We start from the raw sequence: 40,792 nt of genomic DNA, 5'->3' as shown, positions 1-40,792 counted from the left end.
GACTTCGCCTCCGCCGCCTTCATCCCGGCAAGCTTCGCCTCAGCCACACGCGGATCAGGCGCGCCCATCTTCACCCACTCCGTGAGCGCCGCGATGGCGCTGTCCGGCAGCTTGCCACCTTTCTTCTGCGGCGGCATCGCGAGGTCTTCATCGTGATACCGCACTGCCTTGATCAGCAGAGATTCGTCCGGCTTTCCCGGCAGGATCGCCGGGCCAGAGTCGCCGCCCTTCTCCCAACCCGCCTTCGTATCCAAAGCGAGTCCGCCTTTGGTCTTCTCCGCGCTGTGGCACTCGTAGCAGTGCTCGACGAGCAGCGGACGAATCTTTGACTCAAAAAGCTCAGTCCCCGCTTCAGCAAAAGCAGCCGCAGGAACAGCGAGCAGGATGGCAAACCATCTTCTCATGCCTCCACCTCCATCGTTGGCAGCCACTCGCGCCAGCTCAGGATGTGCTGGCGCATGAGGCGTTCGCACTCGGTGGGTGACTCGGTCTTGAAAGCCTGCACCACACGTTGGTGACTGCTCACGGTCTCTGCACGGGTGCCGCGCGTCTGAAGTTGCTTTGAGCGATGCAGTCGTCCCAGCCAAAGCTCCAGCTCACTGCGCAGCGAATGCCAGAGCTTGAGCAGTCGGGCATTCCCCGATGCCTCCAGAATGATCTCGTGGAAGTCGAGATCCAGATGTGTGACCTGGAGCAACGTGGGTGCTTTGCTGGTGGCCTTGATGTTTTTCTCAAGTCGCGAGGAGTCTTCTCGCAAGGCTGGAGCAGCCAATCGCGCCGCCACCGGTTCCAACGCGAGACGCAGCACATACAGCTCTTCAAAATCGTGCGGCGCCAGGTCTTTGACATAGGCCCGCCCCGTCGTGCTGAACTCCACCAACCCCTCGCGCTCCAGAGTGAACAACGCCTCCCGCACCGGCACGCGGCTGAAGCCCAATCGCTGCGCGACGGCGGATTCCGCGAGCAAGTGCCCCGGCGCCACAAGCCCGCCGAGGATTTCCCGCCGCAGTCTCGCGGCGGCGGAATCGGAAAGTGATGATGGATGAGTGGATGTCTTCATTGAGTGTGTCGTTGCAGGTGACAATACGGTATACCGTCAACAATCCTTCAAAGGGTGTGATGTTGGGGGAAAAAGTTTGGCGTGGTTTCCTCGCGGATGCTCGGAGCGAGGCTGGGCGCGTTTTGCGGCCTGTTCTTGGCTGCGTTCAAAAGTCGCGGTGGTAGCCGGCGGTCCAACCACCATCGACGACGAGGATGTGGCCGGTGGTGAAGGTGTTCTCGGGGGCGGCGAGGAAGAGGGCGGCGACGGCGATTTCGTCAGGGGTGCCGGGGCGGCCGAGCGGGATGTGGTCGATCATGCGCTGCGCGTTTTCGTGGAAGAGGCTGCCTTCGGAGTAGAACAACTCGCGCGTGCCATCGGTCACGATGGAGCCGGGGGCGATGGCGTTGACGAGGATGCCGTCTTTGCCGAGCTCGATGGCCATGGCGCGGGTGAGGTTGTTGACGCCAGCTTTGGCGGCCGTGTAGGCGCATTGCAGCCGGAGCGGGACGACACCGGCGATGGATGAGATGTTGATGATGCGGCCGCTGCGTTGCGGGCGCATGATTTTCGCGGCGGCGCTGCTGACTTCGTAAAGGCCGGTGAGGTTCACGGCGAGGATGCGATCCCACTCCTCGCGCGGAAACTCATCAATGGTCACGCGGTGCGCGTGGGTGTTGATGCCTGCGTTGTTGACGACGATGTCGAGTCGTCCGCAGTGTTCGAGCACGGTGCGCATCGCGGCGTGGATCTGATCGGGTTTGGTGACGTCAAGCGCGAGGGCGCGACCGCCGCCTTTCGCTGCTGCTTCCTCGGCAGCGGCGTGACTGACGTCGGTGTAGAAAACGGTGGCTCCGTTCGCGGCGAAGCGATCGGCGATGGCTTTGCCGATGCCGGTGGCGGCTCCGGTGACGAGGGCGATTTGGTCTTTCAGATTGGCGTGCATAAGAAGATGTGGGGAGATGAGTCAGATGAGCCACGCGAAGGGTTCTTCGATGCGTTGGCGCAGGGTTTGGAGGAATCGGGCGGCGGGAGCGCCGTCGAGAATACGGTGGTCGAAAGTGAGGCTGAGGGCCATTTGCTGGCGGCTCGTGAGCGTGCCGTCATCGAGTGCGACGGGCTCCCGAATGATGGCGCCAAGGCCGAGGATGGCGGTCTCGGGAAAGTTGATGATCGGGGTGAAGGCTTCGATGCCGAAGTTGCCGAGGTTGGTGATGGTGAAGCAGCCGCCTTGCATGTCGGAGGTGCTCAATCGGCCGGCTCGTGCGGCTTCGATGAGCTGGCGAGACTGACTCGCGATGGCAGTGAGCGATGAAGTCCCAACGTCACGCAGCACTGGCACGAGCAAACCCGCATCCGTATCCACGGCGATGCCAATGTGGATCTGCTCTGGCATCAGCAAGCGATCGGTGTCCCACCGTGCGGTGAGCAAGGGATGCGCGATCAAGGCGCTCGCGGTGATCTTCGCGATGATGTCGGTGTAGCTTGGCAAGGCGCTGGCACCGGCAGCTTTGAGTTGCCCACGCAAGGTGACAATCTGTGTGGCATCACAGCGACAAGTGATGGTGACGGGCGCTGTGTTGTTCAGGCTGTTGACCATGCGGGTGGCAATGGTGCGGCGCATCGTGGTGATGGGAACCTCGCGCATGGAGGTGGGCATGGGCTTGGTGGAAGCTGCCAGCACATCGCGCTCGCGGATGCGTCCGCCTTTGCCGGTCGGTCCGAGCGTGGAGAGTTCGACCTGGTGCGCTTTGGCGGCGCGACGGGCGCGGGGGCTGGCGGGTGTCTCAGTGCGGGATTTTGTCGGCAGGAGAATGGGGGCAGGAGAATGAATGAGGTTCTTTGGTCCCGATTCGTCTGCCTTCTCTTCGGGCTGTCTAGATACAGGCGCGCTCTCGCCTTCGGCGAGCAAGTAGCCGAGCACGTGACCGACTTTGATGACGTCGCCCGGTTGGGGGCCGTCGAGCGGGATGCGCAAGATGCCGCTGTCGATGGCTTCGACCTCTTGCGCGGCTTTGTCACTTTCGAGCGTGAAGAGCGGTTCGCCTTCTTTGATGAAGTCGCCATCCTGCTTCAGCCATGCGAGGAACTTGCCTTCCTCCATGGACCAGCCGAGACGGGGTAATGTGATGTTAATGGGCATGGCGTTGTCTATTCAGCGCAAAGTTCGCGGATGGCTTGGGCAATGGATTCGACATTCGGCACCACCGCTGCCTCAAGTGTAGGACTGTAGGGCGTGGGTGAGGGCTTGCCGTTGAGACGGCGGATGGGGGCGTCGAGTTCGTCGAAGCCACGGTCGGCGAGTTGCGCGGCGATCTCGGCGCTGATGCCGCAGTGCGCGAAGTCTTCGTCCACGATCAAAATGCGGCCGGTCTTGGCCACCGATTGAATGATGGTGTCCACATCGAGAGGCGCGACGGTGCGTGGGTCGATGAGTTCGACGTTGATACCTTCTTTGGCGAGTGTCTCACACGCCGTGAGTGTTTTGTGAACCATCAGCGCGAGCGCAACGACGGTGATGTCGCTGCCTTCGCGCACGATAGCGGCCTGACCGAAGTCGATGAAGTATTCTTCTTCGGGCACGGGGCCTTTCACGGTCATGAGTTCGCGATGTTCGAGGAAGAGGACGGGATCATCGCAAGTAAGCGCGGTTTTGAGCAGGCCTTTCGCATCCCTCGGTGACGAAGGCACCACGACGCGCAGGCCAGGGAAATGCGCATACATCGAGTAGTAGCTGCCGCTGTGATGGGTGGCAGCGTTGTGCCCAATGCCAATGCAACCGCGCATCAGCACGGGCATCTTCAAGCGTCCGCTGCTCATGTATTGCATCTTGGCGATTTGATTGATGATCTCGCCGACGCTATCGAGCACGAAGTCGGCGAACATGAAGTCCACCACGGGTCGCGTGCCGGTCATCGCTGCGCCTCCTGCAAGTCCGACGAAACCACGCTCGCAGATCGGAGTATCGCGCAATCGTTCGGGGCCATGGATGGCAAACAAGCCACTGGTGGTGGCGAAGTTTCCGCCGCGCACGCCGATGCCTTCACCCATGACGAAGATCTTCGGATTGTGTGCCATCTCTTCGGTCAGCGCTTCGAGCGTGGCCTTCATGAAGGTCAACTCGCGAGTGCTGGCGCTTGAGGCAGGCACATCACGCAGTGGTCCGCTGCGTGGGGCTGCATAGACGTGCGTGGTGGCGCTCTCTGCGGTTGGGTAGGCGCTCTTTTCGGCAAACTCATGCGCTGACTCCGTGAGCGTGGCGACTTCCTGCTCGATGGCGTTGAGTTCGGCATCGGTCGCTAGTTTTTGGTCAAGCAAATGCTTCTTCAATCGAGCGATGGGACATTGTGCTTTCCACCGCTCTACATCTTCACGCGTGCGGTAAGTGAAATCTCCCATACCTTCGGCGTGCGCGCGGGTGCGGTAGGTTTTGCATTCGATGAGTGTGGGGCCTTCACCGTTGCGGGCACGCTTCACGGCCTCACCGGCAGCGGCTTCCACAGCGAGCACATCGTTGCCATCCACTTCAAAGCTTGCGATGCCATAAGCTGCTCCTCGGGCTGCTACGCTAGGATTGCCCGCAACACTGGAAAACGGAACCTCGGTGGCGAACTGGTTGTTCTCGCACACGAACAGCACAGGAAGCTTCCAGATGGTCGCCATGTTCAGGCCTTCGTGAAACGCGCCGTTGTTCGCCGCGCCATCGCCGAAGAAGGCGACCCCGACATTGCCGGTCTTCATGATCAAAGAGCTGTAGCCTGCGCCGGTGGCCTGCAGGATGCAGGGGCCAACGATGCCGCTGGTGCCCATCATGCCAATCTCCGGTGCAAACAGATGCATGGAGCCTCCACGACCGCGCGAGCAGCCGGTCTCGCGACCATAGAGTTCTGCCATGAGTTGGCGCGGTTCCATGCCTTTCGCGAGTGCATGACCGTGACCGCGATGCGTGCTGAAGACGGCGTCCGCTTCATGCAAATGCGCGCACACACCCGTGGCGATGGCTTCCTCGCCGACATAGGTGTGGCAGGCTCCGGGGATGAGCCCGCGCTGATGCGATTTTGCCAGGCGTTCCTCCACCATGCGGATCGTGAGCATGGTGCGGTAAAGTTGAAGGGGGGATGATTGGTTCGTGAGGGAACTCATGCTGATTTAGGTTTGAGACGTAGAAAGCTGATAATGACGCCGCCGACGATGAAGCAGGCGGCGAGGAAGTGAAGGCACTGCATTTCGCCGTAGCCGTGTGTGCGCAACCAGCCGGTGACGTGGTTGCCTGCGTAGCCGGCGAGATTCGCACCCATGTTGATTAGACCGGTGGCCACTGCAGCGGCTGAGGCGGTGAGCGTGAGCGATGGCAGCGTCCAAAACGGTGCGATCCAGAAGAACGCGCCCAGCGCGGTGAGGCAGAGCCAGATCATCTGTGTGCCGAAGGATTGTCCTGGAATCGTGCTGCACAGGAGGAAGATGCCGGTGGCGATCATGCCGCCCGCCGCGTGCCATTTGCGATCTCCCGTTCTGTCTGCGGTCTGGCCGGAGATGAGCACGCTGAGGATGCCGCAACTGTAGTAGAGGCCGCTGTAGAGCAGCGTCATTTGATCAGAGCCGCCAGAAAGATTCTTCACTGTGGTAGGCAACCAAAAACTGAGTGCGTAGCCGCCGCTGTTGCCCACCAGCACACCGATCACGAGCAGCCACACCGCAGGCAATCGCAGCGCCTGCCAGACGGATATTTTGCCAGTTGCTTCCTTTGCCGTCGCTTCAGCAGCGAGCACGCCTTCGAGATGATCGCGCTCGGCTTGAGTGAGCCACGTTGCATTTCGAGGTTGATCTGTGAGAAAGGCGAGAACGACAAAACCCAGCACCACCGCAGGCAGCCCCTCCACGATGAAAAGCCACTGCCAACCATCGAGTCCGAACCATTTAACATCCAGCAGCATCGACGACACCGGCGCGCCGAGCGCAAGACTGAACGGCACGGCCACAAGCAAGCCCGACAGTGCCCGCGAGCGATCATTCTGCGCAAACCAGTGCGTGAAATACACGATGATGCCGGGAAAAAATCCCGCCTCCGCCACGCCGAGAAAGAACCGAGCCCAGTAAAACTGCGAAGGAGTGTGCACGAAGGCCATCGCCGCCGAGATGAAGCCCCAGGTGATGAGAATTCGCGCGAACCACTTCCGCGCACTCCATCGCTCCACCAACAATGCACCGGGAATCTCCAGGAACAGATAACCGATGAAGAACACGCCAATGCCGAAGCCGAACACGTCCTCCGAAAACCCCAGTGCCTCGCCCATGCGCAGCTTGGCAAAGGCCACGTTCGCACGGTCGAGGTAGGAGATAATGTAGAGCAGGATGACCAAAGGCAGAACACGCCACGCGACCTTGCGGCGAAGAGCGATGGGATCGACGGCGGAGGAGGAGGTCATGGAGTGGTGGGTGGTTGGCGTGATGGCTCTCAGGACTATGCGTTCGACTCGGCCACGACGGGATTGGTGAGTGCGCCAATCTTTTCGATGTCGATGGTCACGGTGTCGCCGGGTTGGAGGAAAACGGGTGGTTTCATGGCGGCTCCGACGCCTTGCGGCGTGCCGGTGAGGATGACGGTGCCGGGCAGCAGCGTGGTGCTGCCGCTGAGGAACTCGATGAGTGTGGGCACGTCGAAGATCATGTCGTTCGTGTTCCAGTCCTGCATCGTTTTGCCGTTGAGGATGGTCTGGATACGCAGCGCGTTCGGATCAGCGATCTCGTCCTTGAGCACCAGACAGGGGCCAAGCGGCGCAAAGGTGTCGAAGGTCTTGCCACGGCACCATTGGCTGCCACCGCGCTTGATCTGCCAGTCGCGCGCGCTCACGTCATTGGCGCAGGTGTAGCCGAGCACATAATCAAGTGCGTTCGCTTTGGAGACGTTTTTGCAGGCCTTGGCGATGACGACAGCCAGCTCGCACTCATAGTCCACTTCATCGCTAGCGAGATGGCGTGGCAGGACAATGTCATCGCCGGGATTCTGCACCGCGCCTGGCGATTTCATGAAGAGCACCGGATACTGCGGGATGGCAGCGTTGCTCTCCTCCGCGTGCTTGCGGTAGTTCAGGCCGATGCAAAAGATGGCTGTGGGTGCCAGTGGCGCGAGGACCTTTCCCGGTGTGACGACTTCATCAGTGACGCTGAAGTCGCCGAAAAGATCGCCCTCGATGCGGCGGGCGGTGCCGTCGGGTTGAAGGGCTGCGTGCTGAATGGTGCCGTTGTTGGCTTGGTGGCGGATGATGCGCATGGTTGGTTGTGGGTGGGGGTGTGAAAGGCGTGGGTTCTATTTTCCGGTGGTGTAGCCGCCATCCACGGTCATGGCGCTGCCGGTGACAAAGGATGCCGCATCGCTGGCGAGATAGAGTGCGGCGGAAGCGATCTCAGAGGGCGCGGCCATGCGTTTCATGGCATGCGGAGCCTCCATCTGACGGAGATAGTCGTCGGGGTTTTCATACTGGCTCAGCATGGCATCGACAAAGGGCGTGCGAACGCGGCCGGGGCAGATGCAATTGATGCGCACGCCCGTGGTGCCGTGGTCCATGGCCATTGCGCGGGTCATGCCGACGACGGCGTGCTTCGTCGTCGTGTAGGCGAAGCGGGCTTCCATGCCCATGAGTCCGGCGATGGAGGCGATGTTGACGATGGAGCCGATGCCGCGCTTGATCATGCCGGGCAGCACCGCGCGCGAGAGATGATAGATGCCGACCACATTGATTTTCCACAGCCTGTCCAAATCGTCAGGCTTGGTGGTCAAAATGGTGCCGACATGCCCAACGCCCGCGTTGTTGACGAGCACATCGCAGCGTCCGCATTTCTCGGTGACCGTGCGCACAGCGGCAAGGCACGAGGACTCGTCACTGACATCCAGCACGAGCGATTCCGCGCGATGGCCTGCCTCGCGAATGCGTGCCGCAGTCTGCTGCGCGGCGGCTTCGTCGCGGTCGGAGGCAAAGACGAGCGCTCCGGCTTCGGCGAAGCATTCCGCGATGGCGGCGCCGATGCCGGAACCGGCTCCAGTGACGAGGGCGATTTTGTCAGTGAGGGTAATCATGGTTGGGGATGGATTTGAAGTTGTTCTGTGGCCTCGCGGCTGGTTTTCTCGAACAAGGCGGCATTGCCGGACTGCTTCAGGTCGTGGTCAAAGGTGGGGATCATCCGCCTCATGCGTTCCCTGCCCTCAGCGCTGGCCAGCAGATGCGGCAGGCAGGTCTGGACGACTTCGAGTGCGATGTTCACCGAGACCGATGCACCCGGCGACGCGCCCAGGAGCGCAGCGATCGAACGGTCTGCGGAGGAGAACACTTCGGTGCCGAAATGCACCGCGCCACGGTCCGCTTTCTTGATGGCCTGCACACGGATTCCTGCTTGCACTAGCCTCCAGTGTTCCGAGCTGGCATTGGGGTAAAACTCGCGCACGGCCTCCATGCGGCTCTCCATGCTTTGCAGGCCCTGGGTGATGAGATACTTCACCAGCGGGAGGTTGCGCATGCCGGTTTGCAGCAGTGCACCGAGATTGTTCGCGCGAATCGAGAGTGGCAGATCGCTCCACTGTCCATGTTTGAGGAAACGCGTCGTCCATGAAGCAAAAGGGCCGAAGAGAAGCTGGCGCTGACCGTTGAGCCTCCGCACATCGAGATGCCCCGCGCCGAGGCTGGGCGATGAGGGCGGCGTGGCACCATAAACCTTCGCCTCATGCCGTGCGCAGATCGAAGGCTCGTCGCACACCAGCCACTGGCCGCCGATGGGAAATCCGCCAAGACCAGAGACTTCAGCGAGACCGGTGGATTGCAGTAAAGGCAGGCTGCCACCGCCCGCGCCAACGAAGGCGAACTTCGCACGCTGCTTGCGCTCTTCACCGGAAGCCATGCATCGTAGATCGAGATGCCATTCACCCACACCGCGCTGGAGTTTCGTCACCTTCCATCCGGCGGCGATGCCACAATGCTCCTGCTGCGCCAGCCAGCCGCAAAGACGGCGGGCCAACAGACCATAGTCCACCTCGGTGCCGGCACCGGAGGTGGCCGCGACTGGACAAGCATCGCGTCCTTCCATCACCAGCGGAGCCCACTGCTGGATCATCGAAGAATCCATCGTGAACGTCATGCTGCGGAAGAAATGATGCTCCGCCATCGCGGTGTGGCGTGCGTGCAAGAAGTCCACATCTTCCCGCCCCTTCACGAAGCAGACATGCGGCACCGCATGGATGAAATCCGCAGCAGCTCCCACCATGCCTTCAGCAGTCGCGGAGCCCCAGAACTGCTTCGAGTGCTCGAACTGCTCAAAGATATGCAGCGCCCGGCGGATGGGCACGCCACCGCTTTCATCGCGTGCCGGGGTGTAGCTGAGTTCGCAAATACCGGCGTGGCCCGTGCCCGCGTTGTTCCAGCCATTCGAGGCTTCATGCGCGAGTTCACTCGTGATCTCAACCATCTGGATGCGGAGCTGCGGATCGAGTCGCTTGAGCATCACCGCCAGCGTCGCGGACATGATGCCACTGCCGACAAGCACGATGTCGGGAGCTTCGAGAATGCGGGCATCCATGTCCGGTGGTGTTGGCATCAGTTCAGGCGGCGGTTATCAGCACCAATGCGCGCCGATGGCCTCGACATGCACGGCATACAGACTGCGGCTGGCGGTCATGAAGAGGCGATTGCGGCGTGGACCGCCGAAGCACACATTGCTGCATACTTCCGGCAGCACGATTTGGCCGATGCGTTTGCCCTCGGGAGAAAAAATCTGCACGCCGTCGTAGCCTTCGCCCACCCAACCTGATCCGGCCCAGATGTTGCCGTCTTTGTCGCAACGAATGCCGTCCGCGAGTCCGGCGACCTCTTTGCCATTGAGGTCCATTTTCATGGAGCAATACTCTCGGCCGTTCTTCAGCTTCGCGCCGTCGATGTCCCAGACCTTGATGTTCTTCGGTGCCTCGGGGTAATGTGTCGCGCCAGTATCGGCCACATACACCTTCTTGTAGTCGGGCGAGAAACAGAGGCCGTTGGGCTTGAAGATTTCATCCGTGACCTTTTCCACCTTGCCGCTCGGATCGATGCGATAGACCGCTTCTTTGAGCAAGAGGTCGCCTTTGTTGCCCTCGTAGTTGCCGAGGCTTCCGTAGCCGGGATCGGTGAACCACACGCTGCCATCGGGATGCACGGAACCATCGTTGGGTGCGTTGAAGGGCTTGCCGTCAAACTTGTCGGCGAGGACGGTAAGGCTGTTGTCGGGCTCGTAGCGCACCACGCGACGGTTGCCGTGCTCGAAGGAAATCTGCCGTCCCTCGCGGTCAAAGGTGTTGCCATTGCTGTGGCCAGCGGGCTTGTGGATCGTCGTGACTTCGCCGTCATCCTGGAGCCAGCGATGCTGCACGTTGTTCGGGATGTCGCTCCACACAAGGTATTGGCCCCAACCGCTCCACGCAGGCCCTTCGGCCCAATACATGCCGGTGTGCAGCCTCTCGATGGGCGCGGAGCCAATCTTGTATTTCTCGAATGCCTTGTCGAGTGCGATGACATCCGGCTCGGGATAACGCACGGGTGCGGCGCCGGGGCCAAAATCACGGGCGAGGAGTGGTGCAGCGGCGAAAGAGCCGATGGAAGTAAGGAAGGAACGACGAGTGGTCATAGGTCGGGTGGATGGTGGTTGGTTGGAGTGATGGAGATCAAAGTATTCATGCCGCAGTCACGCCGTTGACGATGTTTGGCAGTGGCTCACCGCGAACAGCCATCAGCGCGATGCGTGCGGCTGTTTCACGCAGGGTCTTCACCGCTGGCGGACTCGCGGAGGCGATGTGCGCGGCGAGAATGACATTGGGCATCGTGCGAATCGCATGGTCGGCGGGAATTGGCTCGGGATCGAAGACGTCGAGCGCGGCACCGGCGAGATGACCGGATTGCAGCGCGTCCGTGATGGCGGCGCTGTCGGCGAGATCGCCACGGCCGACGTTGATGAAGATGGAGCCGAGTTTCATCTTCGCGAACACAGCGGCATTGAAGAGTTGCTTGGTCTTTGGTGTGGATGGGCAATGCGGCGAGACGATGTCGCTCTGTGTGAGCAGTTCGTCGAACGATGCAGCCGCCACGGCACCTGCTTTGGCGATCTCATCCGCCGCCACCACGGGATCAAACACCAACACACGAGCCTTGAAAGCGAGCAGACGCTTAACCACCTCACGACCGATGCGCCCAAAGCCGACGATGCCGATGGTGAGGTGCTTCAGCGATGCCATCGCGGTCAACGGTGTGGCGAGGCCCCACTTGCCCGCGCGAATGTCGAGCGCGTTCGGAACCACCTGCCGCGTGATGGCGAGGATGAAAGCCAGAGTATGATCCGCGACTTCATCAATGCAGTAGTCCGGGATGTTGCACACCGGAATGCCACGCTCGCGGGCGGCGGTGAAATCCACATTGTCGTAACCGATGCCGTAGCGCACGATGACCTTCGCCTTGGTCATCGCAGCAACGACTTCGGCGTTCACGGGAGCAAACTGCGCGATCACGGCATCGGCATCTCTCACGAGGTCAGCGAGTTCCGCGGGTGAACGCTTTTCTTTGAAGGAGACGATCTCGATCCCTGCGGGATGAAGCACAGCTTCCTCCAGGCTGAGATCAGGAAAGGTGTAGTCGGTGATGGCTATTTTGGGCATGGTCGTGTGTGTGAGGTTATTCGCCGATAACGCGGACGGTGGTGAGCGACTTGATGAGGCTGTGATCGTCCCATTTCCAGACGACGCGCTTCTCCTTGTCGTGCGTGACTTCGATGGCGTGCGCGCCGTGGCCTTCCTTGCCGCGCATGAAGTTGCCGATGAGCAGGTTTCCGTTCTTGAGCTGCTGAAGACTGGAGACCCAGGTGATGTTCAAATCAGGCGCATCCTTGTCGCTGAACTCCCACACGATCTGCTTGTCCGGTGTGACTTCGATCAAGCGTTTCTGCGTGCCGCAGCAGATGAGCGTGTTGCCATTGGCAAGCCGCTGCGCTTCGCCGGTGTTGGTGACGCCGGTGTATTCCCACACGACCTTGCCGCTCGGGTCCACCTCGCGCACCGCGCCCTCGCCTTCATGGGCGGCGAGGATGTTGCCGTTGGCAAGCTTGTGGACATTGCGCACCTGAAGGTGAGTTCCTTCAATGTTCGTCGTCAACGGCGTGACATGCACGATCTCACCCTTCGGATTCACTTCGACAGCCTGACACGGCCCCTGCTCTGCGACTAACGTGTTGCCATTCGCGAGCCGCTCACTGCCGAAGACCTGATGCGACTTGCTGACGTAATCGAACACTGTCTCACCGCGCGAAGTAATCTCGCGCACACCCGTGGGCTGTCCGCCGTAGCCGAAGAGGATGTTCCCATTTGGCAAGACATGGAAGATCACCGTGGTGCTCGGCGGCTTGAACTCCCAGACCATTTTTCCATCGGCATCGAGTTCGATTAAACGGTTTGGCCCTTTGCCATACTCGGTGAAGAGGAGACGGTGTTTGACCGGAGCATCTGCGGCAGTGCTTGGTGTGGTGAATGGCAAAGCGAGGGCTGCAATGCGAATGAGGTGTCGGGCAATGGAGTGCATGGTTGGTGGTTTCAGTTTTATCATATTCTTATCCCCATCATCCTCAGGACGCGGATGTGAAGCGTGATGGATGAACAGCCAGCTTTGACGTTGGATGCTCAAGGTGTGTGTTCGGTGAGGTTAGCGTTTTTGGGAAAGCAGGGGCGCCACCGCCCCGTAGCGCTGAACTCGACCAACCCTTCCCGCTCCAGCGCTAACAACGCCTCCCGCACCGGCACGCGGCTGACGCCCAATCGCTTCGCGACGGCGGATTCCGCGAGAAAGTGCCCTGGCGCCACAAGCCCGCTGAGGATTTCCTGCCGCAGTTGCGCAGCGGCAGAATCTGAAAGTGAGGCTACAGGAGTCGCGATGTTCATTGGGTATACCGTTGATAGGAATGAAACGGTATACCGTCAAGACTTCTTGCACACGTGCTAAACAAGCGAGTCAAGGAGTGACAGCGTCATCGCCGTCCGCCTGAGCCTCTGCTTTCAAGGCTGCTAGCACAGAGATTGCGATGACAAACCATGGTTTCATCTAGGGTCAGGATACTGGTTCAAGGTTTCTACTCGGGCTTCGCTCCTCCGCGAAACAGCTTGGTCGCTTCCACATCCTCCTTTTCCGGCGCGATCTTGCCGCCGGTGTGGGTCACGTTGGTCTTGGGCAGCACCGCTTTCACTTTCGCAAGGAAGGATGGGCTCACCCACTCCAACATCAGTTGCTTGAGCTTCGGCATCCGAGCCAACTCGGGAATCATGGCATCATCCATCTGATGCAGATTGATGTAGAAGGCTTCCAAGTCGGGATAGGCATCCGCCACGGCCTTCACGCCTACTGCGGTAATGGGGTTCGCCGTGTCGCGGGTGACATGCCGCAGGCGCAGGCTCTTGAGGTTCTTCAGGCCGCAGAGGATTTTGAGTCCTTCATCGCCAAACGTTGAACTGCCGACGTGGATGTCTTCCAGCGATTGCATCTTCGCCAGCTCGCGCAACATCGCGAGATTGCCGACATCGGTGTGGACGATGAGCAGTGTCATGAGCGTCTTCGCGGTCCCGAGTGCCTGCACCGCCGCGAGGTCGAGCTTCACGCCGTCGAGATGAATCGTCTTCACCGCCGGGTCGCCCGCGAGTTCCGCCAGCGATGCCGCATCCACGGGGCCGAGACGCTTGTGCCACGTCCCCGTTTCCGCATTCCAGTCGCCTTTGATGCGCGTGGCGACGGCTTGCGGGTCAGCGTGGAGAGATGTGGCGTCCAGTAGGATGAGCAGGAGAATTGAGGCGAGCGTTTTCATGAGTTGGAAGGGGATGTCGTGGTCATGGTGCATTGGGTGGGAACGCCGCCGGATCGAGGCCGATGGGTTTGCCGTCGGCGGCTTTGGCGAGCGGGCTGTCGGGGGCGGCGATGAAGTGGTGGGAATCGAGCGGCTGGATTTCCTGGCGCGTCTGGTGCAGCTCGTTGGCCAACCATTGGCCCTGCCAGGTGCGCTCGTTGTTGGCCGGGGTGTCTTTGTCGTAGCGCGGAGATAGTTCCTTCACGACGGGGATGCCGGGATTGCCGAACCGGGAGTGCTTTTCATTGCCGGTTTCGGTGCGGATCGTGGCGAGGGTGAAGTCCATGCCGTCATACGAGCCGGGCTTGGGCTGGCCGACTTTCTTTTCGCCGATGAACATGGTCTCGACGATGCCGCGCTCGCTTTCTGCAATGCGGTCGAAGTAGGCGTTGTGGTCGGAGACGAGATTGCGCAACTGCCGCGTGCGCATGAAGGCGCTGCTGCCCTTGGCGGGGATGACGGCGCAGAAAAGATTGTGCGTGACGGTGACGGGATCGTGCAGCGTGCCGGTGATGTCGGTCATCACGGAGAGGCCGCGGATGTTGTTGTTGTAGAAGACGCAGTGGCGCACCACGGAGCGCGGGCAGGTGTTGAGGGACATGCCTTCGCCCATGCCGAGGATCATGACGCAGTTCTCGACGAGGGCGTCGGAGCTGTCGCTCATGCCGAGGAAGACGTTCATGTAGCCGCTGAGCACGCGCCCGTCGTAAAAGCAGCGCCGCACGGTGTTGTGCGAGCCGCCGATGATGACGACGACGCTCTTGTGGCTCGACTCCTCGGAGAGGAAGTCGCGGAAGCGGAAGCCATCGAGCACGACGTGGCTTTTCTCTTTGATCAAAAAGGCGGTGGAGCGCAGACGGTCGCTGCCGGTGAGCCAGACGACGGCTCCCGGCGCGGTGCGGAAGGTAAGCGGCGCATCAGCGGCACCAGTGCCGCGCACGGTGACGGTTTCCTCGTAGGTGCCGCTGTGGACGAGCACGGTGTCACCGGCGACGGCCTGGGACGCGGCGTGATTGATGGTGCGCCACGCGCTGTCACGCGCGAGACCGGCGCGGGTGTCATTGCCATCTGGCGCGACGTGGAAGGTGCGCGGCGGTGTGGCGGTCGCGGGCGTGGTGAAGGTGATCGTTTCGGATTGCGCGGCACCGCCTGTGGCTTGGAGCGTGTCGCGATCCGTGGCGAAGACGGTGCGTGTCTCGCGGACGCCGGTAGTGAAGCGCGCGTGATAAGTAGCGCCCGCTTTCAAGCCGGTGAGGCTGACTGAATGGGTGATGCCGTCGAGCGCGGTGCGTTTCTGACCGAGCGCTGGCGAGTCGCCCCACTCCAGCGTGATCTCCACCGGCGCGGACGGTGTGCGGCATTCGAGATTCGCCGTGGTGGGCGTGGCGCTGTGCAGACGCGACTGTTCGACGGTTACGGGTTGCTCCACGGTCATGCGGCGAAACGGTCCAATGGCCGCCGCGAGCGGACCGCGCCCGACGAGTGACGAATCCGCGCGGAGCCGGACACCACCTCCGCCGGTCCCTTTGTCATCAAAGCCAGGCTCTGTGGTGAGGCTGTGCATGTCCATGCCGGTTTTCTGCCAGTCGGCGAGGATTACGTGTGATTGACCGGCAGCTTCGACGAGAGGCCCTGTTGCGGCGGCAGTGAAGTGATTCCGATCCGACCACAAGGTCGCGAGCGATGGCGCATCACACACGAGACGCGGTCCCGTGCCGTCGCCGAAAAGATTGCCCATCAGCGTGGCGTCGCCGCATTGCTCCAGCCGGACCACCGCGCCGCCGCTGCGCCCGAGGAAGCAATGCCGCAGGGTCAGCACGTTCACCTTCCTGGCGCTCAACCCATCGCTGCCGCTACCGCCGATCATGAGATGCGAGAGCGTGATGCCCGCGCCGTCCGCCGACTTCACGCCATGCTGCGCGAAGTTCCGCACCACGAGGCCCTCAACCTCGATGTGCGAGCGTCCGCTCAAGTCGATGCCCACAGGCAGCGTGCCTTTGCCATCGAGGATCACACGACCATCACCCCGCCGCACAAAGCGGATGGGATTTTCCGCCGTGCCGGACTGCACGGGCGCGAGCGCCTCCTCATACACGCCGGGCATGAGGTAGATCGTGTCGCCCGCCTTCGCGCGGGCGGCAGCGTGCTTGAGCGATTTCCACGGCTTCGAGGGCGAATGGCCGGGCGCACCGTCATTGCCCTCCGGCGAGACGAAAAACACCTCCTCGCGGAAGGGATTCGGTCCGGGGTCCGCGCCATTCAATCCTTTGCCTCGCTGCGGCGACTCCGGCAGCAGGCGGAAGTCGCCATTCACCGGATCGGCGAACTGCGCGGCCAGCTTCGCCGGGTTGGTGTATTGCACGCGCAGGTTCGAGGCGTCCTCCTGCTGGTAAAATCCCGGCTTCGGGCCCGTCGTGAGATTGCTCACCACGCGCACGTTTTTCGCGTCGCCCTTATCCATGAAACTTGCGCGGATGGCGATGTTGTCTTCCAGCAGATTCGTCTGTCCCTCGTTGCTGTAAAAAGTGATCTGGTCCTGGCTGCCGGTGGCGCTGTTGAAGCCTTCGATGCGATTGCGCCGGAAGACGCAGTCCTTCGCGCCCCAACCCAGAATTTGATTCGAGATGCCGATCGTTCGCGACGCATTGGCGAAGACAAAACAATCCTCGATCACCGAGTTCGCCGTGCCGGTCGTGAAGCAAAGGCCACCGCTGTTCAGATACGCCACGCAACGGCGCAGCGTGATGCTCTCGCACTTCCCGGCGATGATCCCCCAGCGCGTGCGCGAGCCGAGCAAGACCGAGGTGTCCGCATGCTGATAGCCAGTGAAGGCCAGCCCCTCGATGACGATGTGCGCGCAGTTCTCCAACGCCAGCCCATTGCCGTTCGTGATGGACACCATGAGCACTCCCGGAGGCCGCGCATCCGCCGTGCGCACGAGCAGGCGTCCTGTTTTGGCATCATGGAAGAACGCACCCGGCTTCGTGCCGATCTCCACCGCCGTCGCGGCGGGTTCGTAATGCGTCAGCGTGCGCGGATCGGCCACGCCCTGCGCGATCTTGTCAAAACTCGCCGCAAACACCCCGCCAAGTCCCGCCACTGCTTCCCATCCCGTCACCTCCACATCCCCGCGCAGCAGCACCGTGCCCGCACGCTGCGCCCGAATCGTGACTGGCGAGTCTTTGGTCCCCGCAAGCTTCTTCACCTCGACCGTCTCACGATACTCGCCCGGCAAAATCGTCAACGTGTCGCCCGCTTTCAGCATCGAGACGCCTTTGCCGGTGGTCGCAAACGCTGTTGCGGCGGAATTGCCAGCAGCGGCATCACTGCCACGCGCGGAGACGAAGTATTCGGCAGCGTGAGCGCAGAGCGAGGAGGCGGCGAGGATGAGCAGCAGGACGGCAGAGGAGAGGGGAGATTTCAGCATGGCAAAAGGAGATCGTCGTGAGGGCCAATCCTTAACGGCCACGGTGCTGTAAATCTACGTCCGAAGCGCAGGGCCCAATGCCACCGGTGGCGTGCGGAACCGCACGGTGTCGCGTCCCGCCGACTCGCGTCGCGTGCGAGGGAAGACTTGGGCGCGTGCGAGCCGTTCCGTGGCCGCGTGCAGCCGCACCTTGGCCCGGTGCAGCGCCGGGCTGCCGCGTGCGAGCGGAGGTTTCGGCTGGTTTCAGCGGCAGCTAGGTGCGTGTCAGCCGCGCCTTGGGAGCGTGCGAGGCGGGCCTTGCCCCGCGCCAGCCGCCCCTTGGCGCGTGCGAGTTCACCCTTGGGCCGTGTCAATCGCCCCTTGCGTGTGTGTCAGCCTGGGCTTGGGTGCGTGCGAGATGACCCTTGGAGCGTGTCAATCGGGCCTTGGCGCGTCTCAGAAGCCTTGGAATCAACGATTTACGTTAAAACCAGCCCGCCGTGCCTCCCATGGCCCCTGCTTTCGTTCATTCAGCCCCGAGAGCGTAGCCACGATCTTCATCGTCGCCATGCCCGCCCGCACCACTCGCTTGCGCATGCCCACGGCGATGCGGAGTCTCATGCAGACGATCATCGCCTTGCCGTCCATCGCCTCCACGCGCTTCTCGAAATGCGCCACCAGTTCGGAGGCCACGAGCGCGATGCGTTTCGGATTGCCCACCAACGCCTCCAGCGCGGCCCACTTCGTCTTGAGCATTTCCTTCTTCGTCAGCTCCTCGCCCACGGTGATTTCCTCAAATTTCGCGTCGAGCTTCGGCAACTCGGCGGCGTTCAGGATCAGCTTGGAAATCCGGCTCTCGTAAAAGAACGGCACCGTGGCCTTGTCGGCGACGGCGCGCTGGATGTCGTAGATGGAACTGAGTGGGGCGAGATGAACTGGAGCGAAGCGACATGCCCGAAGGGTGCGACCGAAAGGGCGCATCAAATGTAATCGCCAAAAACCGCTCGCGTGGTTCCGATTGGCTTGAATTCCTTGCTAATCGCCAGCCTCGCGCAGGACAGATGCCACATGCCCAAGTAGCGCACTGGCAATCGTCGGCATAATGTTTCCATCTAACCAACGACTTCTGAGTCGGCGCACTTCGGCTGAATGTTGGGCATCACTGGCAGGGTTAGCCGTAAGCGGGAAAGCTTTTGAAAGTGTGTGTGCGCTTACACGCTGTCGGAATCCAAACCGAAACCAAGCTAGCGTCTCCAAGGAATCACAGCCAAACCGAACGCACAACGGGAGAGCTTGGAGAGCCTGGGGTGGAGTGGTGGCCCCTTGAGCTTTCCATGCTTGTTCAAGGACCGCAACCAAGCACCCAGCGTCGCGCGCCAAGGGTTCGATTACTTCGCGAATGAATCCAAAGACACCAGGGATTGGATTAGCCTGAACGCGGTCAGTCGGAACAGGGCCAGGAATCTTTTCAGGACCATAGTATGCGAGAGCCAACTCGGCATACGTCCCTCCGGCCATGTAAGTAGCGGCAAGAGCTTGGAGCTCCAGCCAGTGCGTAGTCCACTCGGGCGGTGATGACCACGGCAGGTCTTCGACAGCAAGGTATGGCATTGCGCTGTCGCGTAGCCGGGTGAGCACCGTCGGAGTCTTCTGCGTATCGTCGGCGCAATACTCTTCTGCATATTTCGGCGGGAGGCGCCTGAGCACTCCAAAAAGAATTCCAAGCCATCCCACCACATCTAGGGTCTCTGCCGCTTCCCGCTCGATAAAGCCATGCTGTTGAAGTGCCGCCCACACACGGGAAGCACGAAATATGTCCACTCCAGCCTGCCTTGCGGCGGTATTCATCCAAGGCGGAATGCCCACCTGTTGAAGGAATTGGTCTTTGACGACCGCGAGACGATCCCGGATTCGCAGCGACTCTTCTGCGGTAAAAAGATTGCGCCGAAGGTAGCCGCCGAACGTGCGCCTCAGCACCTCACCAGCATGGTCGCCATCAAGTGGTTGTTCAGCGAGATGTGCCGTCAGTGTCAGTTCGGTGGCAGTCGCTCCATGGATTGGCGAGGCGCTGGCTAGCATTTTGTCGAAGAAATGGGTGACTGGACTGCCAATCACCACCCCAGCATCAGGCTGAGTGATTACCTTTGAAGCTTCGAGAGAACCCAGCGGCAGTGAAGGGTTATTGGCTGCCACGCCCACCGGCTTATCAGGCACGAGGACTGCGATGCCCTGGTTTGAAAAACTCGGACGCCCCGCTCTTCCAAACGCATTAAGAATCGCAGCGTCAACGCGCGAGCCAAGTCCGGGAACCTTGTCCGCGTCGCGCGGATCGCCCATAGTCGTGCCACTGACGACAACAGCGACAGCGGGCAAATTTAAGCCTTGGGCCAAGGTGCCCGTTGCAAACATCAGTTTCGCAAAGCCCTTCTGGAACATACGCTCTGCCGCCGCTTGTTCGACCTGTAGCATGGCACTGGTATGAACCGCAACACCTCTGCGCAGGAGGGGGCGGAGTTCCGTTTGAACGCCCAGCTCTGCGTCAGCAATTGCCAGCCATGCTTCTACCACAGGAAGCAGTTCCTCACCTACGCCAACGCGCCCTGGTATCTCACCCGTTACCTGCCGTGCGAGGCTGAATGGGTGATGTCGGCTGGACAAAATAAAGCCGATCGTGGGCACTCCTTTGACGGCCAACTGCTCTGCAAAGATTCGGGTTACTGGGTTCTTCCAACTGGGCATGTTTGCTTGAATTCCCATCGGAGTGGCAGTTGCCTCGGCTTCTACTGAAGTGCCAAGTAGCGAAAGCCGGTAGTCCTGTGCACTGGGGTCAAGTGTCCATGGCCCTGACAATCCCGCAAGAAGCGCAAGCGGTGTGTCGAAGGCCATGTTTTTGCGAGGGCGTTTCTTAGCAAGTGATGCCTTCCGCACCTGCTCGAGGTTTGCTTTCGCAATATCAAATGGAGCCTTCCATCCATCACTATCATACACAACCATTCCACGTAGCGTTCGTGTCGGACGCCACTTTGTTACGCTCGGTCGAGCGTCATGATTGCGAGCTGTGTGTAGCCAGTCTGCAAGCTGTTCAGGATTGCTTACCATTGCCGACATGAGGAGGAAGTGCATTGCCGGAGCTAAGTGGAACAGCTGCGCCATCAACACGTCTGCGGTAATCCCACGCTGCTCATCGTTTAGCAGGTGGCACTCGTCGAACACGCAAAGCGAGCAACCCGCGAGAACATTCGGGTTAAGGCGAAGGGCAAGCGCGCATTTTTCTGGTGTCATTACCGCAACAAAGCGCCCCTGAGCGGTGCCAAAGCCTTCCTCCTCCAGCCCGGTGTATTCACCACTGCCGATAAAGGCTAACACCTGAACACTGCTGAACGGTTTCAGAGCAGCCTCAAGGTCACGTCGGATTTGATGCACAAGCGCATTTGTCGGAGCAAGATACAGGACACCGCCACTGCTCAACGCATGCACTATCCCCAGTTCAGCGACGAAACTCTTTCCGCTGCCAGTCGGCATGGCTATGACGGAGTCGCGGAAAGGCCCCGGCAAGCACTGCTGAACATACTCCATGGCCGATGGCCAGAGAAATGGCCTACCACCATGGTCCCGCGTTCCCCGAACTCTTCGTATCACATACGCGCGAAACTGAGAGAGAAACTCTTGATCCAGCGTCGGAGGAAGCGGCAGAACATGCGCAACACTGCGCGTGGCAGTTTGATCGAATGCCGCGCCGAGCAGTGAAGCAAGGTGGTGCATGTCGGCAAACTCGATACTGGCAAAAACTCCTCTCGGGGCAGTTGCACGCCGGACTTTCTCAACTAATGCACGAGCCTGCTCTCGGCGGCCCGCCGCTTCACCGCCAAGCCATGCCAAAAAGTCAACGAGTGCGCTGGCAAGGTGATGGTAAATCCACGTCCGCATCTCCTCGGTCAACTCTGTGAAGAGTTGCGCCGGGCCACCTTGAAGAGGTATCGATTGGCCAACCAAATTAGTTCCAACCCGGCCGGAACAGAAGTCTATCAATCGCTGTCGGAGGACTTCCGCATTGTGAAGTCTTGCATCTCGAACCGATTGAACCGGCCGTTGAACAACCGGCGGAATGTCGCGAACAAGTGCGACTGCATTGATGTCGTAGCCGCCAATCAGGTAAAGCAGTGCGGCCTCAATGGCGACGTTCGTTGCAGTTTCCTGCATCGCATCTGGGAGAATCCCTTGGTAAGCGCCAGTTTCGGCTTCGTCAGCAGTCACATCAACAGTTGGAGCCGGGAGCATCTGCGAGAGCAGAGCGAGTGCTTCTGCCGCAACAAAGGCGCACGCTTCCTCGACGCGAGGTTCGCTTTCAACACCGTGAAGTCGGTCAAATACCGCAGCACTCTCCAGCGCGTCCGCCATTCGCCTCAACAACGAGCGAATCTTTTCCAATTCGGTTGCGCTGGAGGCGCTCGATGGAAGTCCGAGTTTTGATTGTATAACGGACAAGTAAGCTGCGGAAAGTGCTCGGCGACACTCGACGCGGTCTAAGCCCGGCAATCCCGGGAGCATATCGAGCAGTTGGCGTGCGTGGGCGTCGAACATGGTCGTTAGAGGCTGGCCACAAACGCCATCATATCTGAAGTGATGCCATTAAAGAAGGCGTCGAAACCAGCCACTTCGTGCGGCATGATTATGATGCCTTGCGGATTCGTAAACACTGGATTATTCGGCGTTTTAAGCAAATCGGAAAGAGCTGGTATGGGCTGTGTCCAATCCTCGGTATGCGCAGCATCGTAATGAATGTTTGGAATATACCAACGGCGCTCCTGCCAGAGCTGTGCGGAAATCTCCTTTTGATCAGGGGCTGAGCATTCAGCCCGCATGCGAAGCACTGCTTCGCGAACCTTTTTGCGATATGTGCCACTGTTAATCTTTTGAAAATACTTGGCGGCACGTTTGACCGCCACAGATGGCGTTGTGCGATAGGCTTTCGTTTCAACAATGGATAGTCCTATGCCATTCTGGGAGCGATAGAGCGCCGCAAGATCAATGCCCTCCTCTGTTGTGTCCAAATGAGGTAGACTGAGGGCGAATAGCGAACCGGGTGGATGGGAGCCTGGATTATTTATCGAAACGGCAAGGCAAAGATGCCAAATCCCTTCTGCGATCCAAGGGTCCCGCTTCTTTTTCACTTGATCATCAGTTAGCCCCATCCCGTTCACGCCGATAATGTCTTCAACATTTTGTCTGACCTCCGCTAAACCGGAGGGACCTACAAGATCGGTGCGAATGGCCAAAACGGCGTTCACCGCCATCACGCACAGACCAACCAGATATTCTGCTATTGCTCGCCGCACCGCAGGCGTCTGATTCCAACCGGTTACTACAAGCAGTTCGTGATTGGGCGTTATGGTGCGCTGGAACTGTAATGTTTGGCCGAGCAGAGAGAGCGCGTCGCCTACTGCTGCATCAATTTTTTGCGCAGTCGATGGAGCTAGTGGTGGAACACCATTCATGTCAGTTAAGGCCGAGCTGTTGGTGTCTTGCGTCTCGCTCGTTTGGCGGTTCTACGGGAATCTGCGTGCTGTAGAAGAGCTGGCCGGGGAGGGCGACCATGCAGTCCACGAGGTCGGCCTTGATGAGGGCGCGGTGGATGTTGCGTTGCCTTGGCAGGCTCTGCGGTTTGGCCTTCGGCTTTGAAGATGCGCTCCGCGCAGGGCAGTCGCCGGACTGGTTGGAGGACATGCTGCCATTGGCGAGGCCGAAGCCGACGCGGAGGCCTGGATGGACGTCGCGGTTCGAGGAAGCTTCCTTGCTGAATTGCGAGATGAGAGTCTGCATGTTCTGTTTCGGTTCGCCCATTCGTCCTCCTTGCCGCTGGCGCGAATGCTTCTCAAGCACGGCCTTCATTCATCGGCGCGTGCGCCGGAACGCGGGGCGTCCCGGCGCTGCGCAGGGGAAGCGGCGGGCCTTACTTCGGCGGCGCGGGCGGTGGGGTGCCGCCGTTGTCCTTTTTCTTCTCGCGCTTAGGGGCGCGCTCGATGTGGCTGGCGCTGTCCCAGGCGCGGAGTTTGTCGGGGTTGCGGGCGTATTTGTTGCGCATGATGGCGTCGAGCTGGGTGACCTCTGCCATGCCGGCCTTGATGAGGCGGCCCACGGCGGCGGTGCTGGAGACGCCGTCCTGGTCGTCGGATTCCATGTCGTCGTCGGCACCGCGAATGGCGGTGAGGTCGTCCTGCAAGTCCTGCACGAAGTCGGCGGGCATTTCGTAGGCGATGAACTTGGCGGGGATGCCGGGCAGGGCGAGTGCGAGCACGACGGCGTCGGCGGCGGTGAGGAGGGCGGTCTGGCTGGGGCTGTCGGGCAGGCGGTAGCTGTCAGCGAAGCCGGGCTGGGCGGCGTCAATGGCGCGGGCGGTGCGGGCGATGTTTTGCAGGTCGAGGCGGAGGGCGTCGAGCAGGACGGACTTCGCGGTGGCGGTGCCGCCATCCTGCCCGGCCTTGGCGGTGTCGAGGTCGGTGATGACCTGCGCGAGGGTGGTGAAGTGTCCGGCGGCCTTGCCGCCTGCGGCGAAGTCGGCGGTGTTGTCTTTTCCAAATGTCTGGACGCGGCCAAACATGTCGTAACGGCGGTTTTCTCGGTCGTTCATGGTGTGTGAGGTGGTGTGTGTTTTGGGTTGGGTGAACTTCTCTCGAATTTCGCGCCGAGACTAACGGGTGGGTTGCGTTTTGTAAACAGGCTCGCTGAGTGGTTAGGCGGGCTGGTTCTACGTGCAGCGAGGGAGCAGCAGGGTGAGGAGTGGGAGGGTGGGTTTCACGGCTTGGGGGATGGTTTTGCCGTGGCGGTGAAGGCGCGCAGGTAATCTGCGGCCTCGGGTGTGGACCACTTGAGAAGCTGATTGCTGCGGTAGGCGTTTTCGCTGACTTCGGCGAGTGTGGCGGTGGTGAATTGCGCCTTGGGGAACTCGGTTTTGAGTCGCGCAAGGTCGGCGGGAAGGATGAGCGTCTTCACGAGCGAGATGGCTTCGACCTGGCTGGCAAGGGGCTTGAGATGATTGAAGCCGTCCTCCCATTTCACGAAGGTCTCGTGCATGGCCACGCGCCTGAGCCGTGGCAGTGTGGCGAGCGTCACATAGGTGGCCGGACCGATTTGCGGACGGCCTGCGGTGTCAAACTGCACATCTTCCAGCATCGCATGGCCCTTGAGGTGCGCCGTGCCTTCGTCGGTCACGAGGCTGTGGAAGATGTGAATCTTTTTCAACGACGGGAGCTGCGCCGCCGCCGCCATGCCTGCGTTGCTGAAGGCGTGGCCGATGCCGAGTTCTTCGAGCTTTCCGTCCTTCAAGGCGATGATGCCGGTGCCGTCGTATTGCTCTTTGGGCACGGGGCTTTTCGGCACGGGCGTGTTGTGGTCGATGCGGATGACGCGCAGCTCCGGCATCGCGGCAATCCACCCGAAGGCTTCGTTGCACAACGTCGGCCCGTTGCCGAGCAAACCCACCACGCGTCCCTGCGCGTCGTGATGCGCATACAGCACGCGTCGCGACGCCATGCCGTCGGACTTCGCGCTGAATTTCACGCGGCCTGCGGATGCCCGAGGCGCGTTCTGTCCCGGCGGCTCCGCCACGGGTGGCGCGTCCAGTTTCTCCCGCTCCGCGATCTTCCTAACGATGGCGAGGTCGTCGGGGAGCAAAGGAAGGTCTGCGGAGATGGCAGGGTGCAGGGCCAGCAGGAGGAAAATGCCGGGCATGCATGGAGACGGGAGTTTCATCTCATGCGAGCCCTTTGAGGGTGTTTTTGTAACCGGCGAAGGTTTCCACCGGGGCACCGGCGGCCTTGAGCATGGCGAGGTGGAGCTCGGCGGTGGCGACTGAGGCGAGGGGCCACTTGTCCTGGTCGTAGCGGGGGTTTTCGCAAAACTTGAGGTGCTGGCCTTGCTTCAATCCACCGCCATGACCGGCGAGCAGCAGCGGGTAGTTGCCGCCCCAGTGCTGGCCGTCGGTCATGCTGTCGCCGGTGAGGATGAGGGAGCTGTCGAGCAGGCTCCGGCCTTCCGGGTCTTTGCTGGCGGCAAGGGTGTCGAGGAAGCCACCGAGCTGGGTCATGCTCCACTCGTTGATTTTCGCCATCTGGTCGAGCTTCTCCGGGTTGCGGTTGTGGTGGCTGATGGGATGCCAGTCTTCCACGACACCGGGGATAAAATCATAGCTCCCGCCGGGTCCGTCGCCCGCGAGTGCGACGACGCGGGTGAGGTCGGCCTCGAAGGCGAGCGCGATGAGCTTGTAGATGGCCGGCATCCACTCCTCCTTGCTCTTGTCGGCGGTGGGCGCGGGCGCTTTGGCGCTGGTCTTCACTGGCGGGACATCGGCCCACTGCAAATCACGCGCGATGCCGGTCTCCAGCTCGCGGACGGAGGTGAGGTATTGGTCGAGCTTTTCCTTGTCGGGCTTGCCGAGTTTGCGTTCGAGGTCCTGGCGGCTTTCAGTGACGAGGTCGAGGACGCTCTGGTTGAGGGCGGCGTTGCGTTTGAACGCGGCAAGCTCGGCGGGCCGTTTGGCGGCAAAGAGTTGCTGAAAGAGCTTCGCCGGTCCGTCGATGGTGGGCAGCGGTGTGCCGGATTCCGACCACGAGAGAATGTGGAAGCCGGGCTTGTAGAGGCCGAGTTGCAGGGACGGGAAACGCGTGTCGCCACCGAGGTGTTTTGCGGCGATCTGATCCACGGAGCTGTGGGTCTTGATGTCCGCCGGTCCGCTGCCGGTGATGGTGCGCTGGCAGGTGAGCCAGTGGAGTGCGCCGTTGTGGCCGAACTCCCGCCCGCCGCCGTAATCCAGCTCCGGGTAGTTGCGCGTGCCGGAGATGGCGGTGAAGTGCTGCCGGTGCCTCTCCAGCGGCTTCAAGGCGCGCGAGAGCGTGTAGTCCGGCCCCGCATCCACGGGGAACCACGCGTCCATGTTCGTCGCGGTGCCGACCCAGTGCCACATGAGGCGCACGGGTGGCTTGGCGGCTTTTTGCGCGGCTCGGGAAAGCGGCGTCATGGCTTCGAGGAAGGGCAGGCCGATGATGGCTCCGAGGCCACGCAGGGCCTCACGACGGTTGAGATGCCAGGATTTGTTCATGGTGTATTGGATTTTGGAGTGGTGCTATTTCATTAAAAAGGGCTCGCTGCGTGTGATGGCGGTGACGAGGGCGCTGAACTTGCCGTCAGCGGCTTTGGTTTGCTTCACGAGATCCTTCACCACCGCGTCGTCGGTGAAGTCGAGCGGACGACCCAGAGCATAGAGGAGGAGGTTTTCCGCGAGGCAGCGGGTCACGTCACTTTCCCGCGCGGTGAGCAGTTTTTTGAACTCCGCAAATCCGGCGAACGAGCCCGCGCCTTTCAACTCGCCGCTGGGGTCCACGGGCAGCTTCGTTTCCTCCTCTTTCTCGCGCCACTTGCCGATGGCGTTGAAGTTTTCCAAAGCGAAGCCCGGCGGATCGATCTTCGCATGGCATTCGGCGCACGCGGCCATTTCGCGATGGGATTTGAGCCGTTCCTTGAGCGTGGTGCCGGTGGATTCCTTCACGGGCGGCACATCGTTGGGCGGCGGTGGCGGCGGGTCGCCGAGGAGATTTTCGAGGATGAAGGTGCCGCGCTTCACCGGCGAGGTGCGGATGCCGTCCGAGGTCAGGGTGAGGATGCTGGCTTGTCCGAGCAGGCCGCCGCGCTGCGAATTGCCTGCCAAGCCGACGGGTCGCAAGTCGTAGCCGCTGACACCTGGGATGCCGTAGAAGTAGGCAAGGCGGCCGTTCAGCATCGCGAAGTCGGAGTCGATGAACTGCGACACGGCGAGGTCCTTTTGCAGCACATGCAGGAAGAATTGCTCCGTCTCGCGGCGCATGGAGTCCTTCAGCGTGTCCTCCCACTCGATGAACTTCTTCGGGTCCGGTTCCATCTGGCCGAGCGTGCGCAGCTTCAGCCACTGGCCGGTGAAATTTTCCGCGAAGCGGGCCGCTCGCGGATGCTGGATCATGCGCCGCACTTGAGTGTCGAGCGCGGGGCGGAGCTGTCCGGCCTTTGCCAGTGCACGGAGTTCCTCATCCGGCGGACCGCTCCAGAGGAAATACGAGAGACGCGTGGCCAGCTCGAAATCATCGAGCGGCAGGCGCTTGCCTTCCGCGCCTTCTTTCGACTCCACCATGAAGACAAACTCAGGTGCCGCCAGAATGCCCTGCATGGCGAGTTTGACGCCCGTTTCAAAGTCATCGCCCGCCGTGCGTCGGGACTGGTAGAAGGTGAAGAACTGGTCGAGCCGAGCCGCTTCGGGGGCACGACGGAAGGCCAGCTCCGCGAAGCGTGCCAGCACGGCGCGGGCACCCGCCTCGCTGTCCTCGGCCTTGGCAAAATACTCATGCCACGCCCGCGACGGCCAGTCCTCGACGATGGGGCCTTCGATTTCCACCCACTGCACCTGGATGCGCGGGGGCTTCACCCCGCGTTTGTAAAAATTCCGGTTCCCCATCGCGGCAACGCTGATGCGCAGGTTGGTAAAATAGGGCTCGGCGAAGACTTCGCCCTCGATGGTCTGAAATTCCGACGACAGGTCGGCGGTGACGACAGGGCGGTTCTCCTGCGGCGGGCTCGCGCCCAGCTCGGCGGTGATCATGGGCAGATCACCTTTCTCGTTGGGCACACCCTTCACATGGAAACGAAAACGATAGAGGCCCGCAGGACGACTGCCCCAACGGACTTGGGCCATGTTGTCGATGACAATGCCGTCGGGAAGGTATTCCTTTTTCGTGACGGCTCCGAAGGTGAGGCTCTTCGACTGGTCGATTTTCGGCACCTTCTTTTGGGCCTCCGCCATCCGGGCGTTCAACTCGTTCTTGGGAATGACCAAATTGCCCAATTCCCGTTTCAAGCGCGCAACATCATCGCTGATTCGGGCAAACTCCGCGCTGTCCATCGCGATGATGCGGGTCTTCTCCGTGGCGGGTTGTTTGCCCGCCGGGAACGCCATCTTCAAAACCCGGGCCGCGTTTTCCACATAAGCCCGCATTTGCGCCGAGGAGATGTTCAGCGCGGACCCGATGTTGTCAAAGCCATGAAACGTGTCGTCATCGGGCAAACCCAGGGCGGTGTCGATGGCCGGATGCAGGTGCAGGATTTCGCGCATCGTCTCGCGGTATTCGCTGCGATTCAGCCGTCGCATCACCACCTTGCCGCCCGTGCTGGCCGACTCACGCTGCGCCCGCTCCACCTCCGCGTCGATCCACGCGATGACCGCCTTTCTAGTCGCCTCCGACGGCTGCTTCTCGTCCTCCGGCGGCATATCGCCACTGAGCAGTTGCTCGCGCACTTCCAGCCAGGTATTCGCAAACTGCGGCGTCTCACTGATCGTGCCCATGGTGTGCAGACGCACGCCGCCCTTCTCCTTCTTCGGCCCGTGGCAGGAGACACAGTGCTGATCGAGGAACGGACGCACATCGCGCCCGAAATCAACCGGCGCGGCGCTCACGCTCGCAGCGAACACGCCGAGCGCCAAACCGCAGAGGATGGACGGGCGCAGAGAAAGACAAAAACGGGACTCAGAAACTTTGCGTCTGTCCACTCTCTGCGGTTCAATCAGTTGTTCGTGTTTCATCTGGGGAAAAATCATCGTGTGCTGCCATTGACCACTTCGACCTGCTCAATCTCCAGCCCGGCATCGCTGCCGATGGTGTAGATGACGACGCGGCGCAATTGCAGGCCATCTGGCAATGGCTCGCCAGCTTCGCTCTGCCATTTGCGAAACTCCGTGATTGGCAAATCAAGCTGCCAGTCGAGCGATGCAGGCGTGGGGCGTGCGAAGTAATTGCCCGCGAATCCACCGCGCAGCCGCTTTGTGTTCAGCATGATTTCCACCGACGTGAGGGTCGTCATGCGGCCACGCAGTCGCAGTCGCGAATCCGATTTGAGTTGCAGCGTTTGCAGAAACTCCCACGGCACCTCGACACTCACATGATGCAGCGTGACCGGCTCGCGTTTCGCCGGGGTCACGAGTTTTGGCAACGCCTTCAGCCGCGCGGGCAATCCAGCCTCCGCAGGCAGCCACTCGCCATCGGTGCCCTTCGCGCCTTGGCTCAAATCACTGCGCCAGTTCAGCGTCGGCGTGAGTCGCTGCACAGCCCCGAATTTCTCCGCCCGGCTCAGCGACGCGACGACCTGATGCTCCGCCGGCACGTCCACCGTGCTGCCATCCACCAGCCGCGTCATCCGCACAGTGCCTTCATCCACATTCAAACGCGTTGTAGCAGTGCCGGACTCTACATCAAAGCGCGTGCCCACCACCTCCAGCACAGCGGTCGCCGTGTGAATCAGCATCGGTCGCCCGCTGCGCTGGGGCCGCACATCGGCGGAGAGATTGCCCTCGCGCAGATGCACCTGCTTTTGTCCATCATCGGAAATCGTCGCCGCGCTGTGCGCCATCAGCGTGATGAGCGAACCATCGCGAAACGCCAGCGTTACTGCCGCATCATCCGACACCGTCTCCACCGTGCCGCCACTCAGCGCCGCATCCTTCGCGAGGCTGTCCACGATGCTACCGCCCTGACCAGTCCAGCGCACGCTGCCGCTCACCTCCGCTGCGCGCATCACCCACGCCGCATCGCGTCCGCTTTGCATCCAAATCACCGCCGCGAACACGACCGCAGCCGCAGCCGCCATCGGCCAAAGCAAGGCCTGCCAGCGCTGAGGCGCACGATGGACCTCGCGCACCGGCACCGGATTCGCCTGCGCGAACTCTCGCACCGCCGCGCCCTGCATCAGAATTTCCGCCAGCAGCTCACACGCCGCCGCATCGCGCTCCAGACGCGAGGAAAGCTCCTGCACTTCCTCCGTCGAGCAATCACCCGCGACATAGCGCGTGAGCATTTCGCAGAGCTGCGCGTCGTCGGTCATGCTCATGCCGCGCCCTCCTCCGCCAGCCGTTCATTGATGCACTTCCGAAGCGCCTGATGCAGCCGCGAGAGCGCCTTGTAAATCGCCGCCTCACTGCGCCGCAGCAGCCGCGCCAGTTCCTCGCCCTTGCGCCCTTCGTCATAGCGCATCCGCAGCAGCGTCCGCGATTCCTCCGGCAGCTTCTCCATGCACACCCGCATCGACTCCACGCGCCGCCGTTGCGCATCACCCATCTCCTCCAGCCGCGCATCCAGCGCATCCAGCGCCATCTCGCTCAAAATCTCACCCAACCGCCCCGCGCGCCGCACCTGATCAATCCCAAGATTCCGCGCCGACACACGAGCCCAGGCCAGCAATCCGCCCTCATCCGAAAAACTCTCCCGCATCCGCAACGCCCTCAGCAGCACCTCCTGAAACACATCCTCCGCCGCGTGCGCATCCCGCACGACCGCAAACGCCCCGGCCACCAATCGCGGGCGGGCATCCAGCAGGCTTTTGACGAGCAGTTCTTCGGTCATTCAGAGCAAAGACGAATGGCTTGCCGGAAACTGACCAGAAAACTTCCAGTCTGCGCCTGGAATCTACGGCGTAGTTCACCCCAAGATCCCTTTCACCACATTGCCCTTCACTTCCGTCAAGCGCATGTCGCGGCCGGCGTAGCGGTAGGTGAGCTTCGTGTGCTCCAGGCCGAGGAGGTGGAGGATGGTGGCGTGCCAGTCGTGGATGTGGACGGGGTCGATGACGCTCTCGTAGCCGAACTCGTCTGTTTCGCCGTGGCTGTGGCCGGGTTTCACGCCGCCACCGGCGAACCAGGTGGTGTAGCCGGTGTGGTTGTGATCGCGGCCGTCGTCGATCTGTGCATACGGCGTGCGGCCAAACTCGCCGCCGAAGATGACGAGCGTGTCTTTGAGCAGGCCACGGCCTTCGAGATCGGTGAGGAGGCCCGCGATGGGGCCATCGACGGCGGCGGCGTGTTTGCCATGGTCCTCGGTGAGGTTGCGATGCTGGTCCCAGCCGCCGTGATTGACCTCTACGAAGCGCACGCCGGCCTCCAACATGCGCCGGGCCATGAGGCACTGGCGGCCAAAGTCGTCGGTGGCGGTGTCGCCGATGCCGTAGAGCTTTTTCACGGTGTCGGACTCGTTTTCGATCTCGAGCACGCTGGGCAGGGCGTCCTGCATGCGGAAGGCGAGTTCGTGCGATTCGATGAGGCCTTCGATGGCGGCATTCTCTGGCTGGCGTTGCTGTGCGGCTTTGTTGAGCTGCTGCACGAAGTCGAGCTGGGCACGCTGCTCAGGCCGTGCGAGCTGCGGATGCGCGAGATTGCTGATTTTGGCCTGGGCGATGGGAGCGCGTCCATTGCCGATGCGCGTGCCTTGATAGATGGCGGGCAAGAACGAGCTGCCGTAGTTCGCGGGGCCGCCGTTGCCGGGATTGGGACTCAGCGTGACAAAGCCGGGCAGGTTTTCATTCAAAGTGCCGAGGCCGTAGCTGATCCATGCGCCCATGCTGGGACGCGGCGCGGTGGGGATGCCGCAGTGCATTTGCAGGAAGGCGGGCGGATGGTTTGGCACGTCGGTCTTCATGCTGCGGATAAGGCAGAGTTTGTCCGCGTGTGTGGCGATTTGCGGGAACAGCTCGCTGATCCACAGGCCGCTTTGTCCGCGCTGCTTGAACTCCCACACCGGGGCCATGAGCTTGCCAGTGGGCACCTTGCCTTTGCCGATGGCTTTGCCCGCGTATTTCGCCAGCTCGGGCTTGTAATCAAAACTGTCCACATGCGACGGCCCGCCATCCATGCAGAGGAAGAGCACGCGCTTGGCCTTCGCGGGGAAATGTGGCTGCTTCGGCGCGAGAGGCGCTGCGTTTTCCGCGAGTGCCCGTTGAGTGGCAAGGGCACTCAAGGCGAGATAACCAAAGCCCGCGCTGGTGCGTTGCAGCCATTCACGGCGAGAGAAGTGAGGAAGGGTATTCATAAATGGGTTGGTGAAATGGGTTTAGCTGCGAGCGAGGAACTCATGGCTCGCCCAGAGGCTCTGGCAGAGAGCGGCCCAGCCTTGGGCGGCATCGGGTTTTGTTTTCACAAACTTCAGCGCGGCTTCGACCTCGGAGTCAGTCGGCGGGCGGTTGAAGATGCGCTCGTAGGCGAGCTTCACGCGATGCGGTTCGCTTTTCGGGCGGTCGGTGAGGAGGCGTTGCGCGGCGAACTCGGCGGCTTTCAGCACGTAGGGGCTATTCATGAGGTAGAGCGACTGTGCGGGCACCGTCGTCTGAGGGCGCTGGCCGGTGACGATGCTGCCGGGCGTCATGTCGAAGAGCGCGAGCGACTCCAGCGGCAGGTTGCGCATCACGGGCAGATACACGGAGCGATGCGGCGAGATTTGATCCAAGGCACCGCGCACCACGGTCTGCACGCCAGTGACATAACCTTCGCCATACATGGCGACCGCGCTGCCAGTGGGCGGCGTGAGGTCGAGCTTGCCTGCGGTGAGCAACATCGCATCGCGGATGGACTCGGCATCGAGCCGACGCGGCGTCATGCGCCAGAGCAGCGTGTTGTCGGGATCGGCCTCGAAGTTCTTCGCGTCGTGCGCGGTGCTCAGCGCATAGACGCGGCTCGTCATCAGCTCGAGGACGAGTTTCTTCACCGACCAGCCTTCTTTGACAAAACGGGCCGCGAGATGATCGAGCAGCGCGGGATGCGAGGGCGCTTGTCCTGACAAACCGAAGTTGTCCGGCGTGGTAACGATGCCTTGGCCGAAGAGATGCAGCCACACGCGGTTCACGATGACGCGGGCGGTGAGCGGATTGTCCGGCGAGGAGATCCACGAGGCGAGTTCCTTGCGACCGCTGCCGCTTGGGATCGCGGCGCTGGTCTTCGCGAGCATCGGCAGGCCGCGCTGCACCATTTCGCCGGGCTTTTGCACTTCACCACGGATGAGCAGCGCGGAGTCGCGCGGCTTCTCGCGCTCCAGCACGCAGGTGACGAACTGCTTCGGCGTGCCGTCGGCTTCATAGGCGTCGAGATGAGCCTTGTCGGTGGCGAGACGGATGCGAGTGCGGACAAACTCGGAAGAGGCGAACATCTTCTCCTTGGTCAGCTCAGCAAGGCGAGCTGAGTCGCGGGCGACGTTCTTCTCAAGTCGGTCACGTTCGCGGGACGCGAGCGGTTTCAGGCCGTTGGGTTGGCCCGCAGTGGCAGGCAGCGGCACCAGCGGGCTGACATTGTTGTTCTGCACCAGCTTGATCGTGCCAAACTTCGTGTCCGTGCTGCGGAAGATGCCCGCCAGCGCGTAGTAGTCGCGCTGCGAGACGGGATCGTATTTGTGATCGTGGCAGCGGGCGCAGGCCATCGTTGTGGCGAGGAAGGCCTGGCTCACCGCGTCGATCTGCTCGTCCACCAAATCCATTTCAAACTGGAGCGGATTTTTCTCGATGTGGGACTTCGGCCCGATGGCGAGGAACCCGGTCGCAATGAGCAACTCCGCCCGCTCCTTGTCATCGCGGACCTCAAACAAATCGCCCGCGATCTGCTCGCGGATGAATTGATCAAACGGCATGTCCTGATTGAAGGCCTTGATCACATAATCGCGATACCGCCACGCCTGCGGATAGGCAAAGTCCGTCTCCTTGCCGCTGCTCTCCGCATAGCGTGCCACATCCAGCCAATGACGCCCCCAACGCTCGCCAAACTGCGGCGACTTCATGAGTTCATCGATCACACCTTCGATGCGCGACTCGCTCGCGTTGGCGAGAAACGCCTGCACCTGCTCCGCCGTCGGCGGCAGTCCGGTCAGGTCCAGATGCACACGACGAAGCAGCGCCGCAGGCTCAGCATCACCGACGGGCGCGAGTCCTTTCGCCTCCAACTCCGCCAACACAAAGCGATCCACCTCCGTGCGCGGCCAGCTCGTGTTCTTCACCGCTGGTGCAGGTGCATCCTTCACCGGTTGAAATGACCAATGCGCCAGCCGCGCCTCCATCTTCTCATTCGTCGTCACCGATTGTGCCGCAGGCATCGGCACACCGCGCTTCACCCATTCCGTGAAGTCCGCGATCACCGAGTCCGACAACTTCCCGCCATGCTTCTCCGGCGGCATCTTCAAATCAGGATCGTCATGCCGCAGTGAGGCAATGAGCAAACTCTCCTCGGGCTTTCCCAGCACCACCGCCGCGCCACTGTCGCCGCCTTTGAGCAAGGCATCCCGCGTATCCAGCGCAAAGTCCGCCTTCAACTTCTCCGCCTCCGCGCTGTGGCACTCGTAGCAACTCTTGATGAGCACGGGGCGGATGTTCTTCTCGAAGAAATCGAGATCGGCAGCGGCGAAGCGCGTGCTTTTGTCAGCAGTGGCTTCCGTTGATGTCTTCGGAGCTTCCGTTTCCGCCGGAGGCCGCTTGGCCTTGCCCTTGCCTTGGCCGCCTTTGCTCTGGCGTGGTTTGGCGATGTTTCGATACTCTTCCAGCGTCAAAGCACCGTCAGTATCCGCATCGAGCTTTTTGAACGCAGGCTCCAAATGGTCGGGATGCTCGCGGAAGTAGGGCGTGCTCTGTTTCAGTGCCGCAAACTCCTCTCCGCTGAGTTTGCCGCTTTTGTCTGAATCGAGCGCTTTGAAGCCTTCTTCGAGATTCGGAGCAGCCTTGGTGGAAGGAGCCGTTTTTGGAGCTGGAGGCGTCTCAGGTGCTGAAGCTGCTGGTTTCGCCGCCGCGCCTTTCAAATGCTCCTCAAACCATGCGATCTCCAGCGTGGACGCTTCCTGGAAACCTTCGCGGTAGATGCCGTAATGGGTGATGCCTTTGATGACGTGATACTTCGAAGGCACGCCACGGGCGGCGATCTGACGCTGGACCTCGGCGACGGTGTCGTTGTTGCTCAGTTCCTCGTTCTCCGCGACGACGAAGAGCGCGGGCACTGCAATCTTCGCGGCGGCTTCGAGGGCGCTGAAGCCTATGCTTTTCGCCGCATTTGTCCGCATGTTCGAGTATTTCTCCATCTTGCCGGTCATCTTGCCGGTTTCGAGCGGCACGGGTTCGATCTCGCCGCGAGCCTGCTGCGTGTGGAGGCGGAAGGCGGCTGTTTGCGCAGCGGTGCGAGCACCACCAAGTCCTGGCACCTGAGCGACGACGCATTTCACCCGTGGATCGGTGCCCGCCATGTAGGTCACGAGGCCGCCGCCGTAGCTGCTGCCCATGATGCCGATGCGCTGCGGGTCCACCGACGGCTCGCCTGCGAGGAAGCTGATCGCGGCGCGGATGTCCTCGGTCTGGTCGGTGTAGTTCATCTGCCAGCGCAGAGCCTTCACCTTGAGCGTCAGCTCGCCCTTCTCGTCCGGCTTCGGCTGCGGATCGACGGCCATGAGCTGGCTCTCGCTCTCGCCCCATCCCCGATAGTCAAAAGCCAGCGCGACATAACCCTTCTCCGCAAAGATCGGCCCCAAACGGCCGCCCGTGCCGCCTTTCGTGCCGCCCGTTCCCGCACAAAAGACGATGGCAGGCAGCTTCTCGCCTTCCTTGCGATTCTTCGGCAGGTAAAGATCGCCCGCCATGCGCGTGCCATCGCTCCAGATGGTGATCGCGCGTTTCTCGACCCCTTCCGGCAAGGCCCCGCGAGCCGCCGGTTCGTTCGGATTCGCCGAACTCGGCGCAGGCGCACTCGATTTGGCCTTCGCAAAATAAGCCGTCAACTCCGCCACGGAAGCCACGCCATCCTTGTCCGCGTCGATCTGATCAAACAGCTTCGGCATTTCCTCCCGCGTGACCTTGCCATCGCCATTGCGGTCAATCTTTTTGAGGCCATCCGGCAGCGCGGCGTTTTGCGCGAGGGTGAGGCTCGTGAAAGTGAGTGTGAGAAGGAAGGCGAGGCGTTTCATGGCGTGGAGAGAGTCGTTGTTAGCCTCTCACATCCCGGAGAGGGCGGGTGGTTACAGAGACTTGGTGAAATGGAGACAAAGGGTTGTTCCATTGCGGGGCGGAACATGGACAACTTTTTCACATCCCGGAGCGAGAGGGCTACTTTTCCTCCAGCATCGCCCCAAGCTCCGTCAGCTTCTTCTCCACCCCATGCGTCAACGGCGCCACGACATGCAGCGTCGGAATAGATTCACCGCCTTCGATGCGGCTAATCATGTCGCGCGAGACACCGCACTTCATCCACAGCGCATACATGCTCAAGCCACAGGCTTCACGAAGCTCTTGGAGCCGACGCGGCAGCCTATCGCGGATGCGCTCGGCATAGTCGTGGGCTTCGTGGTTGTCTGGAGCGGCGGGCATGTTGGTTCATGCGGATGGCGCTTCATTTTGGTAATTGGTTCAGCGCGGCCTATTTCGCTGTGGTGAATTTGTAAAGAAGGACGCCGTGCCCTGGAATAACCAGAGGCAGGGAATCTGTGGCGGTATTCAGCGTCGCAATGTTCTGCTGCCTCCACAGGTCGCGGATGGTCTGCTTGCCAGACAAGTGTAGTTTGGCGAAGTCGTTGAAATCCAATTTCACCGGTTCGGTGCCGAGGTTGAAAAAGCCGATCGCGCGACTGCCGTCGGCCAATTCCTTTTCATAGACGCGCACATCGGCGACGATGCCGCGGACTTCGTTGATCTTGGTCACGCAGGTTGCCTGTTTGCCGAGTTCGTCTTGATCCACCGCCAGCACTTCGTCATTCGTCAAGAGGCTCAGAGTAAAGTCATCCAGCTTGGTCATGTCGCTGCCGATCAGCAAGGGTGCGGCGAGCATGCACCAGAGGCTGATGTGGGTGTATTGCTCATCCGGCGTCAGGCTGGTCGGATGCGGCCTGCCCCAGCCGACCCAGCCGACGATGAGCATGTCGGGGTCGGTCCAGCTGCCTGGCTTGGCGAAGGGTGCGGCCTTGTCCTGATAGAAGCCGATGTCCCTGATGCTACGCCATGAGTCATTGACGTCGCCAGTCACGCGCCAGCTACTTCCGTTGACCGAGGCGCCCCATTTCCACACGTCATGGCCGCCATATTGGCATAGGCTGAATACGATGTCGCGAGGTTGGTCGCGCAGGAAGCCGCCCATCACTTTGAACGGATGGATCGCGTAGTCATCATTGATGGAGTTTTTCCGGACCGGGACGTTCAACGGATTTTCGACCGTTCCATCCGTGACGGAGGCATAGCTGCACCAGTCATATTTCAAGTAGTCGAAGCCCCACTGGGCATAGGTTCGGGCATCTTGTTCCTCGTGCAGCCAGCTTCCGGCGCATTTGCCGCAGGTCGTCGGCCCCGGCGAGGAATAGAGGCCAATTTTCAGGCCTTGGTCGTGAACGTAATCGGCCAGCCCCTTCATGTCAGGGAAGCGGGCATTCGAGACGATGGAGCCCTTGTCGTCGCGGAAAGGCTTTACCAAATCCTGCACGTCCTTTTGATCCGTCGGGAGGTGGTTCTGCCAGTAGTCGTCGATGTTGATATAGCTCCAGCCGTGGTTGATGAGGCCGCTCTTGACCATCGCGTCTGCGGCGCTCTTCACTTTCTCGGCGGAGACCGCGTGCGCAAAGCAGTTCCAGCTATTCCACCCCATCGGCGGCGTCAGTGCAATGGTGTCACCACAGACGATGCGGAAGCGTTTCTCCGCAGTCCCAAGCGCGTTTTTTGCGCCGAGCGTAACGATGAACTCGCCCTTGGATTGAGGTGTTCCAGTGATGCGTCCGGTCTTTTTATCTACGGTTAAACCGCTCGGCAGATTCGTGGCCGAAAACTCCATCGGCCGGCCGCCGGTCGCTGGTATGGTAAACAGGAATGGCGAACCGGGGCGCACGCCAAAGACATTCGCGCCGTTGATGCGCGGCGTGGACGGAGCCGCGGGCGTCAGAATATAAGGCGCGACCGGCGCGGGGACGGGCTCACTACTGGTTTGAAACGTCTTTGCCGTTTTCGTCTCGAACTTTGCGTCCGCCCAATCCGCATAGTCATCGTTGTTGCCATCGTCCGCATCGCCGACTTTCAGCAGTAGCTGCTTCACTCCGTCAACGCTGACTTTAAACGCCTTGGCCGCTTCGTTGGTGCGCATCACGCCACTGCGCCAGAGCAGCCGGCCATCGCCAATGACGAAGAACTCAACGCTCGTTCTTAATGAGCCGCGCTTAGCGTCATCAGTGCCCACATAAGCAGAGAATGTCGTGGCATCGCCGTTCAGATGGATGTTCATCACGCTTTCCGCGACCGTGCCGACTCCGCGTTCAAATCTCTTCGCAGCGATGGTCAGAGGCTTGCCGTCCTCTGGTTTCTTGGCCGCGCATTTGTTTTTCTGAGCTTTCCCCCAACCTTGGTTGATGTGAGACAAGTTTAAGTCATCTAGCCACACGGTTTCGGCGGATGCGACGAGCGGGATAAGGCCGACTAGAAGAAGAAGGATGGTGATGTGTTTCATGGTCGTTTTAATCGTTTTCGTGGTGAGTTAGTGGAGTTCTGAAGGGTTACCAAAGCAGCGCATACAACGCGGCGATGATGCCCATGATGAGGATGCTGCCGACAATGAAGCCGCCGCCTGGAGTGAAATCGCTTCTGGCCCACGTCAGCGCCTTGGCTTCATCGCCATCGCGTTTGGTCAGGAGGCTGAGCACAACCATGAGCGCGGTGAGAATGAGTGTCACCCAGCCCATGCGATCCATGAAGGGCATGTCTGGCGTCATAAACTTGAAGCCGGCGGACAACGGAATGGTGAGCAGTGCCACGGCCACTGCGGCCGCTGACGTGGACCGTTTCCAAAAGAATCCGAGCAAAAAGATGACGCACACGCCAGGGCTGATGAAACCGGTGTATTCCTGAACATACTGAATGGCTTGATCAAGACGGCTCAGTTGCGGCGCGACCAGCATGGCGATGATCGCGGCAACCAAGATGGCCAAGCGGCCAACGACGATGAGTTTCGTTTCGGTCGCCTGTGGATTCACAAAGCGCTTGTAGAGATCAAGCGTGAAGATGGTGCCAATGCTGTTGGCCTTACCGGCGAGCGAAGCAACGATGGCGGCGGTCAGTGCGGCGAAGGACAAGCCCTTCAATCCCGTGGGCAGAAGATGGATAAGCGCGGAGTAACTGCGATCCGGTTTGACGACGCCTGCGGCATCGAGCAGTTCTTTTTGAAACAAACCTTTCTGATGCAGCACATAGGCGGCGATGCCAGGAATCACGACGATGAGCGGCATGAGTAGCTTCAGGCCCGCTGCAAACAGAATGCCTGCACGCGCCGTCGGCAGCGTGGCCCCGAGCGCACGCTGGGTGATGTATTGATTGCAGCCCCAGTAGCTGATGTTTGCCACCCACATGCCACCGAGCACGACACTGAGGCCCGGCAGATCCACGTAATGCGGATGCCCCTTTGGCGAGATCATGTGGAAGTGCGTTGGTGCTTGTTCCTTCAGTAACGCAAGGCCAGCGAGCACACCGCTTTGACCAAATTCATGCGCCACCATGTTGAGCGCCAGCCAGCTGGTGGCGATTCCGCCCAGCACCAGCACGCAGACCTGAATCACATCCGTGTAACCAATCACTTTCATGCCGCCCAGCGTGATGACGAGCGCGAACACCGCGAGGAACATCACACACGCCGCGAACGAGAAACCGGACATGCTTTCCACCGTCAGCGCGCCTAGATAAAGGATGCTGGTGAGATTCACGAACACATACACCAGCAGCCAAAACACCGCCATGATCGTGGCCACGAGCGGACCATAACGCTCAGTCAAAAACTGCGGCATGGTGAAGATCCGCCCCTTGATATAGCCAGGCATCAAGAACATCGCCACGAGCACAAGTGTAGCCGCTCCGATCCACTCATAGCCAGCGATGGCCATCCCCAGCGCAAAGCCTGAACCCGACATACCGATGAACTGCTCCGCTGAGATATTCGATGCGATGATCGAGGCACCAATGGCCCACCACGTCAGCGAACCTTCTGCGAGGAAGAAGTCCGCTGACGATGCTGTGACGCTCCGCTTCCTGCGGTAGATCCAAAAGCCGTAGAGAGCGACAATGGCGAAGTAGCCAAGGAAGATAAGGTAGTCAGCGGTGTGCATGGTTGGGAATGAAAACCGGAGTTTAAGAGAGAGACATCACACGCGGCCCAGCGGCGGCGCGCGTGACAAACATCTCGGCATCCACGCCTTGGTGTTTCCGATAGGCCTGACGAAACTCCGCCATGATCTGCGGCGAACGCGCTGTCTCGATCAACGCAACGACGCAGCCGCCAAAGCCACCGCCTGTCATGCGGCAGCCATGCACACCCGGTATCGTGTGGGCAATCTCCACCAACGCGTCCAGCTCCGCGCAACTCACCTCGAAGTCATCTCGCAGTGAATCGTGACTTCCATACATCGCAGCACCCGCCGTGCGCCAATCGGATTGTTCAAGAGCCGCGACAAAGGTCATCGTGCGCTCGTGTTCGGTGATCACATGCCGCGCACGCTTCTGCTCAACAAGTGGCAAAGCCGTTAGCATTGTTTTCCAATCGCCATCCGATGCTTGACGCAGTGAACTCACATCAAGCAGTTTTGCCGCGGACTCACACTGCGCTCGACGCTGCGAATACTCGCTGCCAGCAAGGCTGTGTTTAA

At 60.9% G+C, this 40,792-nt stretch carries 29 protein-coding genes and 2 pseudogenes (1 of these 31 only partly in view); all 31 read right to left on the bottom strand.

Going from position 1 to position 40,792, the window contains the following annotated elements:
* Positions 1-404: c-type cytochrome domain-containing protein (locus tag ACKVY0_RS03665; protein WP_409213437.1), on the bottom strand; the 404-nt coding region annotated here is incomplete at its 3' end.
* On the bottom strand, positions 401-1,060 hold the full coding sequence (locus ACKVY0_RS03660; RefSeq protein WP_409213436.1) for a GntR family transcriptional regulator: 660 nt from the start codon (positions 1,058-1,060) through the stop codon (positions 401-403). The genes ACKVY0_RS03660 and ACKVY0_RS03665, both read right to left, overlap by 4 nt.
* Positions 1,061-1,205: 145 nt before the next feature.
* Positions 1,206-1,985, bottom strand: a complete 780-nt coding sequence (locus tag ACKVY0_RS03655; RefSeq protein WP_409213435.1) for an SDR family NAD(P)-dependent oxidoreductase — start codon at positions 1,983-1,985, stop codon at positions 1,206-1,208.
* Between the two features lie 21 nt (positions 1,986-2,006).
* On the bottom strand, positions 2,007-3,182 hold the full coding sequence (locus ACKVY0_RS03650; RefSeq protein WP_409213434.1) for a dihydrolipoamide acetyltransferase family protein: 1,176 nt from the start codon (positions 3,180-3,182) through the stop codon (positions 2,007-2,009).
* 8 nt (positions 3,183-3,190) lie between these two features.
* The gene (locus ACKVY0_RS03645) at positions 3,191-5,134 is read right to left on the bottom strand and encodes a pyruvate dehydrogenase complex E1 component subunit beta (RefSeq protein ID WP_409213433.1); all 1,944 of its coding nucleotides are present in this window, start codon (positions 5,132-5,134) and stop codon (positions 3,191-3,193) included.
* 44 nt (positions 5,135-5,178) lie between these two features.
* Positions 5,179-6,465, bottom strand: a complete 1,287-nt coding sequence (locus tag ACKVY0_RS03640) for an MFS transporter (RefSeq protein ID WP_409213432.1) — start codon at positions 6,463-6,465, stop codon at positions 5,179-5,181.
* 35 nt (positions 6,466-6,500) lie between these two features.
* Positions 6,501-7,310 (bottom strand): fumarylacetoacetate hydrolase family protein, encoded by an 810-nt coding sequence (locus ACKVY0_RS03635; protein ID WP_409213431.1) that lies wholly within the window; start codon positions 7,308-7,310, stop codon positions 6,501-6,503.
* Between the two features lie 36 nt (positions 7,311-7,346).
* Positions 7,347-8,114 carry an SDR family NAD(P)-dependent oxidoreductase gene (locus ACKVY0_RS03630; protein ID WP_409213430.1) on the bottom strand — a complete coding sequence of 256 codons (768 nt, stop codon included), beginning with the start codon at positions 8,112-8,114 and terminating at the stop codon, positions 7,347-7,349.
* Positions 8,111-9,622, bottom strand: coding sequence for a malate:quinone oxidoreductase (locus ACKVY0_RS03625; RefSeq protein WP_409213429.1), 1,512 nt, complete (start codon positions 9,620-9,622; stop codon positions 8,111-8,113). The genes ACKVY0_RS03630 and ACKVY0_RS03625 overlap by 4 nt, the downstream gene beginning before the upstream one ends.
* 18 nt (positions 9,623-9,640) lie before the next feature.
* Positions 9,641-10,684, bottom strand: a complete 1,044-nt coding sequence (locus ACKVY0_RS03620) for an SMP-30/gluconolactonase/LRE family protein (RefSeq protein ID WP_409213428.1) — start codon at positions 10,682-10,684, stop codon at positions 9,641-9,643.
* Between the two features lie 46 nt (positions 10,685-10,730).
* Positions 10,731-11,705, bottom strand: a complete 975-nt coding sequence (locus ACKVY0_RS03615; RefSeq protein WP_409213427.1) for a C-terminal binding protein — start codon at positions 11,703-11,705, stop codon at positions 10,731-10,733.
* A gap of 16 nt (positions 11,706-11,721) precedes the next feature.
* The gene (locus ACKVY0_RS03610; protein WP_409213426.1) at positions 11,722-12,621 is read right to left on the bottom strand and encodes a hypothetical protein; all 900 of its coding nucleotides are present in this window, start codon (positions 12,619-12,621) and stop codon (positions 11,722-11,724) included.
* Positions 12,622-12,719: 98 nt separating this feature from the next.
* Positions 12,720-12,977 (bottom strand): GntR family transcriptional regulator, encoded by a 258-nt coding sequence (locus ACKVY0_RS03605; RefSeq protein ID WP_409213425.1) that lies wholly within the window; start codon positions 12,975-12,977, stop codon positions 12,720-12,722.
* Positions 12,978-13,165: 188 nt separating this feature from the next.
* Positions 13,166-13,891: a hypothetical protein gene (locus ACKVY0_RS03600; RefSeq protein WP_409213424.1), complete on the bottom strand. Its 726-nt coding sequence runs from the start codon at positions 13,889-13,891 to the stop codon at positions 13,166-13,168.
* 22 nt (positions 13,892-13,913) lie between these two features.
* On the bottom strand, positions 13,914-17,357 hold the full coding sequence (locus ACKVY0_RS03595) for a right-handed parallel beta-helix repeat-containing protein (RefSeq protein WP_409213423.1): 3,444 nt from the start codon (positions 17,355-17,357) through the stop codon (positions 13,914-13,916).
* 555 nt (positions 17,358-17,912) lie between these two features.
* Positions 17,913-18,251: pseudogene (locus ACKVY0_RS03590) on the bottom strand (type I restriction endonuclease subunit R); the annotation flags it as partial.
* Positions 18,252-18,371: 120 nt separating this feature from the next.
* Entirely contained in the window at positions 18,372-21,821 is a 3,450-nt protein-coding gene (locus ACKVY0_RS03585; RefSeq protein ID WP_409213422.1) for a DEAD/DEAH box helicase, read from the bottom strand.
* Between the two features lie 101 nt (positions 21,822-21,922).
* Positions 21,923-22,831, bottom strand: coding sequence for a hypothetical protein (locus ACKVY0_RS03580; protein WP_409213421.1), 909 nt, complete (start codon positions 22,829-22,831; stop codon positions 21,923-21,925).
* Positions 22,832-22,883: 52 nt separating this feature from the next.
* A pseudogene (locus tag ACKVY0_RS03575) lies at positions 22,884-22,970 on the bottom strand (N-6 DNA methylase); the annotation flags it as partial.
* A gap of 316 nt (positions 22,971-23,286) precedes the next feature.
* Positions 23,287-23,964 carry a hypothetical protein gene (locus ACKVY0_RS03570; RefSeq protein ID WP_409213420.1) on the bottom strand — a complete coding sequence of 226 codons (678 nt, stop codon included), beginning with the start codon at positions 23,962-23,964 and terminating at the stop codon, positions 23,287-23,289.
* 164 nt (positions 23,965-24,128) lie between these two features.
* On the bottom strand, positions 24,129-25,064 hold the full coding sequence (locus ACKVY0_RS03565; protein WP_409213419.1) for a hypothetical protein: 936 nt from the start codon (positions 25,062-25,064) through the stop codon (positions 24,129-24,131).
* Positions 25,065-25,086: 22 nt separating this feature from the next.
* Positions 25,087-26,430 carry a DUF1552 domain-containing protein gene (locus ACKVY0_RS03560; RefSeq protein WP_409213418.1) on the bottom strand — a complete coding sequence of 448 codons (1,344 nt, stop codon included), beginning with the start codon at positions 26,428-26,430 and terminating at the stop codon, positions 25,087-25,089.
* A gap of 24 nt (positions 26,431-26,454) precedes the next feature.
* Positions 26,455-28,809, bottom strand: coding sequence for a DUF1592 domain-containing protein (locus tag ACKVY0_RS03555; protein ID WP_409213417.1), 2,355 nt, complete (start codon positions 28,807-28,809; stop codon positions 26,455-26,457).
* A 137-nt stretch (positions 28,810-28,946) separates the two neighbouring features.
* Positions 28,947-30,236 (bottom strand): FecR domain-containing protein, encoded by a 1,290-nt coding sequence (locus tag ACKVY0_RS03550; RefSeq protein ID WP_409213416.1) that lies wholly within the window; start codon positions 30,234-30,236, stop codon positions 28,947-28,949.
* On the bottom strand, positions 30,233-30,748 hold the full coding sequence (locus ACKVY0_RS03545) for a sigma-70 family RNA polymerase sigma factor (protein ID WP_409213415.1): 516 nt from the start codon (positions 30,746-30,748) through the stop codon (positions 30,233-30,235). The genes ACKVY0_RS03550 and ACKVY0_RS03545 overlap by 4 nt, the downstream gene beginning before the upstream one ends.
* A 75-nt stretch (positions 30,749-30,823) precedes the next feature.
* On the bottom strand, positions 30,824-32,206 hold the full coding sequence (locus ACKVY0_RS03540) for a DUF1501 domain-containing protein (RefSeq protein WP_409213414.1): 1,383 nt from the start codon (positions 32,204-32,206) through the stop codon (positions 30,824-30,826).
* A 21-nt stretch (positions 32,207-32,227) separates the two neighbouring features.
* Complete coding sequence (locus tag ACKVY0_RS03535) at positions 32,228-36,097, bottom strand: alpha/beta fold hydrolase (RefSeq protein WP_409213413.1); 3,870 nt, start codon at positions 36,095-36,097, stop codon at positions 32,228-32,230.
* A gap of 139 nt (positions 36,098-36,236) precedes the next feature.
* Entirely contained in the window at positions 36,237-36,497 is a 261-nt protein-coding gene (locus tag ACKVY0_RS03530; protein WP_409213412.1) for a helix-turn-helix domain-containing protein, read from the bottom strand.
* A gap of 49 nt (positions 36,498-36,546) precedes the next feature.
* Complete coding sequence (locus ACKVY0_RS03525) at positions 36,547-38,610, bottom strand: NPCBM/NEW2 domain-containing protein (RefSeq protein ID WP_409213411.1); 2,064 nt, start codon at positions 38,608-38,610, stop codon at positions 36,547-36,549.
* A 46-nt stretch (positions 38,611-38,656) separates the two neighbouring features.
* The gene (locus ACKVY0_RS03520; protein ID WP_409213410.1) at positions 38,657-40,255 is read right to left on the bottom strand and encodes a sodium:solute symporter family transporter; all 1,599 of its coding nucleotides are present in this window, start codon (positions 40,253-40,255) and stop codon (positions 38,657-38,659) included.
* A 22-nt stretch (positions 40,256-40,277) separates the two neighbouring features.
* Positions 40,278-40,792: the final stretch of a galactokinase gene (gene galK / locus ACKVY0_RS03515; RefSeq protein ID WP_409213409.1), read on the bottom strand. The gene runs 628 nt beyond the window's last position; 515 of the gene's 1,143 nt are visible here — the last part of the coding sequence; the start codon falls outside the window, past its right edge — the gene reads right to left on this strand; it ends in the stop codon at positions 40,278-40,280.

This window comes from Prosthecobacter sp. (assembly GCF_046154365.1).
Lineage (GTDB): Bacteria > Verrucomicrobiota > Verrucomicrobiia > Verrucomicrobiales > Verrucomicrobiaceae > Prosthecobacter.
Note: the sequence above shows the minus strand (reverse complement) of the source record. Positions and strands in the feature narration are given on the sequence as shown.

Excerpts from the sequence above, each read along its gene's own strand:
- ACKVY0_RS03520 (WP_409213410.1), bottom strand. The coding sequence starts at position 40,255 with ATGCACACCGCTGACTACCTTATCTTCCTTGGCTACTTCGCCATTGTC.
- ACKVY0_RS03640 (WP_409213432.1), bottom strand. The coding sequence starts at position 6,465 with ATGACCTCCTCCTCCGCCGTCGATCCCATCGCTCTTCGCCGCAAGGTC.
- ACKVY0_RS03535 (WP_409213413.1), bottom strand. The coding sequence starts at position 36,097 with ATGAAACGCCTCGCCTTCCTTCTCACACTCACTTTCACGAGCCTCACC.
- ACKVY0_RS03550 (WP_409213416.1), bottom strand. The coding sequence starts at position 30,236 with ATGAGCATGACCGACGACGCGCAGCTCTGCGAAATGCTCACGCGCTAT.
- ACKVY0_RS03545 (WP_409213415.1), bottom strand. The coding sequence starts at position 30,748 with ATGACCGAAGAACTGCTCGTCAAAAGCCTGCTGGATGCCCGCCCGCGA.
- ACKVY0_RS03595 (WP_409213423.1), bottom strand. The coding sequence starts at position 17,357 with ATGCTGAAATCTCCCCTCTCCTCTGCCGTCCTGCTGCTCATCCTCGCC.
- ACKVY0_RS03530 (WP_409213412.1), bottom strand. The coding sequence starts at position 36,497 with ATGCCCGCCGCTCCAGACAACCACGAAGCCCACGACTATGCCGAGCGC.
- ACKVY0_RS03570 (WP_409213420.1), bottom strand. The coding sequence starts at position 23,964 with ATGAACGACCGAGAAAACCGCCGTTACGACATGTTTGGCCGCGTCCAG.
- ACKVY0_RS03620 (WP_409213428.1), bottom strand. The coding sequence starts at position 10,684 with ATGACCACTCGTCGTTCCTTCCTTACTTCCATCGGCTCTTTCGCCGCT.
- ACKVY0_RS03660 (WP_409213436.1), bottom strand. The coding sequence starts at position 1,060 with ATGAAGACATCCACTCATCCATCATCACTTTCCGATTCCGCCGCCGCG.
- ACKVY0_RS03635 (WP_409213431.1), bottom strand. The coding sequence starts at position 7,310 with ATGCGCATCATCCGCCACCAAGCCAACAACGGCACCATTCAGCACGCA.
- ACKVY0_RS03525 (WP_409213411.1), bottom strand. The coding sequence starts at position 38,610 with ATGAAACACATCACCATCCTTCTTCTTCTAGTCGGCCTTATCCCGCTC.
- ACKVY0_RS03645 (WP_409213433.1), bottom strand. The coding sequence starts at position 5,134 with ATGCTCACGATCCGCATGGTGGAGGAACGCCTGGCAAAATCGCATCAG.
- ACKVY0_RS03565 (WP_409213419.1), bottom strand. The coding sequence starts at position 25,064 with ATGCCCGGCATTTTCCTCCTGCTGGCCCTGCACCCTGCCATCTCCGCA.
- ACKVY0_RS03610 (WP_409213426.1), bottom strand. The coding sequence starts at position 12,621 with ATGCACTCCATTGCCCGACACCTCATTCGCATTGCAGCCCTCGCTTTG.
- ACKVY0_RS03630 (WP_409213430.1), bottom strand. The coding sequence starts at position 8,114 with ATGATTACCCTCACTGACAAAATCGCCCTCGTCACTGGAGCCGGTTCC.
- ACKVY0_RS03650 (WP_409213434.1), bottom strand. The coding sequence starts at position 3,182 with ATGCCCATTAACATCACATTACCCCGTCTCGGCTGGTCCATGGAGGAA.
- ACKVY0_RS03560 (WP_409213418.1), bottom strand. The coding sequence starts at position 26,430 with ATGAACAAATCCTGGCATCTCAACCGTCGTGAGGCCCTGCGTGGCCTC.
- ACKVY0_RS03625 (WP_409213429.1), bottom strand. The coding sequence starts at position 9,622 with ATGCCAACACCACCGGACATGGATGCCCGCATTCTCGAAGCTCCCGAC.
- ACKVY0_RS03655 (WP_409213435.1), bottom strand. The coding sequence starts at position 1,985 with ATGCACGCCAATCTGAAAGACCAAATCGCCCTCGTCACCGGAGCCGCC.
- ACKVY0_RS03540 (WP_409213414.1), bottom strand. The coding sequence starts at position 32,206 with ATGAATACCCTTCCTCACTTCTCTCGCCGTGAATGGCTGCAACGCACC.
- ACKVY0_RS03600 (WP_409213424.1), bottom strand. The coding sequence starts at position 13,891 with ATGAAAACGCTCGCCTCAATTCTCCTGCTCATCCTACTGGACGCCACA.
- ACKVY0_RS03615 (WP_409213427.1), bottom strand. The coding sequence starts at position 11,705 with ATGCCCAAAATAGCCATCACCGACTACACCTTTCCTGATCTCAGCCTG.
- ACKVY0_RS03580 (WP_409213421.1), bottom strand. The coding sequence starts at position 22,831 with ATGAATGGTGTTCCACCACTAGCTCCATCGACTGCGCAAAAAATTGAT.
- ACKVY0_RS03605 (WP_409213425.1), bottom strand. The coding sequence starts at position 12,977 with ATGAACATCGCGACTCCTGTAGCCTCACTTTCAGATTCTGCCGCTGCG.